The sequence below is a fragment of the Bordetella genomosp. 6 genome (assembly GCF_002119705.1).
Taxonomy (GTDB): domain Bacteria; phylum Pseudomonadota; class Gammaproteobacteria; order Burkholderiales; family Burkholderiaceae_B; genus Bordetella; species Bordetella bronchiseptica_F.
This window is the reverse complement of sequence record NZ_CP021107.1, coordinates 618,973-674,361: the sequence shown is the minus strand read 5'-3', so window position 1 is coordinate 674,361 and position 55,389 is coordinate 618,973. Positions and strand designations below refer to the sequence as shown.

Sequence of the window (55,389 nt, the reverse complement as noted above, 5' to 3'; positions counted from 1 at the left end):
CCCGCCGAACTGCGTGCCTTCACGCAGGCCGTACAGCCGTACAAGCAGCAGATCAAGCTGCTGACCGAGTTCCAGCAGACCCTGCCGACAGGCACGGCCACCGTGGCCAGCCGCTGACCCGCATGGACAGCACGACGCACGGCCCGCGCACGCATGTGCCGGGCCGTTTGTTCATCGGCCTGATGTCCGGCACCAGCATGGACGGCGCCGATGGCGTGCTGGTGCGGCTGGACGGGCCACGGCCCGAAGTGCTGGCCAGCGCCAGCCTGCCCATGCCCGCCGCCCTGCGCGACGAGCTGTTCGCGCTCAACCATGCCGGCGCCAACGAACTGGAACGCGCCGCGCTGGCCGCCAACGGCCTGGCGCGCCTGTATGCCCAGGCCGTGCGCCAACTGCTGGACCAGGCCGGGCGCCAGCCCGGCGACGTGGCGGCGATCGGCGCCCACGGCCAGACCGTCCGGCACCGCCCCGACCTGGGCTATACCCTGCAACTGAACGCGCCGGCCCTGCTGGCCGAGCTGGCCGGTATCGACGTGGTGGCCGATTTCCGCAGCCGCGACGTGGCCGCCGGCGGCCAGGGCGCGCCGCTGGTGCCGCCTTTCCATGCCGCGCTGTTCGCCGGCGGCCAGGCGCGCGCCGTGCTCAACCTGGGCGGCATCGCCAATGTCACCCTGCTCGAACCCGGCCGCCCCCCGCGCGGCTTCGACACCGGGCCGGCCAACGTCCTGCTGGACGCCTGGTGCCAGCGCCACACCGGCCAGCCTTACGACGCCGACGGCCGGTTCGCCGCGCAAGGCCAGGTGCTGGCCGACCTGCTGGAACACCTGATCGCCGGCGAACCCTGGTTCGCCCTGGCGCCGCCCAAATCGACCGGACGCGACCTGTTCAACCTGGATTGGCTGCTGACACGGCTGCAGGCATTCGATGGCCCGGCGCCGCAGCCGCAGGACGTGCAGGCCACCCTGCAGCGCCTGACGGCGCGCACGGTCGCCAATGCCATCGACGCCAGCGCGGCCGCGCCGCGCGATGTGCTGGTCTGCGGCGGCGGGGCCCGCAATCCGGGTCTGATGCGCGAGCTGGCCTATTGCCTGCAGCGCCCGGTGCGCCCCACCGACGACGCCGGCGTGCCGGCGCAATGGGTCGAGGCGCTCGCCTTCGCCTGGCTAGCCCAGGCGCATCTGGACCGCATTCCGGCCGGGCTGCCCACGGTCACCGGCGCACGCGCGGCGAGCGTGCTGGGCGCGCTCTATCCCGCCTGAAGCGTCCCAACGAAAAGGCCCTTCGGCGTATTGCCGAAGGGCCTCGATCGCGGAGCGGGCCGCGCGCCGCTTACACCGAGAACGACGAACCGCAGCCGCAGGTGGTGGACGCGTTGGGATTGCGAATGACGAACTGCGCGCCTTCGAGGTCTTCCTTGTAGTCGATCTCGGCGCCGACCAGGTACTGGAAGCTCATCGGGTCGACCAGCAGTTGCACGCCTTCCTTGTCGAGCACGGTATCGTCGTCGTTGACCACTTCATCGAACGTGAAGCCGTACTGGAAGCCGGAACAGCCGCCGCCCTGCACGAACACGCGCAGCTTCAGTTCGGGGTTGCCTTCTTCGGCCAACAGGTCCTTGACCTTGGCGGCCGCCGAGTCGGTGAAGACCAGCGGCACGGGCGGCGGAGCCTGCAGATCGACGGTTTCGGTAACAGCATTCATGGTTGACTCCTGGCCATCGCGGCCGAATTCCAGTGGGCGGAGCGATACCGCCCGGATAGGATCACTATAGCGCAGCCGCGACTGGACTCAAAATTCCAGTTTCACGGTGCGCGTCGCACGAACGGTCGTGTCTTCCAGCACACTGACCGTCACGGTTTCGGGGACAAAGCCATCCGGCAGATCGAGCAGGCCCTGGCTGCGCTGGTATTGGTCGAACTGCAAGGCCAGCAGGCTGGCGCCGGCTTCTGGCACGGTGGCGCCCCCGCCCTCCGCCTTGACCGTCAGCGGCTCCAGATCGCGCGTGACCGTCTCGCCCTTGAGCGTACCGGTGGCCTGGAAGCGCAGCGCGCCGGAAAACGGGGTTTCCCCGCGCCCGCTGCGCATCAGCAGCACCTTGTAGCGCAGGCCCTGGCCTTCACGCTCGAAAGCCACGCCGCGGATATCGACCGAGCCGGCCGGGCCGGGCGGCAGCAATTGCTCGTAGAAGGCCAGCTGGTCGCGCACCCGCCCCACTTCCGACTGGGCGCTTTGCAGCTGGGTCTCGAGTTCGGCGCGGGCCGCCCGCTCGACGGCGATCTCGCCGTCGGCCGTATCCAGCTGGGCACGCAGGAAGCGCGCCTCGGCTTCCCGCTGCTGCATGGCGGCTTCCTGCGCCGCCACCTGCTGGCGGGTCAGCACGACGGCGTCGTCCGGGCTCTGGTGCGCCAGGCCGTAGCGCCAGCCGGCTACCGCACCCACCGCCAGGCCCGCCACCAGGGCCAGCCAGGTCCAGGCGCGGCCCTTGGGCCGCGCAACGGGTGCGTGGGGCTGGGCGGAGGCGGAATCGTCAGGCATGACTGCACGGCAGGGCCTCGCGGCCCGGCCCGGGTATTACGGCAGGATGGCGACCTGGTCCAGGCCGGCGGATTCGGGCAGGCCGAACATGAGGTTCATGTTCTGCACGGCCTGGCCGGATGCGCCCTTGACCAGGTTGTCCTGGATCACGAGAACGACCAGCTGGTCGCCGCCGCCGGGGCGCTGCACCGAGATGCGCAGGTTGTTGGACGCGCGCACCGAACGGGTTTCCGGCAGGCTGCCGGCCGGCATGACGTCGACGAACGGTTCGTCGGCATAGCGGGCCTCGAACAGCGCCTGGAAATCGGTGTCGCGGGCCTGCGGCAGGATGCGGGCGTACAGCGTCGAGAACATGCCGCGGATCATCGGCACCAGGTGCGGCACGAACGTCAGCCCCACCTTGCCGCCGGCCAGCTTCTCGAGCTGGGCGATGATTTCCGGATGATGGCGATGGCCGGCCACGCCATAGGCCTTGAAGTTGTCGCTGGCCTCGGAGAACAGCGAACCCACCTCGGCCTTGCGGCCGGCGCCCGACACGCCCGACTTGCAGTCGGCGATCAGGGTCTGGACATCGACCAGCTGCTTGCCCCCCTCGATCAGGGGAGCCAGGCCCAGCAGCACCGTGGTGGGATAGCAGCCCGGGTTGCCGATCACGCGCGCCTTGGAAATGGCCTCGCGGTTGAGCTCGACCAGGCCGTAGACGGAATCGGCCAGGATATCGGGGCAGGTGTGCGGAATCTTGTACCAGCGCTCGAACACGGCGGTGTCCTGCAGGCGGAAATCGGCGGCGAGGTCGATGACGCGGGTGCCGGCGGCCAGCAGCTCGGCCGCCTGCGCCATGGCCACGCCATGCGGGGTCGCGAAGAACACCACGTCGCAATCGGTCAGCGAGGCTTTCTCGGGCGCCGAGAACGCCAGCTTCACGCGGCCGCGCAGGTTGGGGTACATGTCGGCCACCGGCAATCCGTCTTCCTTGCGGGACGTGATGGCGGTCAACTCCACGTGGGGATGTTGCGACAGCAGGCGCAGCAGCTCGACGCCGGTATACCCGGTGCCGCCGACGATGCCAACCTTGATGCGCGAATTCGATGCTTGGGCCATGGTGAGGTTCCGTAAAACGTAGAACGATTGTATCGCTCAAAAAACGGAGACAGGCCGCGCAATGGATACGCGCCGCCACCCCGTTTCCGACCGGACGACCGGCGCGGAGTTCCGCGCCGCACTGCAAGACGCCCAAGACCGGGGCGCCATATGCAAAAAGGCCGCTTTCGCGGCCTTTTTGCTGGACATTAGCGCTTGCTGAACTGCTTGCGCCGACGTGCCTTGCGGAAGCCGACTTTCTTGCGTTCGACTTCTCGCGCGTCTCGCGTGACGAAACCAGCTTGCGACAGCGCGGGCTTGAGGGCCGCGTCGTAGTCGATCAGGGCGCGCGTGATGCCGTGACGCACCGCGCCGGCCTGGCCGGTTTCACCGCCACCGTGCACGTTGACCTTGATGTCGAACGATTCGAGGTGGCCGGTCAGTTCGAGCGGCTGACGCACGATCATGCGGCCGGTTTCGCGAGCGAAGAACTCGTCGACAGGCTTGCCGTTGACGACGATCTTGCCCGAACCCTTCTTGATGAAAACACGAGCCACCGAGGTTTTGCGACGGCCGGTTCCGTAGTTCCAGTTACCGATCATGGCGTTTCCTTAGAATTCCAGCGGCTTGGGCTGCTGAGCAGTGTGCGGGTGCTCGGCACCGGCGTACACCTTGAGTTTCTTGATCATGGCGTAGCCCAGCGGACCCTTGGGCAGCATGCCCTTGACAGCCTTCTGGATAGCGCGGCCGGGAAAACGCTGCTGCATTTTCTCGAAGTTCGTTTCACGGATGCCACCGGGGTAGGTGGTGTGGCGGAAGTACTTCTTGTCTTGCGCCTTGTTGCCCGTGACAACGATATCGGCAGCGTTGATGATGACGATGTAATCGCCGGTATCAACGTGCGGCGTGAATTCGGGTTTGTGCTTGCCACGCAGACGGTGTGCGACTTCGCTGGCCACACGACCGAGGACCTTGCCCTTGGCGTCGATCACAAACCAGTCACGCTTGACTTCATGCGGCTTGGCCACAAAGGTCTTCATGATGGTTCCTAGATAAGAATATTTGCTTTGCCAGAACATCCGGCAAAGTTTTTTCCCAAATCGCCAGGTGCCGGAAAGATTTGCCGGGAAACACCCCGCAAACCTCCTGGGCCCTGTCGCATGCCCTTCCCGCCTAAGCGTTATTACCCGCCCGTGCAAAAAGTCAAACAAAGGGAAAGTCGGCCATTCTAGCACAGCTGCTCAAATAATGGGCAAGCGCGCCGCGGGCGTTGCGCCCAGACAGCAGGGGCCGCCCCGAAGGGCGGCCCCTGGCCAGGCAGGAAGGCTGCCGGCTTACTTCTTGCCGGCCATCGCCACGCCGAGGTACTGGTCGTACGACCCTTCGGCAAGGCGGAACCAGGGCACCACGCTGTCGCGGAAACCCATGTAGTTCTCGTAGATGGCCTTGAACTTCGGATCCTTGTCCGAGAATTCCTTGTACACGGTCAGGGCGGCCTCATAGGAGGCGTCCATGACCGAGCGCGGGAACGCGCGCAGCTCGGCGCCGCCGGCGATCAGCTTGCGCAGCGCGGGCGGGTTGAGCGCGTCGTAGCGGGAGGTCATGGCCACGTGGGCGACGCGGCTGGCGGCCTCGACGATGGCCTGGTAGTTCTTGGGCAGGCCTTCCCAGGCGCCTTCGTTCAGGTACAGCGACACCTGGGGACCGCCTTCCCACCAACCCGGGTAGTAGTAGTACTTGGCGACCTTGTTGAAGCCCAGCTTCTCGTCGTCGTACGGGCCGACGAACTCGACCGCGTCCAGCGTGCCCTTCTCCAGCGACGGGTACACGTCGCCGCCGGCCAGCTGCTGCGGCACCACGCCCATGCGCGACAGCACTTCGCCGGCAAAGCCTGCGGTGCGCATCTTCAGGCCCTTGAGGTCCGCCGGCGACTTGATTTCCTTGCGATACCAGCCGCCCATCTGCACGCCGGTATTGCCCATCGGGAAGTTGACGATCTTCAGCGGCTTGAACATTTCGCGGGTCAGCTTCATGCCGTCGCCGTCGAACATCCAGGCGTTCATCTGGCGCGCGTTCAGGCCGAACGGCACGGCCGAGTCGAAGCAGTAGGCCGGATCCTTGCCGTAGTAGTAGTACGAGACGGTGTGGCCGCATTCGATGGTGTTGTTCGACACCGCGTCCATCACCTGCAGGGCGGGGACGATTTCGCCGCCGGGGAACTGGCGGATATTGAACTTGCCGCCGGTGGCTTCGGATACGAACTTGACGAAGATTTCGCCCGTGCCGAACAGGGTGTCCAGGCTGCGGGGAAAGCTGGACGCCATGCGCCAGTTGAGCGTGGGCGCATCCTGCGCGAAGACCGGCGCGGCGACCGCGGCGCTGCCCGCGACCGCGCCGAGACCGGCGTGCTTGAGAAATGAACGACGTTGCATCTTCAGGCTCCTCCTGATGCTACGGATTTTGAGAAATAAGCAATACCCGCCGGATATTACACGTTGTCATACGTCCTGTTGATGGGGTTTTATCAAGACCGGGCCATCCGCCCGGCGGACCGGGACGATGCTGCGACGCAAAAGAGAAAGCCGGCCACGCGGCCGGCTTCCGGGTTTCTGGCATGGCGCGCCGCGGCGCGCAGGCGCAAATGCCTCAGGTGCCAGCCACCGACATCTGTTCGATCAGAATGGATCCCGTGGTCTTGGTGCCGCGCGAGATCGCATCGGCGCCCACGGCGACGACGTGGCGGAACATGTCGACCAGGTTGCCGGCGATCGTGATCTCCTGCACGGCGTGCTGGATCTTGCCGTTCTCGACCCAATAGCCGAACGCGCCGCGCGAGTAGTCGCCCGATACGTAGTTCACCCCCTGGCCGATCAGCTCGGTGACCAGCAGGCCGGTGCCCAGCTTGCGGAGCATGGCCTCGAAGTCGTCGCCGGGCCGCGTCAGGCGCGAGGACAGCGTGAGGTTGTGCGAGCCGCCGGCGTTGCCCGTGGTGGCCATGCCCAGCTTGCGCGCCGTATAGGACGAGAGGAAATAGCCTTCGAGCACGCCGGCGCTGACCACGCTGCGCGCGCGCGTGCGCACGCCCTCGTCGTCGAACGGCGAGCTGCCCATGGCGCCCGGGATGTGCGGATTCTCGGACACGTCGATATGGTCGGCGAAGATCGGCTTGCCCAGCGCGTCGACCAGGAAGGTGGCCTTGCGATACAGCGCGCCGCCGTTGGCGGCCTGGGTGAAGGCGCCCAGCAGGCCGAGCGCCAGCGGAGCCTCGAACAGCACCGGGAACTTGCCGGTGCGCAGGCGGCGCGCCGACAGGCGCGACAGCGTGCGCTCGGCCGCATAGCGGCCGACCACTTCGGGCGCGGCCAGCCGGTTGGGGTTGCGGTCGGACGTGTACCAATAGTCGCGCTGCATGTTGTTGCCGCGCCCGGCGATCGGCGCCACCGACAGGCTGTGGCGCGAATAGGGATAGCCGCCCAGGAAGCCGCGGGTGTTGCCCATGACGAACTGGCCTTCGTACGAGGCCACCGACGCGCCGTCGGTATTGGTGATGCGCGCGTCGACCTCGCGGGCCGCGCGCTCGGCGCGCAGCGCCAGCTCGGCCGCCTCTTCGGTGGTGACCGGCCACGGATAGTGCAGGCCCAGGTCCGGGAACTCGGTGGCGAGCAGGTCGGCGTCTGGCAGGCCGGCGGCCGGATCGGCCGCGGTATGGCGGGCGATGTGCCAGGCGGCCTCGACCGTTTCGCGCAGGGCCTGCTCGGAGAAATCGGAGGTCGAGGCCGAGCCGCGGCTCTGGCCGGCGTAGACGGTCAGGTCGAGCGAGCGGTCGCGCGTCTGTTCGACCGTCTCGATGTCGTTCTTGCGCACGGAAACCGACAGCCCCAGGCTTTCGGAGACTTCGGCCGCGGCGTCGCTGGCGCCGGCTTGGCGGGCATAGGCGAGCACCTGCTCGACCAGTTCGGAGAATCGCGCGTGGTTGGCCGCGATCGGCAAGGAGTTTGAAGAATTGACCATTGCTGTCCAGTTTGCTGAGACGGTTATCATAGCCAAGTCCGTCTCTACGCAGTTTCCCATGAGTTCCCATTCCCAAGAACCCGTCGGCGAAGAAAATTTCGACGATTCCGACTACGACCGCCCCAGCAAATCCCAGGTCAAGCGCGAAATGCACGCGCTGCTGGACCTCGGCAAGGAGCTGGTCGAACTCTCGCCCGAACGGCTGCGCCAGCTGCCGCTCGAAGAACGGCTGTACGAGGCGATCCGCGAGGCGCAGCGCACCACCGGCCGCGAAGGCCGCCGGCGCCAGATCCACTTCGTGGGCAAGCTGATGCGCAGCGCGCCGGCCGAGGCCATCCGCGCCCAGCTGGATACCTGGCGCAATGGCTCGCGCGAGGAAACCGCCGCCATGCACCGCCTGGAGGCGCTGCGCGAGCGGCTGCTCAAGGACGACGACGCCCTGACCGCCGTGCTGCAGCGCAACCCCGAGGCCGACATCCAGCACCTGCGCGCGCTGATCCGCGCCGCCCGCAAGGAAGCGGCGGCCAACGCCACCCTGTCGCAGGGGCAGGAGCCGCAGCGCAAACAGTACCGGGCCCTGTTCCAGGCCCTCAAGAACCTTTCGGCCTGAGCCGCCCCGACCCATGACCGCCCACACCGATCTCCTGGACTGCATCGAACTCGAAACCGCGCCCAATCCCACGCATGCCGTGATCTGGCTGCATGGACTGGGCGCCGACGGCAACGATTTCGTGCCCATCGTGCCCGAACTGCGGCTCGACGGCGCCGCCGTGCGCTTCGTGTTCCCCAACGCCCCCGTGCAGCCGGTCACCATCAACGGCGGCATGGCGATGCGCTCGTGGTACGACATCCTGGTCACGGACCTGGTGCGCCGCGAGGACGCCGCCGGCATCCGCGCCTCGGAGGCCGCGGTGCGGGCCCTGATCGCGCGCGAGAACGAGCGCGGCATTCCCACGTCGAAGATCGTGCTGGCCGGCTTTTCGCAAGGCTGCGCCATGACCCTGCACACCGGATTGCGGCTGGACCGGCAACTGGCCGGCATGGTGGGCCTGTCCGGCTATCTGCCGCTGGTCGACAGCGCCGCCGCCGAACGCCATCCGGCCAACGCGGCCACGCCCATCTTCCTGGCCCACGGCCTGTACGACCCGGTCGTCGCGCCCGAGCGCGCCGACGCCTCGCGCGCGCACCTGCAGGCGCTGGGCTACGACGTGCGCTGGCATACCTACCCCATGCCGCACTCGGTCTGCCTGGAAGAAGTCGCCGACATCGGCGCCTTCTTGCGGGAAGTGCTGCGTTGAACCAGAACTGTATACAGTAAGAAATACCGTTCCGTCCCTCCATCGAGAGACGTAGACGGTTTCCATAGAGGAAAACGCTAATCCCAAACCACTTGTGGGCCCGGCATTTTTGAATATAGTATCCAAAATGTAGTCAGGCCTACATCAGTAGCGGTCCCAGGCCTTCCTGTTTCATCCCTCTACCCCGTATGGCCATGTGCCGACTCCGGGCATGGCTGTCAGAACGCAGGAGGAAGTGTCCGTGAAATCCCCATCCTCGCCTTTCGCGCGCCGGCTGCTTGCCGCCGGCATGCTGGCCGGCCTGCTCGGGTCCGGCCTGGCCGCGGCCCAGCCGCTGAATCCGCCGGTCAAAGTCCGCTACGAAGAAGTGGTGCGTTCCATCCTGTACGTGCCCAAGTACGTGGCCCTCTCGCAGGGCTATTTCAAGGATGCCGGGCTGGACGTCGCGATGAAGACGTCGCAGGGCACCGACAAGGGCATGACCGCCCTGCTCTCGGGCAGCGCCGACATCGTGCTGATCGGCCCGGAAGCGTCGATCTACGTGCAGAACAGCGAGTCGCCGGTCAAGCCCAAGATATTCGCCGGCCTGACCGCCACCGACGGTTTTTTCCTGCTGTCGCGCAAGCCCATCGACAAGTTCGACTGGTCGATGGTCAAGGGCAAGGAAATCATCGGCTTCCGGCAAGGGTCCAACCCGCTGGTCTTCCTGGAGACCGTGCTGCGCAAGCACGGCATCGATCCGCACAAGGACGTCAAGCTGCTGAACCAGATCGGCATTCCGGCGCGCGCCGGCGCCTGGATGGCCGGCCAGGGCGAGTACGGCATCTTTCTTGAACCCGAAGCGGGCGAGCTGGTGCGCAACGGCAAGGGCCATATCGTGGCCTCGGTCGGGCACGAAGTCGGCCAGGTCGACTACACCGTGTTCACCTCCACCGAAAAATACATCCGCGACAACCCCAAGGTGATCCAGGCCTGGACCAACGTGGTGGCGCGCGCCGAGAAATATGTGCAGGACACGCCGGCGGCCACGCTGGCGCCGCAGATCGCCAGCTTCTTCCCGGGGCTGGAGCAGCAGGGCATCATCGACGCCATCGAGCGCTACAAGCAGTACCAGATCTGGAAGACCACGCCGCTGGTGACGCCCGAAGCCATGAACCAGCTGCAGGACATGCTGATCGCCAGCGCGGTGATGAAGGACGCGGCGCGCGTCAAGTACGAGGACGTGGTGATGCCCGAATTCGCCAGGCAGGCCAAGCCATGAGCGCGGTCGTGCACAACCTGATGCCGGCGCCCGCCGCGGCCAAGATCGAACTGCGCGAAGTCAGCCTGAGCTACTTCACGCCCGAGGGCGAGACCGAAGCCTTGTCCAAGGTGTCGTTCTCGCTCGCGCCGGGCGAGTTCGTCAGCCTGATCGGCCAGAGCGGCTGCGGCAAGAGCACGCTGCTGTCGCTGATCGCCGGGCTGATCCCGCCGACTTCGGGCGCCGTGCTGGTCGACGGGACGCCGGTCACGCGGCCTTCGCCGCGCATCGGCTACATGCTGCAGCAGGACTATCTCTTCGAGTGGCGCACCATCCTGGACAATGTCATGCTGGGCGCCGAGATCCAGGGCCGGCGCGACGCCCGCAACGAGGCGCGCGCCGTGCACCTGCTGGAGAAATGCGGGCTGGGCGCGTTCCTGGAACACACGCCGCGCCAGCTGTCGGGCGGCATGCGCCAGCGCGCCGCGCTGGCGCGCACACTGGTGACCGAGCCCGACGTCATCCTGCTCGACGAGCCGTTCTCGGCGCTGGACTCGCAGACGCGCCTGGCGATCTCGGACGAAGTGGTGGACATCCTGCGCCGCGAGAACAAGACCGTGGTGCTGGTGACGCACGACATCGGCGAAGCCATCGCCATGACCGACCGCGTCATCGTGCTGTCGCGCCGCCCCGGCCGGCTCAAGAGCCAGTACCGCATCAACTACGCCGAGCCGCGCCCGACGCCGTTCCAGGCGCGTTCGCGGCCGGAGTTCAACACCTATTTCGAGCAACTCTGGGAAGAGCTCGACGTACACGTGGAGGGGTAACCATGACCGCGCCTGCCGCCAACACGCTCGCCCTGCGCCCCGCGCATGCGCCCAGCGAGAAATACCTGGAATTCCTGCGCCGCGACCGGCGCCGCAAACACCATGTGCGCCTGGCCCAGCTGACGCTGCTGGTGCTGTTCCTGTGCGCGTGGGAAATCCTGCCGCGCATGCATGTCCTCAATCCGCTGCTGACCAGCTATCCCAGCGCGCTGTGGCCCACCTTCTTCGAGCTGTGGAACCACGGCAACCTGCCGCGCCACATCGCCGCCACGGTCATGGCCACGCTGGTCGGCTTCGGCCTGAGCATGCTGATCGGCGTGGCCGTGGCGGCGGCGCTGTGGTGGTCGGACTTTCTCTACAAGGTGACCGATCCGTTCCTGGTGGTGGCCAACGCCATGCCCAAGATCGCCTTCGTGCCGATCTTCTACCTGTGGCTGGGATCCGACTACGCTGTCTACGGCATGGCGGTGGCGATCGCGGTGTTCGTCACCATCATGGTGGTCTACGCGGGCTTTCGCGGCGTCGATCCGAACAAGATGAAACTGGCCTACACCTTCGGCGCCTCGCGCTGGCAGGTGCTGACCAAGGTCATCCTGCCCGGCAGCGTACCCACGCTGATCGCCGCCGTGAAGATGAACATCGGGCTGGCCCTGGTTGGCGTGATCGTGGGCGAATTCCAGTCCGCCGACCTCGGCCTGGGCTTCCTGATCATGAACGGCAGCCAGATCTTCAAGCTGAACATCGTCATGACCGCCATCACCATCCTGGCGCTGATCTCCAGCGTCATGTACCTGGCGATCTATCGCCTGGAAGCGGCCGTTGCGCGCCGCTACGCCTGAGGAGCACCCTGACCATGGAATTTCCCCAATGGGTCGTCGACCGCGTACTGGCGCGCCAGGGCTGTCTGCATCCCTACGATAGCCTGCCCGGCCCGCGCACCGCCGCCGTCGTCATCGACATGCAGCGCTACTTCACCCTGCCCGGCTACCAGGGAGAATGCGCGGCCGCGCGCGCCATCGTGCAGCCCATCAACCGGCTGTGCGCCGCGGTGCGCGCCGCCGGCGGCGCCGTGGTCTGGGTGCAGACCGCCTCCGACCATGCCGATTCGTTCTGGCCGCACCACCATGGCGTCATGCTGACGCCCGAACGCAGCAAGCGCCGGCTCGAGACGCTCAAGCGCGACAGCGAGGGCTACGCGCTGCACCCGGACATGGATGCCCGCCCCGAAGACGTGCGGGTGACCAAGCGCTTCTACAGCGCCATGGCGCCCGGCTCGTCGGAGCTCGAACCGCTGCTGCGCGGCCGCGGCATCGACACGCTGCTGATCGCCGGCACGGTCACCAATGTCTGCTGCGAATCGACCGCCCGCGACGCGATGATGCGCGACTTCCGCACCATCATGGTCGACGACGCCCTGGCGGCGGTCACGCCCGCCGAGCACGAGCACGCGCTGCACGGCTGGATGCTGTTCTTCGGCGATGTGCTGTCGGTGGACGAGGCCGGCGCCAGGCTGGCCGCGGCGCAGGAGGCGCGCCGCACCGCCTGAGCCGGCGCCGCTCAGCCGTTTACCTGGTACAGCTGTATCAGGTTGCCGCAGGTGTCGGAAAAGATGGCGATCGTGGCCGGGCCGGCGGGCGTGGGGTCGATCGTGAACGCCACGCCGCGGTCCTTGAGCCGCCGCGCCTCGGCATGGATATCCGCGCTTTCGAACGCGGTGACCGGTATCCCGTCCTTGCGCAGGGCAGCCTGGTAGGCGCTCGCGGCGGGATGCCCGTTCGGCTCCAGCACCAGTTCGAGGTCGTCGGGCCCTTCCGGCGAAACCACGGTGATCCAGCGCGCCGCGCCGGCCGGGATATCGTGCTTCTTCTCGAATCCCAGCACGTCGGTATAGAAACGCAGCGCCTTGTCCTGGTCGTCGACAAAGATGCTGTTCAGTCTGATTCGCATGGGTCGCCTCCGTGACCGGTTTTCCCATGCGCCGGCGCCGCTCGCGCCCGGCGCGTGGGTCCGTCCATTCTAGCGCCGCGTCCGCGCCGTGCTCAGAACTCTTCCAGGAAGCGCATGCGGAACCGCCGTCCCTTGATATTGCTGTTGGACAGGCGCGCAAAGGCCTGCTTGGCGACCTGGCGGTCCAGCGCCACATAGGCGTTGAATTCGGTGATGTTGATCTTGCCAACCTGCTCGAACACCAGCCCGCCATCGCCGGTCAGGGCGCCCAGCAGGTCGCCGGGGCGCAGCTTGTCCTTCTTGCCGCCCTGTATGCACAGGGTGATCATGGGCGCGCGCAGGGGACGGTCGGACTTGGGCCGCAGCGACTTGAGATCGGCCCACTTCAGCGGCGCGCCCTGGTATTGCTCGATCAGGTTGGCCCAGCGCATTTCCTCGGGCGAGCACAGGCTCAGGGCCAGCCCTTTCTGGTCGCCGCGGCCGCTGCGGCCGATGCGGTGCACGTGGACCTCGGTGTCCTTGGTCACGTCCACGTTGATGACCGCGCCCAGGTTCTGGATGTCCAGTCCGCGAGCGGCCACGTCGGTGGCGACCAGCACGGCGCAGCTCTGGTTGGCGAACTGGATCAGGATTTCGTCGCGCTCGCGCTGCTCCAGGTCGCCGTTGAGCGCCTGGGCGCTGATGCCCTGGGCGCGCAAGCGTTCGACCAGATCGTGGCTGCGGATCTTGGTGTTGCAGAATGCCAGCGTGGACGCCGGCCGGAAATGGGCCAGCAGCGTCGCCACGGCATCCAGCCTTTGGTCTTCGTCGACTTCGTAGAAGAATTGCTCGATGCGGCTGGCGTCATGCTGGGCCTCTACCTTGATCTCGGCCGGATTGCGCAGGAAGCGCGCGCTCAGCTTGCGGATGTTGTCGGGATAGGTGGCCGAGAACAGCAGGGTCTGCCGCCTGGCCGGGCAATGCGAGGCAATGGCGGCGATGTCGTCGTAGAACCCCATGTCCACCATGCGGTCGGCCTCGTCCAGCACCAGCGTGTTCAGCGTCGACAAATCCAGGCTGCCGCGCGCCAGGTGGTCCTGGATGCGGCCGGGCGTGCCCACCACCAGATGCGTGCCGCGCGCCAGCGATTCGGCCTGGGGACGCGCGGCGGCGCCGCCGCACAGCGTCAGCACCTTGACGTTGGGGATCAGGCGGGCCAGCCGGCGCAGCTCCTGGGCCACTTGGTCGGCCAGTTCGCGGGTAGGACAGAGCACCAGCGCCTGCGGCGCCAGGCGGTCGACGTCCAGGTTCTGCAGCACCCCCAGGCCGAATGCCGCGGTCTTGCCGCTGCCGGTCTTGGCTTGCGCGATCAGGTCGCGGCCTTCCAGGATGAGCGGCAGGCTTTGCGCCTGGATCGGCGTCATCTGTTCGAAGCCCAGGCCTTGCAGGTTGTCGAGCAAGGCGGGCAGAAGGGGCAGGGAGGAAAAGGACGTGTTGGTCACAATAAGGCGGATCGCAGGGGATCGCGAAAGACAGGATCGACCGACAGTGTATGCCGATGCGCCCCGCCTGCCGCATCCGACGGCGCCGGCCTGCCCGGCCCGGCGCCGTCGCGAGCGGCCCGCGCGCCCTCAGGTCATGAACATCACCGCCGCCACGGTGGAGACGATCAGGCCCAGCACCACCGGCCCGAACAGCTTGCGCACCAGCTCCAGCACGGGCACGCGGGCAAAGCCCGCCACCGCGATCAGCGACGACCAGGCCACCAGGGTGCCGCCGCCGGTCCAGATCGCGCCCATCTGGCCGACCGCGGCCAGGGTGGCGGCGTCCGCGCCGGCGGTCGCGCCCAGCGCGCCGGACAAGGCGCCGGTCAGCGGCAGCCCGGAGAAGCCCGAGCCGTCGATGCCGGTAATGACGCCGACGATGAGCACGCCGAAGGCGACGACCAGGTGGCTGCTGGGAATCCAGCTCTGCGCGGCCTGCAGCAGGTCGAACAGCAGATTGGGCGCATGGCCCGGCTCGACGCCGAGGATGCCGGCGGCCTGGTCGGGCGCGCCGAGGAAGAAGAAGCCGGCGATGGGCAGCACCGAGCCCATGGCCTTGAACGCGAAGACAAAGCCATCGGTGACATGGTCGGCGGCCGTGTTGAGGAAATCGCGTCCGGGCACGCCCACGGCGGTGGCGGCCACCATCAGCAGCGCCGCGGCGCCGCCCACCAGGGCCGCCGCTTCGCCGCCGCGCAGCGGCGGCAGCGAGGGAAACAGCCGCGGCGCCACCATGACCAGCACCACCAGCAGGAAGACCAGCGGCGTGACGATGGCGAACAGGCGCGACCAGCCTTGCTTGCCCAGCGGCACCGAGCCGCTGTCGTAATCGACGGCGGCGGCCAGTTCGCCCTTGTCCATGGTGCCCGACTCTTCGATCGACTCCGGCACGACCACGGCGCGGCGCTGCCAGGCATCGAGCAGCGCTTCGCTGGGCGCCTGGATCTGCCGGCGCATGCCGACGTAGGCCAGCACGAGCGCGACGATGCCGGTCACCAGCGACAGGATCAGCGTGCGTTCGGCAACCAGGGCGGTGGCCACGCCGGCGGCCTTGGCGCTGATGCCGGGCGCGACGCCGATGACATAGTCGGACGACAGGGCCATGCCCTGCCCGGCGATGGCGATGGCACAGGCCGCGCCCAGCGGCGGCAGGCCGGCTGCGATGGCCGCGGGCAGCAGGATGGCGGCCACCAGCGGCACGGCCGGGGTCGGCCAGAAGAACAGCGAGATGAGATAGGTGGCCAGCGCCAGCACGACGAATGCGATATGGCCATTGGTCATGACGGCCCGGAAGGGCTGCACCATGCGCACGTCCGAGCCCAGCGTCTTGAGCGCGTTGAGCAGGGCTGTCATGAATGCGATGACCAGGAATATGTTGAAGAGCTCCTTGGCCGCCATGAAGCTGGCGTTGAAGACGGCCGTCACGCCGCCGACGATGCTGCCGCCGAAGGCGATGCCGACCAGCAACGTGCCCAGCAGGGATGGAACGACGACGTTGGCGCGAAAGATCATCGTGATGACGATGACGACGACGCCCAGCAGATACATCCAATGCGCCGCAGTAATGACAACTTGCTGGCCCATGACTACCCCCTGATTTGCGCTTGTTGTGCAACAAGGCCGGCGCGCGAACGGCGCCGGAGCGAATCACTACGAACGTATACTATATTCTTAAACAGCAGATTTAGACACAATGAATCAAACAAGGCGGTGCGTAATTTTATTCAGCAAAATCAATGATCTTTCTCTCATAACAGAGATGGCCAGGTAAAATTCAGCGATCAGGATTTCCCTTGTTGCGTTTTCATTGAATACGGTATACGGTTTGACTACCGACCATCGCAGGCTTGGATAATCCGCGGTCCGCGCGGATCACGACGATGACCCTAGGCAGCCAACATTCGCCGCTGTTCGCCCTGGTGCAGGAGACCCTGCGCAAACGCATCCTGAGCGGCGCCTACGCCCAGGGCGAACGCCTGGTCGAGGGCGACCTTGCCGAGGAAATGGGCGTTTCGCGCATCCCGGTGCGCGAGGCGCTACGCGCCCTGGCCGCCGCCGGCCTGGTGCGCATCGAACCCCGGCGCGGCGCCTCGGTGGCCAGCCTGTCGCCCGAGCATGCGCGCGACATCGTCGAAGTGCGCGCCACGCTCGAAGCCCTGAACGCCCGCCTGGCCGCGCAGCGCCGCAACCCCCAGCAAGTGGCCGACATGGATCGCGCCATCCGCGACGGCGCGCGCGCCTGCGAGCGCGGCGACACCGCCGCCCTGGTGGAACAGAACCGGTATTTCCATGAATTGCTGGGCGGCGTGAGCACCAACGCCGTGCTGCAGGACCTGATGCGCTCGCTGCGCGACCGCACCGCCCTGCTGTTCGCCCGCAACAGCGTGACACGCGCGGCCGACATCCTGGACGAACACGCGGGCATCCTGCAGGCCGTCACCGCCGGCGATGCCGACCTCGCCAGCCTGCTGGCGGCGCGCCACGTACACAACGCGGCCCAGTGGTATTTCGAACAGCCGGCCGACCGCAAGACGGTGGCGGCCGGCATCGGCTAGGCCGCCGCGTCCGGCTCGCGCAGCTGCAGCCAGACGCGCCGCATGGTCGGATCTTCGGGATCGGCGTCGTTGGTAAACCCCAGCCGCGTCATCAGCGTCAGCATCGGCCGGTTGGTCGACAGCACCAGCCCGTCTATGTATTCCAGCCCCTGCTCGCGCGCCGCGTCGATGAGCGCGCTCATCAGCTGGCCGCCCAGCCTGCGGCGCTGCCAGTCGTCGCCGATGACCAGCGCGTACTCGGCGCCGCGCCCGTCCGGGTTGCGCAGGTAGTGCGCGAAGCCGATGATGACCTCGCGCGGGTGGCCCCGGTTGGCCGGGTTGGGCACCTGCGTGGCGGCCACCAGCGCCAGTTCGCGGTGATAGTCCACCTGGGTATAGCGCGCCACCATGCGCGGCGTCAGCTCGCGCATCATCGAGACGAAGCGCATGTAGCGCGAACGCTCGGACAGGCCGCGGATGAACTCCTGCAGCGGCTCGCCGTCCTCGGGCCGGATCGGGCGGATGACCCAGGGCGTGCCATCGTCGAAGCGGCGCGCCTGCACCAGGCGCGCCGGATAGGGATGGATCGCCATGTGGGCGTAGCCGCTGAGCTGCGGCGACACGGCGGCCTCGCGCTCGCACAGCACGATGCGCAGGCCGCCGGCGCGCAGCTGGGTTTCCCCGGCGTACAGGGGATCGATGTCCACCGACTCGATATCGGGCAGCTCGGACACCATCTCCGAGACCTGCACCAGCGCATGCTGCAAGGCCTCGGCGGCGACATTGGTGACTTGCGGCGCCAGCACGCGGCGCCACAGCCGGCTGCGCTCTATCAGCTGGCGCGCCAGGAAGCCATTGAGCGGCGGCAGGTCCATGCCCCGGTCGGCGCCCGACAGGACCGCGTCGGGCCCGCCCGCGCCGAAGCGGATGACCGGGCCGAAATGCGGATCGCGCCGCACGCGGATCGCCATCGGACGCGATTCGGCCTCGATCGGGCGCACGCCCAGCGGGCCTTCGCGCAGCGGCACATAGAAGGCATCGAGCAGCGCGCGCGCCTCGATGGAGTCCAGTTCGCGCCGCCCTTGCGCGCGCGCCTGCGCCATGATGGCGCGCGCGCCGGCGCTGTCGGGCAGCAGGCCGGGCGGTTCGGGCGGCTGGGTCTGCAGCAGCAATTGCTGGTTGTAGTGATGGGTGGCCAGCACGCCGAATGCGTCGGCGGCCGATTCGGGCGTGCGGAACGCCGAGGTGCCCGCATCGTCGAGCATGCGGCGCAACGGCCGCATGCCCGCGTCGCCCATGAAACAGCTGACCACCGGCTTGCGGGCGCGCGGCGCCAGCTGCGCCAGCTGGCGCGCCACCGCCGGCATGTCGGCCAGCGCATCGGGCGCAAGCAGCACCAGCACCCCGTCCACGCCGGCATCGTCGAGCAGGCAGTCCAGGATGGCCTGGATGCGCGCGGGCGTAAGCGGCGTATAGGTTATGACCGGGTTGGCGGTGGCGGCGTCGGGCTCCAGCATGTCGGCCAGCGCGCGCTGCGTGGCCGGCGACAGCTTCGCCTGGAGCACCGCGGCGTCCGGGCCGATGAGGTCCAGCGCCAGTTGCGGCGGGCCGCTGCCGTTGGAGAACAGCGCCACCCGGCGGCCGCGCGGACGCCGGTTATAGCCCAGCACCTTGACGGCCGAGAACAGCTGCACGAAGTAGCGCACCCGCACCGCCCCGGCGCGCCGCAGCGCGGCGTCGAATACGGCGTCGGCGCCGTTGGCGTCGGCGCGGCCGGCCTTGAGCACGATGACGGGCTTGACGCTGGCGGCGGCGCGCAGCGCGCTCATGAACTCGCGCGCCGACCCCACGTCCTCGATATACAGCACGATGCTGTCGGTGCGGGGATCGCTGGCCAGGTAGTCGAGCACCTGCGACAGCCCCACGACCGCTTCGTCGCCCAGCGATACCGCGATGGAAAAACCGATGTGCACGTCTTCGGCCCAATCCATCACCGCCGCCATGATGGAGCGCGACTGCGCCACCAGCGCCACCCGGCCGGCGCGCGCCAGCGACGGGTGCTGGCTGAGGTTCAGGCCGATGTGCGGGCGCTGCGCCCCGAACGAACGCGGCCCCAGCAGTTCGCAGCGGTTTTCGGCCGCCCAGGCGCGGCACAGCGCCTGGGTGCCGCGCGGATACGGGTCGGGCAGCTCATGGGGCAACAGGATCACGGCGCGCGGCGCCAGGGCCGCCAGGCGCCGCAGCGTCTCGGGCAGCACGCCGGGGGCCACGCATACCAGCGCCAGGTCGGGCCGCTGTCCTTCGGCCACCCCGGCACAGGCTGTCGGCAGCTCGGGCGCCGTTCCCGGCACGGCCTGTACCACCGTGGTGCGCGCCCTCAAGGCCGCCGGCAGCACCGAGGTCACCGGCAGCAGGCGGTCGGCGATGACCACGAGCGAAGCGGGCTCGAACATCGGGGCGAGAACGTGTCGCAGCATCTGATCCCGGGCGCTAATCTAAAATAGCACCCATCGTATCAATACCGCCCGCCAACATCCATGGCGGGCGCATGTTTCGCCACTTCTTTTATGGAGATGGCGCAGTCCGCCGCAGCGGCCGCGCCCCTATGCCTTTATGACAGCCAACGCCACGCGTCCCATGCGCACCCGCTTCGCGCCCTCGCCCACCGGCTTCCTGCACCTGGGCGGCGCCCGCACCGCCCTGTTCTCCTGGGCCTTCGCGCGCCACCACCAGGGCGTGTTCGTGCTGCGCATCGAAGACACCGACGTCGAACGCTCCACGCCCGAGGCCGTGCAGGCCATCCTCGACAGCATGGACTGGCTGGGCATGCAGCCCGACGAGGGCCCGTTCTACCAGATGAAGCGCATGGACCGCTACGCCGAGGTGCTGGCCGGCATGCTGGAGGCCGGCACCGCCTACCATTGCTATTGCTCGCCAGAGGAAGTGGACGCCATGCGCGAAGCCGCCCGCGCCAAGGGCCTGAAGCCCCGCTACGACGGCACCTGGCGTCCCGAACCCGGCAAGACCCTGCCGCCGGCGCCGGCCGACCGCAAGCCCGTGATCCGCTTTCGCAACCCGCTCGACGGCGCCACCAGCTGGAACGACATGGTCAAGGGCCCGATCAGCTTCGACAACGGCGAGCTCGACGACCTGATCATCGCGCGCCCGGACGGCACGCCCACCTACAACTTCTGCGTGGTGGTCGACGACTGGGACATGGGCATCACCCATGTGCTGCGCGGCGACGACCACGTCAACAACACGCCGCGCCAGATCAACATCCTGCGCGCGCTGGGCGCCACCCTGCCCGAGTACGGCCATGTCCCGATGATCCTCGGGCCGGACGGCGAAAAGCTGTCCAAGCGGCACGGCGCGGTCAATGTCATGGAATACGACGCCCAGGGTTACCTGCCCGAAGCCATGGTCAACTACCTGGCCCGGCTGGGCTGGAGCCACGGCGACGACGAATTGTTCACGCGCGAACAGCTGGTCGAGTGGTTCGACACCCGCCACCTGTCGAAGTCGGCCTCGCAATGGGACCCGAAGAAGCTGAACTGGGTCAACGCCCACTACATCAAGGGCATGGACAACGCCGAGCTGGCCGGCCGGGTCGCGCCGCGCGTCGAACGCCGCGGCGGCAAGCCGCAGGCCGCCGACCTGCCGGCCATCATGGGGCTGCTGAAAGACCGCGCCGAAACCCTGGAGCAACTGGCCGAGGACGCCATGCTGTTCTGCGGCGAATACCAGCCCGCCCCCGCCGAGCTGGCTGCCCAGCACCTGACGGAAACGGCGCGCGCCGCCCTGGCCGACTTCGCCGCGCGCGCACGCGACACCGAATGGAACCGCGCCGCCATCTCCGCCCTGATCAAGGCCGTGCTGGCCGATCGCGGCCTGAAGATGCCGCAGCTGGGCATTCCGCTGCGCGTCGCGGTGACGGGCCGGGCCCAGACCCCGGCGGTCGACGCCGTGCTGGAATTGCTGGGCAAGGAAACCGTGCTGGCGCGCCTGCAGGCGCTCTGACGCCTAGGCCGCCCGCGCCGCCTGCGCCACCTGCGCGGCGGCGTGGCGGCGCAGCGCCCAGGCGAATCCGCAACCCAGCAGCGGCAGCAGCAGCGCGGTCATGCCGAACAGCATGGCGGCGCCGGCCGCATCCACCACCAGGCCGGCCAGGGCCACGCCGGCCGCCTGGCCCATGAACAGGCACGACGCGAACCAGGCCACCGCGGTGCCGCGCGCGGCCGGCACCATCTGCGTGGCGTTGGTCTGCAAGGTGGCATGCAGCAGGTAGTAGCCGAATCCGGCCAGCACGCCGGCGGGCAGGCTCCACAGCCACTGCGGCCCGAGCCAATAGCACAGGAACGCCACGCTCAGCACCAGGCCGCCTGCCAGCGCCAGCCCGCGCTCGCCCAGCCGCCTGAGCACAGGCCCGGCCACCAGCGTGTAGAGCAGGCCGCCCAACGCATAGGACGCCACCAGCGCGCCGGCGGCGGTCAGCGAAATGCCGAAGCGCGCGTGCAGGTAGGACGGCGCGAAGGCCAGAGTGCCGAACACCAGCAGCCCCTCGAAAAACACCGTGGCCAGCACGACACGCGCCCACGGCGTGCCCAGCACCAGGCGCGCCTGGGCCACGAATCCGGTACGCGCCGCGCCGGCCGCGCCCGCCTGGCCGCTGGCCGCCTGGCGGCGCAGTTCACGGTACAGCAGCGTGCCCACCACCAGGTAGATCGCCACCAGGACCGCGAACGCCCAGCGCCAGCCCACCGTGTCGGCGAACAGGCCGCCCACCAGCTGACCTGCCGCCATGCCCAGGATGGTGCCGGTCAGGAAGCGCGCCAGCGTGGCCTGGCGCCGCTCGTAGGGCACGTTGTCGCCGATCCAGGCCATCGATAGCGGGACCACGCCGGCGCCGGCCGCGCCCGACAGCGCCCGCGCCGCCACCAGCGCGTCCAGGGAGCCGGCCAGCACGGCCGCGGCGCTGCCCAGCGCACAGGCGAAAGTGGCGATGCACACCACGCGGTACTTGCCGTAACGATCGCCCAGCGGGCCGAAGAACATCTGCAGCACGCCGTACGCGATGGCGAACGCCGTCACCGCATAGGCGGCCTGTCCCGTCGTGGTGGCGAAATCCGCCGCCAGCTGGGGCAGCATGGGGTCGCAGATGCGAAAAGCAGTGGAACTGGCGAAGGCGGCCAGCGCCAGCAGCAGGATGGCTCGACTTTCGGACGACAACGACATGGCGGGTAGCGGCGGCAACGTGGGAAGTTCGCCACCTTACCCGAATGACGCGCCGCTGGCGACAGCCCTCAATCGGGCAGGCGGTAGCCGGCCTGCATGCGGCGGGCCGTGACGGCCTGCCCGTTGCTCTTGAGTTCGCGCAGCGTCAGCTTGCCGCCGTCGACCTTCTCGACGCGGTAGCGGTTCTGGTAGATGGGATCGGACGCATCGACGGGCTCGCCGTTCGATTGCGTGGTCTGCATGGTGTAGATGCCATCGGCCACATGCCAGCAGCCGGTTTCACGCAAGGCCGGCCGGGTCTTGCGGCCAACTTTCAGTTGCGTTTCATAACGCATCGTTCCGTCGGCGGACAGCACCGTCAATGCCTGGAAGTCGCCGGCAAAACCGCGCTGGCGCGATACCGAATACCAGGTTCCCACCATCGGATCGCCGGCCCTGGCCGGCGTGCATGCCACCGCCTTGGGCGCCTCGGGCGCCGCGCGCGGCGCGGTGGCGGCAGACTCCTTGCGAGCGGCGCAGCCGCCCAGCATCAGCGCCACGCCCAGGGCGCCGACCAGCGATATAGACACACGACTCATGACTTCCTCGGAACCACGCAACATCAACACGACAGCGCCGCTTGCAGGACTGCCGGCGCGGCGACAGCACGCACTCTAAAGAGCGGCGACGGACAAAGCAATGGCGCGCGGCGCCTTGTGCAATTGCGCAACAGTTACACCGTGTCCAGATGCTTCCGGCGCCGTATCCAAGAGGCCATGTCCATATGGCGAGGCGGCGCGCCTACAACGGCAGCCGGACCTCGTGCTTGAGTTCGCGCAGCACCACGATGGTGCGGGTCTGGCGGATGCCGGGCAGGTTGAACAGGAAACGATGCAGGAAGCGGTCATAGGCCTCGGGGCTCTCGACCAGGATCTTCAACAGGAAATCCGAATCGCCGGTCACGGCATAGCATTCGAGGATCTCCGGCGCGTCGCGCACCGAACGCTCGAAGGTTTCCACCGTGCCGGCCGAATGCCGCTCCAGGCTGATCTGCGCGAACATGCACCCCTGCAGGCCCACCTTGCCGCGGTCGACCTGCGCGCTGTAGCCGGTGATGACCTTGTTGGCCTCCAGCGCCTTGACGCGCCGCCAGACCGGCGCGGCCGACAAGCCCACCGTGTCGGACAGTTGCTGCGCCGAGGCGCGCCCATCCTCCTGCAGCGCCTTCAGAATCCCGATATCGGTCTTGTCCATCGCCTTGCCCCCTGTTTTCGCAAAAAACGAAATGTTTGTTTCGCATTATAGGGATTACACGATCCGAAAACGCAATGAATGCCGGACTCCACGCACCTATCATGGTCGAAAGAACTGGAGCAGACGCCATGGACGGCACCCCGGCGGTCGACCCGCACATCGACCTCGACTATCAACTCGGCGACAACCTCACCCGCGCCAGCGGGCGGGTGTTCCTGACGGGCACGCAGGCGCTGGTGCGCATGCTGCTGACGCAACGCCGGCTCGACCGCGACCGCGGCCTGAACACCGCCGGTTTCGTCTCCGGGTACCGCGGCTCGCCGCTGGGCGGCGTCGACATGGCCATGTGGAAGGCCAAGCAGGCGCTGGCGGACAACCAGGTCAGCTTCCTGCCCGCCATCAATGAAGACATGGCGGCCACCACCGTCATGGGCACGCAACAGGCCGGCGTGCGCGCCGACCGCAAGGTCGATGGCGTGTTCGCCATGTGGTACGGCAAGGGCCCCGGCGTGGATCGCGCCGGCGACGCGCTGCACCACGGCAACGCGGCGGGCGCCTCGCGCCATGGCGGCGTGCTGGTGGTGGTCGGCGACGACCATACCGCCGTTTCCTCCTCCATCCCCCACGCCAGCGAGGCATCGCTGATCGGCTGGCACATGCCCGTGGTGCATCCGGCCTCGATCGAAGAATACGAAACGTTCGCGCTCTGGGGCTGGGCGCTGTCGCGCTACAGCGGCGCATGGGTGGCGTTCAAGGCGGTCTCGGAAACCGTGGAGTGCGGCCAGTCGTTCGTGCTCGAGCCGCCGGCCGCCTACGAAATGCCCGAGGACCCGGAACTGCCCGCCGAACAGCTGGAATACACCGCGCGCGACTTCCTGTCGCCGGCGGTCGAGCTGCGCATGCACCGCCGGCTGCGCGCGGTGCGCGCGTTCGCGCGCCGCCATTCGCTGGACCGGCTGGTCTGCGCGGCCCCAAGCGCCACGCTGGGCATCGTCACGGTGGGCAAGGCCCACCTGGACGCCATGGAGGCCCTGCAGCGGCTGGGCGTGGACACCGTCGGCGCCCGGGCGCCCGTACGCATCTACAAGCCCGGCCTGACCTGGCCGCTGGACGGGCCGCGCCTGATCGAATTCGCGCAAGGCCTGCGGCACATCCTGGTCATCGAGGAAAAAGGCACGGTCGTCGAAAGCCAGATCAAGGATCTGCTGTTCAACCTGCCGCACCGTCCCAGCGTGGCCGGCAAGACCGGGCTGGACGGCGCCGAGCTGATTCCCGCCGCCGGGCAATTGCGGCCGTCGCTGCTGGCCGCCCCGCTGGCCGCGTGGCTGCGCCGCGCCGGCCACATGCCGGGCGGCACGGCGCCCGAAGCGTTCGCCTGCCCCGCGCCGCTTTCCAACGACGCCGACGGCATGCGCCGGCGTCCCTACTTCTGTTCGGGCTGTCCGCACAGCACCTCCACCAAGGTGCCCGCAGGCAGCCAGGCGCTGGCCGGCGTGGGCTGCCATTACATGGCCGCCTGGATGGACCGCGACACCGGCGGCCTGACCCAGATGGGCGGCGAAGGCGCCGACTGGATCGGCCTGTCTCCCTATATAGAGATGCCGCACGTGTTCCAGAACATGGGCGAAGGCACCTATTACCACTCGGGCTACCTGGCGATCCGCCAGGCCGTGGCCGCGCGCGCCAACATCACCTACAAGATCCTGTTCAACGACGCCGTGGCCATGACCGGCGGCCAGCCGGTCGACGGCCCGATATCGGTGCCGCAGATCTGCCAGCAGTTGCGCGGCGAGAACGTGGCGCGCATCGTCGTCACCACCGACGAGCCGGAGAAATACCGCGGCGTGGCCCTGGGCGCCGGCATCGCGGTGCACCACCGCCGCGACCTGGACGCCGTGCAGCGCGAACTGCGCGCCACGCCGGGCGTCACCGTGCTGATCCACGACCAGACCTGCGCGGCCGAGAAGCGCCGGCGCCGCAAGAAGAACCAGTTCCCGGATCCGCCGCGCCGCCTGCTGATCAACAGCGCCGTCTGCGAGGGTTGCGGCGATTGCGGCGTACAGTCGAATTGCCTGTCGGTGGTGCCGCTGGAGACCCCTTACGGGCGCAAGCGCGCCATCGACCAGTCCAGCTGCAACAAGGACTATTCGTGCGTGGAGGGATTCTGCCCCAGCTTCGTCTCGGTCATGGGCGGCAAGCCGCGCAAGAGCGCCGCGCCGGCCGCCGACCACGAGCGCCTGCGCGCCCGCATCGCGCTGCTGCCCGAGCCGCGCCCGGCGCCGCTGGACGCGCCGTACCGGCTGCTGGTCGCCGGCATGGGCGGCACCGGCGTGATCACCATCGGCGCCATCGTCTCCATGGCCGCGCACCTGCAAGGCCTGTCGGCCGCCGTGCTGGATCTCACCGGCCTGGCGCAGAAAGGCGGCACCGTGGTCAGCCACATCCGCCTGGCGCCGTCCGGCACGGCCGCCGGCCCGGTACGGCTGGACTGGCAGCAGGCCGACGCCGCCATCCTGTGCGATCCGGTGGCCGCCGTCGCGCCCGATTCGCTGGGCGCGCTGCGCCGCGACCATACCCGCACCACCGTCAATACCTATGTGGCGCCGGTATCTGACTTCACCCGCGACCCCGACGCGCCGCTGCGCGCCGACGCCCTGCTGGCCAAGATCCGCCACGCCGCCGGCGAGCACGTCGCGGCGCTGGACGCGCACGCGGCGGCGCAGGCCCTGTTCGGCGACAGCATCCTGTCGAACATGTTCATGCTCGGCCATGCCTGGCAACGCGGCGACGTGCCGCTCACGCTGGCCGCGCTGGCGCGCGCCATCGAATTGAACGGCGTGGCCGTGGCGGCCAACCGCGCCGCGTTCGACGCCGGAAGGCTGGCGGCCCACGAGCCGCAATCCCTGGAGCAGGCGCTGCGCCCGGCCGCCCAGGTCGTGCAGCTGCACATTCCCGAGTCGTTCGAGCGCGCCGTCGAACGCCGCGTCGCCGACCTGACCGCCTACCAGGACGCCGCGTACGCGCGGGATTTCCGCGATCTGGTCGAACAGGTGGCCGCGCGCGAACGCGAGCTGGCGCCGACCGCCCGCACGCCGCGCCTGGCCATGGCGGTGGCGCGCGGCCTGTTCAAGCTGATGGCGTACAAGGACGAATACGAAGTGGCGCGGCTCTACACCAGCGCTGCCTTTCGCGCCCAGCTCGACAGCCAGTTCGAGGGCGACTACAGCCTGCGCTTTCACCTGGCCCCGCCGCTGCTGGCCCGCAAGGACCCGCGCACCGGCGCGCCGCGCAAGATCACGCTGGGCCCCCGCACCCTGACCCTGATGAAAGGCCTGGCGCGCCTGAAGGGACTGCGCGGCACCTGGTTCGACCCGTTCGGCCACACCGCCGAGCGGCGCATGGAGCGCGCGCTGGTGGCCGAGTACCGCGCCATGGTCGGCCAACTGCTGGCCGGCCTGAGCGCCGACAAGCTGGCGCAAGCGGCTACAATCGCCGCCCTTGCCGAAACCGTGCGCGGCTATGGCCACGTCAAAGCGGCCAGCGTGCGGAAATATCGCGACGAACTGGAACGGCAACTGCGGCGCTACCAGGAACCATCCGGCTCCCCAGACGTTTCCCTGCGCAAAACCGCATAGACGCTCATTCAGAGCGGTCACTTCGGCGGGCGCGCCTTGCAGGGCGCGCCCGCCGCATTTGGTAACAACTAAAATTGAACTTGTATCGCTCAGTGTCTTGTCCCGGACCCGGACGCTCACTAGAATTAGTGCCATACGAGGGGGTGGTACACTACATCTTGTGGTCGCTAAAGACGCTGGACCCACCGGCCACGCACCCCGGACCATGCGTCCACGCGTAGCGATTCCCCTCACACCGAATACTTTTGCACCCGGCCAGGCCGCCCGCCTGGCCTTCCTCTACGCTTTTTCGCACAGGAGCTTCCATGCAGACTACGATCGCCTCTGTGACCCGGCCCACGGCCGTGCCGCCCTCCCAATCCGAGACCTCCACCGATCCCAACAGCGGCCAATGGGCCAGCTACAACATCATCCGCCGCAACGGCTCGGTGGTGGGGTTCGAGCCCAGCAAGATCGCCATCGCCATGACCAAGGCGTTCCTGGCCGTCAACGGCGGCCAGGGCGCGGCCTCCGCGCGCGTGCGCGAGCTGGTCGAACAGCTGACCGCGCAAGCGGTCAACGCGCTGGTGCGCAACCGCCCCGCCGGCGGCACCTTCCATATCGAAGACGTGCAGGACCAGGTTGAACTGGCCCTGATGCGCTCGGGCGAGCACGACGTGGCCCGCGCCTACGTGCTGTACCGCGAGCGCCGCGCCCAGGAGCGCGCCGCCGCCGCCGAAGTGCTCGAGAAGCGCTCGCCGGCCGCCGCCCAGGAGCCGGCCCTCAACGTGGTCGACAACGGCGTGCGCCGCCCGCTCGACCTGGCCGCGCTGCGCGCCACCATCGAAGCCGCCGGCGAAGGCCTGACGCAATACACGGACACCGAGGCCATCCTGAAGGAAACGGTCAAGAACCTCTACGACGGCGTTCCGGTCGACGAAGTGTTCAAGTCCGCCATCCTGGCCGCGCGCGCGCTGGTCGAAAAGGACCCGGCGTACAGCCAGGTCACCGCCCGCCTGCTGCTGCATACGATCCGCAAGGAAGTGCTGGGCGAGGAAGTGTCGCAGGCCGACATGGCCACCCGCTACGCGGAATACTTCCCCACCTTCATCCAGCGCGGCATCGAAGGCGGCCTGCTCGACGCCAAGCTGGCCGAATACGACCTGGAGCGCGTGGCCAAGGCCCTGGACGGCCGCCGCGACCTGCAGTTCGGCTACCTGGGCCTGCAGACCCTGTACGACCGCTACTTCCTGCACGTGCGCGGCACGCGCATCGAGCTGCCGCAGGTGTTCTTCATGCGCGTGGCCATGGGGCTGGCCCTGCGCGAGGCCGATCGCGAAGCGCGCGCCATCGAGTTCTATGAAATCCTGTCGTCGTTCGACTTCATGAGCTCGACCCCGACGCTGTTCAACTCCGGCACCCTGCACTCGCAGCTGTCGTCGTGCTACCTGACCACGGTGTCCGACGACCTCGAAGGCATCTACGACGCCATCAAGGAAAACGCGCTGCTGGCCAAGTACGCCGGCGGCCTGGGCAACGACTGGACGCCCGTGCGCGCGCTGCGCAGCCACATCAAGGGCACCAATGGCGAGAGCCAGGGCGTGGTGCCGTTCCTCAAGGTGGTCAACGACACCGCCGTCGCGGTCAACCAGGGCGGCAAGCGCAAGGGCGCGGTGTGCACGTACCTGGAAACGTGGCACCTGGACATCGAGGAATTCCTCGAACTGCGCAAGAACACCGGCGACGAGCGCCGCCGCACCCACGACATGAACACGGCGAACTGGATTCCCGACCTGTTCATGAAGCGCGTGATGGAAAACGGCGAATGGACGCTGTTCTCGCCCTCCGACTGCCCCGACCTGCACGACAAGTACGGCAAGGCCTTCGAACAGGCCTATGCGAGCTACGAAGCCAAGGTCGCCAGCGGCGAGCTGAAGCTGTTCAAGAAAATGCCGGCCGTCTCGCTGTGGCGCAAGATGCTGTCGATGCTGTTCGAAACCGGCCACCCGTGGATCACCTTCAAGGATCCGTGCAACATCCGCTCGCCGCAGCAGCACGTGGGCGTGGTGCACAGCTCGAACCTGTGCACCGAGATCACGCTGAACACCAACGCCACCGAAATCGCGGTGTGCAACCTGGGCTCCGTGAACCTGGTGGCGCACATGAAGCCCGGCGCCAACGGCGGCTACGAGCTCGACCACGACAAGCTCAAGCGCACCATCGGCGTGGCCATGCGCATGCTCGACAACGTGATCGACATCAACTACTACGCGGTCGACAAGGCGCGCAACTCCAACGAGCGCCATCGCCCGGTGGGCATGGGCATCATGGGCTTCCAGGATTGCCTGCACATGATGCGCGTGCCGTACGCGTCGCGGGAAGCCATCGACTTCGCGGATCGCTCGATGGAAGCGGTGTGCTATCACGCATATTCGGCATCGAGCGAACTCGCGCAAGAGCGCGGCCGCTACCAGTCGTATGAAGGTTCGCTGTGGTCGCGCGGCATCCTGCCGCAAGACACGCTTGCGATGCTGCGCGAAGAGCGCGGCGGCAATGTCGACGTCGATGATTCGAGCACGCTGGACTGGGATGCGTTGCGTTCACGCATCAAAGAACACGGCATGCGCAATTCGAACTGCATCGCAATCGCCCCAACTGCGACGATTTCCAATATCATTGGTGTATCTGCGTGCATCGAACCCACTTTCCAGAACTTGTACGTCAAATCGAATCTCTCCGGCGAGTTCACGGTCGTTAACGATTATCTCGTGCGTGACCTGAAGAAACTCGGTCTCTGGGACGAAGTCATGGTCGCCGACCTCAAGTACTTCGACGGCAGCCTGTCCCGTATCGATCGCGTACCTTCCGAACTTCGCAAACTCTACGCCACCGCGTTCGAAGTCGAACCGAGCTGGCTGGTGGAGTGCGCCTCGCGCCGCCAGAAGTGGATCGATCAGGCCCAGTCGCTCAACATCTACATGGCGGGCGCATCGGGCAAGAAGCTGGACGACACCTACAAGCTGGCGTGGCAGCGTGGCCTGAAGACCACTTACTACCTGCGCACCCTCGGCGCCACCAGCGCCGAGAAGTCGACGGGCCGCGGCGGCGAGCTGAACGCCGTCAGCGCCGGCGACCACGGCGCGGGCCAGGCCGTATCCGCAGCACCCGTTTTGCCGGAACCCGAAATCGTCGGGGCGGTTTGCACCATGCGGCCGGGCGACCCCGGCTTCGAAGAGTGCGAAGCCTGCCAATAACCGCCACCGGAGAATTCGATCATGCTTAATTGGGAAGAAGAGAACATCGCCACCAAACCCGCCACCTCGCCCGCGCCCGCGGGCGGGCGGGAAGACGCGCCCGCCGTGCGGGCCGCGACCGGCGTGTTCGGCGACGCAGCCCTGCCTACGCCCACCGCCCCCCAGCACGCAGCCAGCCTGGCGTCCTCGGACGCCACCGCCGGCCGCGTGAAGGTGGCCGACAAGCGCGTCATCAACGGCGAGACCGACGTCAACCAGTTGGTGCCGTTCAAGTACAAGTGGGCCTGGGAAAAATACCTGGCCACCTGCGCCAACCACTGGATGCCGCAGGAAATCAACATGTCGCGCGACATCGCCCTCTGGAAGAACCCCAACGGGCTCACCGAGGACGAACGCCGTATCGTCAAGCGCAACCTGGGCTTCTTCGTGACGGCCGACTCGCTGGCCGCCAACAACATCGTGCTGGGCACCTACCGCCACATCACGGCGCCCGAGTGCCGCCAGTTCCTGCTGCGCCAGGCATTCGAAGAAGCCATACACACCCACGCTTATCAGTACATCGTCGAAAGCCTGGACCTGGACGAAGCCGAGATCTTCAACGCCTATAACGAAGTTCCGTCCATCCGCGCCAAGGATGAGTTCCTGATTCCGTTCATCGACGCGATCGCGGACCCGAACTTCCATACCGGCACGCCCGAAGCCGATCAGAAACTGCTTAAGTCGCTGATCGTCTTTGCGTGCCTGATGGAAGGCCTGTTCTTCTATGTCGGGTTTACGCAGATCCTGGCGCTGGGCCGCCAGAACAAGATGACCGGCGCCGCCGAGCAGTACATGTACATCCTGCGCGATGAATCCATGCACTGCAATTTCGGCATCGACCTGATCAACACCATCAAGCTGGAGAATCCGCATTTGTGGACGCCGGAGTTCCGCGAAGAAATCCGCGAACTCTTCCGCAAAGCGGTCGAACTCGAATACGCTTACGCCGAAGACACGATGCCGCGCGGCGTGCTGGGCCTGAACGCCCCCATGTTCAAGTCCTACCTGCGCTTCATCGCCAATCGCCGTTGCCAGCAGATCGGTATCGAACCGCTGTTCCCCCAGGAAGAAAACCCCTTCCCGTGGATGGCGGAAATGATCGACCTTAAGAAGGAACGCAACTTTTTTGAAACTCGCGTGATCGAATACCAGACCGGCGGTACGTTGAGCTGGGAATAAGCGTTCATGCCGCTTGCCTGCGCCGGTCGCAGGCAAGCCGGATGTGCCCCGGTGGCTGGTGTTCTGACACGTAGAACGTAGCGGTAGGCGACCTCTGGCGAGGCCGCCTATCGGCGCCATTTGAAATGGCTCGCGCCGACGAGGTTGCGGGGGCCATATCAAATGGCTGTGCTGAATTCATTAGCGCAAGCCGCAGTAGCTGTCGCCAGTCAGGGACAGCGGCATGCGCCGATGAATAGCCCGGGTGCAATCCGCCTGTTTTGGGGGTTGCCACACGGGTTTAAGTTCTGGGACCCCTGAACCTAAGGAGCATAACCATGGCAACTGCCAAGAAGGCCGCCAAGAAGGCGGTTAAGAAACCCGCAGCGAAGAAGGCTGCCGCCAAGAAGGCCACTCCGGCCAAGAAAGCTGCGGTCAAGAAAGTCGCTGTGAAGAAGGTCGCCGCCAAGAAACCGGCGGTGAAGAAGGTCGCCGCGAAGAAGCCGGCAGCCAAGAAGGTCGCCAAGAAAGCGGTAGCCAAGAAGGCCGTCGCCAAGAAACCCGCGGCCAAGAAAGTCGCCAAGAAGGCTGTAGCCAAGAAGGCCGTGGCGAAGAAAGCCGTAGCCAAGAAAGCGGTAGCCAAGAAGGCCGTCGCCAAGAAGGCTGTAGCCAAAAAGGCCGTAGCCAAGAAAGCGGTTGCCAAGAAGGCCGTCGCCAAGAAGGCCGTAGCCAAGAAGGCGGTTGCCAAGAAAGCCGTCGCCAAGAAGGCGGTAGCCAAGAAGGCCGTCGCCAAGAAGGCGCCTGCCAAGAAGGCTGCTGCCAAGAAGGCGCCCGCCAAAAAGGCTGCCGCGGCCAAGAAGCCTGCCGCCAAGAAGCCCGCCGCGAAAAAGCCGGCTGCCAAGAAGGCTGCGCCCAAGAAGCCCGCGACGCCTCCTTCGACCGCTGCCGCTCCGGGCGCGAAGACTGCGCTGAACCCCGCTGCGTCGTGGCCGTTCCCGACGGGCGGCCGTCCGTAACGGACCTCTTCGCCAGTTAGCAGTACCTTAAGCCGCCTGGCTTCGCCAGGCGGCTTTTTCCATCCCGCGCCTATGCCCGCGCTCACGGCCCGCGCTATCTTTTGGCGCCCGCCATGCGACAATAAAAGCCGTTATTGTTTGGCGACTGCCCTCATGCTCGGCGACATCATCCGCTTTCTGCTTGAAATCACCTTCACATTGTTCGGCGCGGCCCTGATCCTGCGGGCCTGGATCCATGCCGTGCGCCTGCATCCCTTCAATCCGCTGGCACGCGCCATCTACCAGGGGACCAACTGGCTGGTGCTGCCGCTGCGCCGCGTCATACCAGCCACGGGCTCGATAGACTGGACCAGCCTGATAGCGGCCTGGGTGGCGGCGCTGTTCTACCTCATCCTGGTCTGGCTGAGCGCCGTGGGCGCCTTGCCGCCGGCCAGCGCCCTGCCCTCGGCCATGGGCTCGGCGCTGCTGATGGTCCTGAAATGGACGCTGAACCTGATGGTGTGGATGACGCTGATCCAGGCGGTGCTGTCGTGGGTCAACCCGCTGTCGCCGCTCATGCCCTTGCTGCAGACGCTCACCGCGCCGCTGCTCGACCCCATCCGGCGCATCCTGCCGCGCACCGCCATCGACTTCTCGCCGCTGGTGCTGCTGATCGGCGCGCAGATCCTGCTGATGATGGTGGCGCGCCTGGCCTACGGCATATTCGGCGTCTGAAACGAAACTACGCGGCCGCTGGAATCGCCGCGTAGATTTCCAGCAGTTTCTTGCGGTCTATCTTGTGGTTGTTCGATACGGGCAGATCCGGACAGGCCACCAGTTCCGACGGCACCATATAGGACGGCAGCCGCTGCGCCAGTTGCGCTTTCCATTGCTGCAGCGCCGCGGGCAACTGGAAGCTGGCCTGCTCCATCGTGCGTTGCGCCACGAACCCGATCACCCGCACCGCGGTGCCGTCGGGCCGGCGCAGTACGGCGCAGGCGCCGCCCGCCACGCCCGGCAGGGCGTGCAGGGCCGCATCGATTTCGGCCAGTTCGACGCGGTAGCCGTTGAGCTTGATCTGGTCGTCCATGCGGCCGCGGCAAAACAGCAAGCCATCCTCGCGCATCCGTCCCAGGTCGCCGGTACGAAAGCCGCGGCGCCCGTCATGATGCACGAACAGCTTGGCCCGGTTGAGATCGGGGCGGTTGAGATAGCCGCGCATGACGTGATCGCCGACGATGCAGATTTCATCGTGCTCGACGAACAGCAGGCTGGCGGGCTTGGCGTAGCCGACCGGCAGAGGGTCGTGCTCGGCCAGCACCGCATCGTCGACGAGCAGCGCGGTCGTCGCCACCGTGGCCTCGGTCGGGCCGTACGTGTTGAGGATCGCGGCCTCGGGGAAGCGCTGGCGCAGCTTGCGCGCCAGCGCCACGGGCAGCGGTTCGCCGCAGAACAGGAATGTGCGCAGCGCCCGCAGCTGCTGCGGCGCGAAATCGCGGTTGATCAGTTGCTGGTGGGCGAACGACGGCGTCGACACCCAGACCGACACGCCGGATCCGGCCAGGCGCGCCAGCCACTGCTGCGGCGCGGCGATCTGCTCGCGCGCATTCAGTACGCAGGCGCCGCCGGCAGCCAGGGTGCCGAATACCTCGTACATGGACAGATCGAAACTGAAAGGCGCCTGGTTCATGAATACGGGCGACTCGCCCAGCGCGAGGCCGTCGCGCAGCCAATCGCCGAGCAAGGCCACGCTCTCGCGCCCGATCTGTACGCCCTTGGGATCGCCCGTGCTGCCCGAGGTGAACATGACGTAGGCCAGGCCGCGCTCGGCCAGCGCGGCGGGCTCGGCCGCGCCAGGCCGGAAGACATCCGCCCGCGTGTCGTACACCGCGGCGGCGCGCACGATATCCACGATGCGGCGCACGCGCTCGGCCGGGTAGATGGTATCGACGGGCACGAACGGCGCGCCGGCCAGCAAGGCCCCCGCCATGGCGACGAAGAAGGCGGCCTCCTTGTGGCCGTGGATCACCACCGGCACGTCCGGCCCGATACCGTGGGCGCGCGCCCGCGCCGCCCACTGGCCGGCCTCCTCCCGCAATGCCCGCCAGGTCAGGACGCGATCGCTGCCGACGACGGCGTTGGCCTGCTCGTCGCGGGCATCGGAAACGAATTCGGAACTGCGTAGATCGAAATGCATGCCGCGTGCTCCCGGCGATCAGATAGGACTGCGGCCGCTGAACACGTACAGCGCCAGCGCCGCCAGGATGAGCGTGAGCGCCCGCCCGGCCCATTGCACCGGCCGGCGCGCCAGGAACGCCTGCAGCGCCGGCCGCGTGCGCGCATGCTGCACCAGCAGGTTGTGCCCCACCGAATAGGCGCCGAACATCAGGCCGCTGACCACGTAATGCAGGGCCAGGCCGTTCCATACGCCCATGGCCAGCAGGGTGGCGAGAATGCCGATGTTCTGCGCGGCCAGCCGGTGGCGGCCGAAGAACGCCGTCTTGCTGAGCGCCTTGTAGATCGGCATGAACACCACATCGCGCAGCCACTCGGACAGGCTGATATGCCAGCGGCGCCAGAAATCCTGCGGATTGGCGCTGGCCAGCGGATTGCGGAAATTGACGGGCAAGGTAAAGCCGAACAGCATGCCCACGCCTATCGCCATGCTGCTGTACCCGGCAAAGTCGAAGAACAGGTAGAAACTGTAGAGGCTGGCGTTCAGCGCCACGCCGGTCAGCGAGTAATCGTGCGCATCCAGGGTATTCAGGCCATAGCGCCAGATCGCCTCGGCCACGCCGAATTTCTGGATCACGCCGAAAATCAGCAATTCGAGGCCGGCCAGCCAGGTGTCCAGCGTCACGCCTTCATAGCCGCGCTTCAGGTCCGCCTGGAAGTTGCGCCAGCGGTACATGGGCCCGGCCAGCAGCGTCAGCGGGAAGAACAGATAGATGAAGTAGTCCAGCGGCGAAATGCGCTCATTGCGGGGCGCGAACAGCAGCACGTCGACAGCCCGGAAGGTGGCGAACGACAGCCCCAGCATACCGGTCATGGTGGTGATGCCGCACTTGAGCAGCAACAAGGGCGCCATCGTCAGCAGCACCGCCGCCCAGGTGGGCAGGTAGCCGCGCCGCATCGCCCACAGCGCGGCGCTGGCCACCGCCAGCAACCCCAGCGGCTGGTACGGCCTGGCCCAGAACACCGCCAGCCAGACCGCCAGGCACAGCGCGCCGATCAGGTGGCGATAGCCCAGGCGCCAGGGCAATCCGAGCGAGCGGTACAACAGCAGGCCCAGGCCGCCGAACAGCGCGCCGCCGAAGAAAGCAAAACTGCCGAACAGTTCCATGGCCGTCTCAGAACTGCTGGTACTGGAACTCGACCTTGATCGGTCCGCCGCTGCCCGTGGTGGGCTGCGCCTGCAGCACGAACACCAGGATCAGGCCCAGGTACAGGCACAAATGCCAGAAGAAGCGCTTCATCGGGAAAAGAACTCCGCAATGCCCCGGTCGGCGATGGCCCAGCCCAGTTCGGCCAGGTGCATGTCGTCGCGCACCATGCCGGGCTGGAACGGCACGCTGTACATATCCAGGCAGCCCATGCCGTAGCGCGCGCACATGCCCTTGATGGCGTCGGCCACCGGGTCGAAGCGCTCGACATCGAGGATCAGCTTGGGATTGAAGGGCTGGATCACGAAATAGGCGCGCACCTTGCGCCGTTGCAGCAGCGCCATCACGCGGGCCAGGTCGCCCAGCTCGGGCCGCGTCATCGGCGGCATCTCCGGAAACTCATTGCGCGCCGGCGAGTTCAGCGGCGCCAGGTATTGCCGGTAATAATCGTCGCGCACATCGTAGGGGTTGTGCCCGCCCAGCTCCGCCTCGATACCGCGCGCCTGGCCCAGCAGGTCGTGCCAGCGCCCCGCATCCAGGCGGGCCGCCGCGGGCCAGCTCACATACTTGTGCGCCGGCACGGCCAGGGGGCTGCGCGGCCGGTCGGGCGCGCGCTCGCCGCGGCTGTTCCACCACAGCGCGATCTTGTCCTTGAGCTCGGCCACCTGGCCGTTGGCGATCAGCCAGAGCAGCCCCCAGTTGGCGTTGTCGGCGATCCAGTCCTGCATCTGCTCGCGCGTGGCGGGCTTGTCCCACAGGCGGTCCCAGACCGGTCCCGTGACGTGCTCGGCGAAGGCCGAGCGCGGCAGCTGCCCGCCCGAGGCGAACCAGGCCGGCGACACCATGATCACCAGGCGCGTATTGGGCGTGAGGGAATCGGCCACCGCCTCCAGCACGCTGACGATGCCATACGACTGGAACATGGCGTGGCCATACGCCAGGGTCGGCACCTTCAGTTCCTGCGGGAAGAATCGATAGGGCACGAAGCGCAGGTCGTGGCTGGACAGCTCGGACGAACCCAGCACGACCAGGGTGCCGTCGGCCAGCGCATTGCCCAGCCGGTTCAGGTTGACGTTCTGCGTGCCCCAGTCCGGGCCGAGATTGGGCAGGTAGTTGTCGCGCGCCGACGCGACGCTGGAATGCGGATGCACCAGCGCGCTGAGCGCGCCATCGGCGCCCCAGTACAGGCCCAGCGACAGCGCGACGGCGCTTGCCATCGCGGCCAGGTGGGACAGCAGGCGGCTATTGCGAATTGGCAGCGACATAGCCGGCAAGCGTGCGGACCGACTGTAGGTGTTCGGCGATTTCAGGCGCCGGAATGCTGCACCCGTACTCGGACTCGACGGCCAGCGTGATGTCGACCGCGGCCAGCGAGTCGACCAGGCCGGAGGAGATCAGGGCGGTGTCGGGAGCGACTTTCTTGAGGATGATCGACTCGACGATGTCGGCGATCCGGGTGTGCAGTTCTTGCTCGGTATGCATGGCTGGTCAGTGTGCAGGTTGCCTCGTCAGGCATGTACACCCCGCCCCCAGAGTTTCGAGCGCGACTATACTTTCCGGATTCTGACGGCCGCCTGAAAAAACATCGGCGGTCACAAAAATCCCCTTCCCGGGTGACTGTCCCCGCAGGGTGACAGGCACCCGCTGACTCCTCGCCTGTCCCCCGCCGACTCCCGGCCCACCACCGCAAAAAAAACGCCCGCATGCAGCGGGCGTTTTGCCGGAGCCGGTGGCGATCAATACGGCGTCACGCGGGTCGGGCCCGCGCCACTGATGACCTGCACACGCTGGCCCACGCTGATGGGCACGTCGGCTTCCTGCGCCACGACGCGGGTTTCGCCGTTGTCCAGGCGCACCGTGATTTCGTAGCCGGAAGACTTGCCCGCGCGGTTCTCGATGGCGTTGCCGGCCAGCGCGCCAAGAATGACGCCGCCCACCGTGGCGATGGTGCGGCCGGTGCCGCCGCCGACGGCATTGCCGGCCACGCCCCCCAGCGCACCGCCAGCCACCATGCCGACGCCGCTGGCCTTGTCGTTCTGGATGGTGATCGGACGCACGCCGGTGACCGTGCCGGTGCGCACGATCTGCTCGCGCTGCGCCTGGCCGTACGTGTACACCCCACTCGATGCGCTGGGATTGGCGCAACCGGCCAGAATGGCCACCGAGCCGGCCACCGCGGCTACCGCCAGCAGGCGGCGGGCGCGCCCGGCAACTACAGAGGGGGAATGCATATAGTTCATTGAAGCTCCTCGATCGGACTTACCGATGATCCTCGATCATACTCTGCCCCCGGATTTTGCTGGCCGGGTGAGCGAAACAGGGTGCTACTGACACTGCCTCCATGTTACAAATAGACATGTCCGCAACGCACTGGTTGGATCGCCCGCCGCGGCCAGGGTTCCCCTGCCCGGCTCAGTCCGGCAGGCCGATGCCGTAGCTCGCGCGCATCAGGGCGTCGATCTCGCTGCGCGACGGCGCATGGTTCTGCGGGCCGCGCGAGGCGATCTTGATCGCGCCCATGAGGTTGCCCAGGCGGCAGCTGTCCGCCCAGCCCCAACCGCTGGTCAGCCCATACAGCAGGCCGGCGCGATGCGCATCGCCACAGCCGGTGGGATCGACGACCGCCTGCGCCTGCACCGGCGCCACCTCGATGGTCTGCCCGCCGGTCATCACCGTGGCGCCGTGCGCGCCGCGCGTGACCACCGCGGCGCGCAACCCGCCGGCGATCTCGGCCAGGCTGCGGCCGGTGCGCTGCTCGACCACGCCGGCCTCGTAGTCGTTGACGGTCAGCGCCTGGGCCAGCTTGAGCATGCGCTCCAGGTCCGCGCCGTCGAACAGCGGCATGGCCTGCCCGAGGTCGAAGATGAACGGGATGCCGCGCGCGTGGAGACGCTCGGCGTGGGCGAACATGCCGGCCTTGGAGTCCGGCGCGATGATGGCCCAGGCGGCCTGCGCGTCGCTCAAGTCGTTGCCCGAGGAAAACTCCATCGCCCCGGGGTGGAAGGCCGCGATCTGGTTGTCTTCGAGGTCGGTGGTGATGAAGCACTGCGCGGTGAACGTGCCGGGCACGACCTGGATGCGCGATACGTCGATGCCCAGTCCGGACAGGCGCGCCAGGTATTCGCCGGCGTCCTCGCCCACCGTCGCCACCGGCACCGGCTGGCCGCCCAGCAGCTTGAGGTTGTAGGCAATGTTGCCGGCGCAGCCGCCGTATTCCTTGCGCATAGCGGGCACCAGGAACGAAACGCTCAATGACTGAATGCGCTCGGCCAGGATATGTTCTTTGAAACGGCCTTCGAACACGGCGATCGTGTCGAATGCCATCGAGCCGCATACAAGTACGGGAGCCGTCATGCTGGAGTCCTTCATGGGAAGAATTTATCGAGTTGGTAGCCGTTGACCTGCAGCCCGGACACTTCGATCGGGATGGCGAGGTTGATCTCGCCGCCGGCCGCGAACGCGGGCCCGGCCTGCGAGGGCAGGTAATCCTGGGGCAGAATGATCTTGCGCGCCACGACGGTATCGGAGATATCGGTCAGGTCGAGCACCAGCGCCGGCCATTCCTGGGGCCGGTCGTAGCGGTTGCGCAGCACGACGTTCAGAGTGAGGCGGGAGCGGACGTCGTCGCCCTGCGCGGCGCCGGCGGCCGGCCGCAGCGACGATGACGTGATGGAGATGCGTTCGATGCGGCGCGCGTGGTCCACGCTGCATTGCAGCGGCACGCAGGCCTGTTCGAGCACCGGCCGCAGGGCCGGCGCGGCCCCGGCGATGGCGCCGCGATAGACGTAGACCAGTTGCGCGGCCAGCGCCAGTACGCCCAGCACGCAGGCGTAGGCCCACAGGCGCCGCACCAGCTGGCGCGCCTGGGTGCGGTCATCGTCGAGGAACTCGGGCGGCGTGCGGCCGCTGTCGACGGCGTTGGAGTAGCGGGTACGGACCTCGCCCGGCACCTGTACCGCATCCTCGGCGTCGGCCTCATCGGCGGCCGCGCGGCCGATCCGGAACGCCGGCTCCCGGTCGTCGTGCGCCGCAGCGCGCGGCAATATCGGACGCCAGCCGGCCTCTTCGGGCTCGGGGCGCGGCGCGGCGTCCCAGTCGGCCTCGTCCTCGGGCGCGCCATCGGCCATCGCGTCGGGTTCGTCTTCGTCCGCGGGCGGAACGTCGCCGCGCTGCATGTCGGCGCGGCCGCGCAGCACGGCCGGCGGCGGCTGCGTGGCCGGGACCGGCGCCACGGGCTCGGGCGCCGCGCGGTGGGTGTACGGCGGATCGAAGGGCGGATCGGACGGCGGCGCGGACACGACCGGCGGCGCCGCGGCCTGCGTCGCGCCGGCATCGGGCGCCGGAACCAGGCAGGCCCGGCCATCGAACACCGTGGCGCATTCGCCGCAGCGCACCAGCCCGTTGCGCACGCGCAGTTGGTCGGCCACCACCCTGAAGGCGGCGCCGCACTGCGGGCAACGGGTGGTCAGCGCCATGGGACGGCCTCCTGCCCGCGGCCGCTCAGGCCTTTACGCCATGCAGGCAGACCCAGCCGTCGCGTTCGCGCCAGACGGACATGGTCAGCCAGGGCGCATAGGCCGCGGCCACTTCGTCGGCCTGGCGTTCGAGCACGCCCGAGAGCACCAGATGGCCGCCCGGCGCGACGCGCCCGGCCAGCATGGGGGCCAGCACCTTGAGCGGATTGGAAAGGATATTCGCCACCACGACCTGGAACTCGCCAGCCGGCAGCGCATCGGGCAGCATGGCCTGCAGGCGCGCCTGGTTGACCTCGGCGTTGTCGATGGTGGACTGCACGGCCTGCGGATCGATGTCCACCGCCACGGTCTCGCCCGCGCCCAGCTTGCGCGCGGCGATGGCCAGGATGCCCGAGCCGCAGCCGTAGTCCAGCAAGCGCGCGCCGGCGGGCAGCTCGGCTTCCAGCCAGGCCAGGCACAAGTGGGTGGTGGGATGGCTGCCGGTGCCGAACGCCAGGCCCGGATCGAGTTCGATGTGGATCGCGTCGCGCGCGGCATCGGGCACCAGGCCCGGCACGGCGGGATCGTCGCGGTGCCAGCTGGGCACGATCCAGAGCCGCTCGGAAATCGGAATGGGGCCGAACTGCGACTGGGTCAGGCGCACCCAGTCGGCGTCCGGCACCTCGCGCAGGGACCAGCCGTGCGCCAGCGCCGGATCCAGTCCGGCGGCGGCGATGGCCTGTTCGAGGATCTGCGCCGGGTCGGCGCCATCGGGCAGCAAGGCCACCACGCAATTGCGGTCCCAGGCCTGGACCTGCGGCTCGGTGCCCGGCTCGCCGAACAGCGGCCGCTCGGCCTCGGTGCCGAGGTCGGCGTCCTCGACCGAGACGGACAGCACGCCGGCTTCCAGCAGCGCATCGGACAGCGCGTCGGCCTGCGCTTCGCGGCAATTTAGGACCAGTTCACGCATGGCTAGGATTTCCGTGAATCAGGGCCGCTGCGCCAGTTTGTGCTCCAGGTAATGGATGCTGGTGCCGCCCTCGATGAAGCGCGCATCCTGCAGCAGCTCGCGGTGCAGCGGGATGTTGGTGGAAATGCCCTCGACCACCATCTCGGACAGGGCGATGCGCATGCGCGCCAGCGCCTGTTCGCGCGTGTCGCCATAGGTGATGACCTTGGCGATCATCGAGTCGTAGTTGGGCGGAACGAAGTAGCCGTTGAAGGCGTGCGAATCGATGCGCACGCCGGGGCCGCCCGGCACATGCCAGTTGGTGATGCGGCCCGGGCTGGGCACGAAACGGAACGGATCCTCGGCGTTGATCCGGCATTCCAGGGCATGGCCCTTGAACTGGATGTCGCGCTGGCGCAGCGTGAACTTCTCGCCGGCGGCGATCAGGATCTGCTGCTGGACCACGTCCACGCCGGTGATCAGTTCGGTGACCGGGTGCTCGACCTGGATGCGGGTGTTCATTTCGATGAAATAGAACTCGCCGTTCTCGTACAGGAACTCGAACGTGCCCGCTCCGCGGTAGCCCATCTTGCGGCACGCATCGGCGCAACGATCGCCGATGCGCTCGATCAGCCGGCGCGGAATGCCGGGCGCCGGCGCTTCTTCGATGACTTTCTGGTGGCGCCGCTGCATCGAGCAGTCGCGCTCGCCCAGCCACACGGCGTTGCGGCCGCCGTCGGCCAGCACCTGGATCTCCACGTGGCGCGGATTCTCCAGGAATTTCTCCATGTAGACTTCGGGGTTGTTGAACGCCGCGCCGGCTTCCGAACGCGTCATGTTGACCGCGTTCAGCAGCGCCGCTTCGGTGTACACCACGCGCATGCCGCGCCCGCCGCCGCCGCCGGAGGCCTTGATGATGACCGGATAGCCCACTTCGCGCGCGGTGCGCAGGATCTCCTGCGGATCGTCCGGCAAGGCGCCCTCCGACCCCGGCACGACCGGCACGCCGGCTTCGATCATGGCGCGCTTGGCGCTGACCTTGTCGCCCATCTGGCGGATGGTTTCGGGACGCGGACCGATGAAGACGAAGCCGCTCTTTTCGACGCGCTCGGCAAAATCGGCGTTCTCGGCCAGAAAGCCGTAGCCCGGGTGGATCGCCTCGGCGTCGGTCACCTCGGCCGCCGAGATCAGGGCCGGCATGTTGAGGTAGCTCTCGCGCGACGGCGCGGGGCCGATGCAGACCGATTCGTCGGCCAGGCGCACATACTTGGCGGTGCGGTCGGCCTCGGAGTGCACGACGACGGTTTTGATGCCCAGCTCGCGGCAGGCGCGCTGGATGCGCAGGGCGATCTCGCCGCGATTGGCGATCAGGATCTTTTCAAACATGTTGACCTATCAGCCAATAATGAACAGCGGCTGGCCGTACTCGACCGGTTCGCCGTTCTCGACCAGGATTTCTTTGATCACGCCAGCCTTGTCGGCTTCGATCTCGTTGAGCAGCTTCATCGCCTCGATGATGCACAGCGGATCGCCTTCCTTGACCGACTGCCCGACATCGACGAAGGGCGCGGCGCCGGGATTGGGCGCGCGGTAGAAGGTGCCGACCATGGGCGCCTTGACCACATGGCCCTGCGGCGCGGCGGGCGCCGCCGCCTCGGCGGCGGGCGCGGCGGCGGCCGCGGGAGCGGCGGCCGGGGCGACGGCCTCGGGCACGTGATAGGCAACCGGCTGCAGGGCTTGCGAGAACTTGACGATGCGAACCTTGCCTTCGCCTTCGGTGATTTCAAGCTCGGCGATACCCGATTCAGCCACGAGGTCGATCAGGGTTTTGAGTTTTCGGAGGTCCATAGAAGCTGCTTCCCGATTGTGTTTTGGCCGCGCCCGTATTTCCGGGCCGCGTCAGATTGCTGTAGATGTGAGAGATGCCGGGGCGAGGATCAGTGGCGCGCCGCGTAGCGCAGCGCCGCCTCGTAGCCATCGGCGCCCAGGCCGGTAATCAGGCCTATCGCCAGATCGGACAGATAAGAATGCTGCCGGAATGAATCGCGCTTATACAGGTTGGACAAATGTACTTCAATAAACGGTATTGCCACCGCCGCCAGCGCATCGCGGATCGCGACGCTGGTATGCGTGTAGGCGGCCGCGTTGATGATGATGAAATCGGTGCCGTCGGCCGCCGCGGCCTGGATGCGCTCGACCAGCGCCCCTTCGTGATTGCTTTGCCACGAGGTCAGCGCCACGCCGAGCTGGCCGGCCAGCGCCGCCAAGCCCTGGTCGATCTGCGCCAGCGTCAGGCTGCCGTAGATATGGGGCTCCCGGGTGCCGAGCAGATTCAGGTTGGGGCCATGCAAAACGAGAATGCGTTGCGCCATGGAGCTTGCCAAACTGTTGGCAATACGAGCGATAAACCGCCTTTTTAACGCCAAAACGGCCTATTTGTCCAACCGAATTCAAGCCGACAGGCCCGCCACGCTGCGATCCAGATCCTCGTAGACAATCTGGCCGAGAATTTTGCGCTTCATGCTGCCATCTGCCGACAAAAGCAGCGTAAAAGGCAGGCCGCCACTGGGGTTGCCCAGGCCGCGCAGGGTATCGATGGCGCCCGCGCCCATCACCAGCAGCGGATAGGACACGGGTATTTTTTCGACGAATTTGCGCATATTGTCGGCAGTATCGACGCCGATGCCCACAAACCGCACCTGCGGATATTTTTTCTGCAGGGCGTCCAGTTCGGGCATTTCCTTGACACAGGGCGCGCACCAGGTCGCCCAGAAATTGACCACCAGCGGCTGGCCGCTCCAGTCGGCCAGCTTGCGCGGCGTGCCCTGCAGATCGGGCAGGGCGAGCTGGCGCAGCTGCGCCAGCGGGTCGCCGGCGCCCTCGGCCGGCGCGGCGGCCGGCTGCGCCGGCGGCGCGTTGCGGCGCTCGGCCAGGAAATACCCGCCGGAGGCGGCGGCCGCCGCGGCCACGCCGGCATAAAGAAAAAGACGACGATTCATGGCGCGATCATAACAACGCAGGCGCGCCGGGGATACCGGCGCGCCTCGCGCGAGCCTCTACAATGCCGCACAGGAGAACACCATGCACCTGCATATTCTTGGTATTTGCGGCACTTTCATGGGCGGGCTGGCGCTGATCGCGCGCTCGGCCGGCCACAAGGTCACCGGCTGCGACGCCGGCGTCTACCCCCCGATGAGCACCCAGCTGGCCGAGCAGGGCATCGAGCTGATCGAAGGCTTCGGCGCCGACCAGCTAGCGCTGGCCCCCGACCTGTTCGTGATCGGCAACGTGGTCAGCCGCGGCAATCCGCTGATGGAAGCCATCCTGGACAGCGGCGCCCGCTATATATCCGGCCCGCAGTGGCTGGGCGAGCACATCCTGCCCGGCGCGCACGTGCTGGCCGTGGCCGGCACCCACGGCAAGACCACCACCAGCTCCATGCTGGCCTGGATCCTGCAATGCGCGCAACGCCAGCCCAACTTCCTGATCGGCGGCGTCGCCCCCGACCTGCAGGTGTCGGCGCGCTACGCGCCCGGCGCCCACCCTTTCGTGATCGAGGCCGACGAGTACGACACGGCCTTTTTCGACAAGCGCTCGAAGTTCGTGCACTACCGGCCGCGCACCGCCATCCTGAACAACCTGGAATACGATCACGCCGACATCTTCCCCGATCTGGCCGCCATCGAGACCCAGTTCCATCACCTGGTGCGCACGGTGCCGTCCAACGGCCAGCTGGTGCTGCCGACCGACGCGCCGGCGCTCGAACGGGTGCTCGAGCGCGGTTGCTGGACTCCGGTGGCGCGTTTCGGCCCCGACGGCCAATGGCAGGCCGGCGCCCCCGATGACCAGGGCGCGTTCGAAGTGCGCGTGGATGGCCGCGATGCCGGCACGGTGCGCTGGACGCTGGGCGGCGAGCACAACCGCCGCAACGCCCTGGCGGCGCTGGCGGCGGCCCGGCACGTCGGCGTGACGCCGGCCGAGGGCATCGAGGCGCTGTCGCGCTTTGGCGGCGTCAAGCGCCGCATGGAGCTGCGCGGCACGGTCAACGGCATACGCGTCTACGACGATTTCGCGCACCACCCCACCGCGATCGCCACCACCATCGAAGGGCTGCGCCGGCAGGTGGGACCGGCCCGCATCCTGGCCGTGCTCGAGCCGCGCTCGAACACCATGAAGCTGGGAACCATGGCGGCGCGGCTGCCCGAGGCGCTGGCCGGCGCCGACCTGGTGTTCTGCTTCGGCGACCACGTCGGCAAGCACGCGCTGGGCTGGGACCCGGCCCAGGTGCTGGCGCCGCTGGGCGAGCGCGCCGCCGGCTACGACGACCTGCAGGCGCTGGTGCGCGCGGTCGCGGCGGCGGCCCGGCCGGGCGACCATGTGCTGGTCATGAGCAATGGCGGCTTCGGCGGCGTGCACGGCAAGCTGCTCGACGCCCTGGCCCGGCCCCGCTGAAGGCGCCGCGATGCCCATCCTGTACCTGCACGGCTTCCGTTCCTCGCCCGATTCGTTCAAGGCGCGCCTGCTGGCGCAAGCCATGCACGAACGCGGCCTGGCCGACCAATGGCGATGCCCGCAATTGCCGGCCGGCCCGCGCCAGGCCGCCGAACTGGCGCTGGCGCTGGCCCGGGAACAACTGGCCGGGCAGCAGGATCCCCGCCGGCTGACGGTGATCGGCTCGTCGCTGGGCGGCTATTACGCCACCTGGCTGGCCGAGCGGCTGGGCTGCCAGGCCGTGCTGCTGAACCCGGCGGTGCAGGCGGCGCGCGATCTCGCCACCCAGGTCGGCGAGCATCGCATGTATCATTCCGACGCGCCGTTCCACTTCCTGCCCGAGTATGTCGAGGAACTGCGCGCCCTGTACGTGGATCCGATCACCCATCCCGAACGCTACTTCCTGGTGGCGGCCACCGGCGACGAGGTGCTGGACTGGCGGGAGATGCGCGACCGCTACCCCGGGTGCCGCCAGCGTATCGTGCAGGGCAGCGACCACGGCCTGTCGGACTTCCCCCGCTGGATGCCCGAGGTCCTTGAATTTGCCCTGGGCTCGCCCCACTGATTATTAATATACGGATAGGCCGCAACGTGCCGGGGCGCTCCTGACGCCGCCGCGCCCGATGGATTCTCAATATGTACGTGTTCTACGACGACGACGGCGGCTTCAAGGCCGGCAATATCCTGTCCGAGACCGACGCCAGCCTGCAGGTTGAGTCGGAGACGGGCAAGCGCAGCAAGATCAAGCGCGCCAATACCCTGTTCACCTTCGCCGCGCCGGAGCCGGCCGCGCTGATGGCCCAGGCCGCCGCGCTGGCCGAGGACATCGACCTGCAGTTCCTCTGGGAATGCGCGCCGCAGGAGGAATTCGACGCGCCCGCGCTGGCGGCCGAATACTTCGGCCACGCCCCCGGTCCGGTCGAGCAGGCCGCCCTGCTGATGCGCCTGCACGGCGCGCCGGCCTATTTCCATCGCCGCGGCAAGGGCCGCTACCGCCCGGCTCCGCCCGACATCCTGGCCGCCGCCCTGGCCGCGCTCGAGAAAAAGCGCCTGCAGGCGGAACAGCAGCAGCAATGGATCGACGAAATGGCCCAGGGCCGCCTGCCCGAGGCCATCGCCCAGGCGGCCGAATCGCTGCTGGTGCGCCCGGACAAGAATTCGATGCAATGGAAGGCGTTCGACGCCGCCTGCACCCAGCTGCAGAAGACGCCGGAGCGCCTGCTGCTGGACCTGGGCGCCTGGCCGCATCCGCTGGCGCTGCATAAGCGCCGCTTCCTGGCGGTGAATTTCCCCAAGGGCGTGGGCTTTCCGGCCATGGATGTGCCGACGATCGAGCGCGAGCTGCCGCTGGCCGAGGGCGAGATCTACTCGGTCGACGACGTCACCACCACGGAGATCGACGACGCGCTGTCGGTCAGCGCCCTGCCCGACGGCAAGATCCGGGTCGGCATCCACGTCGCCGCGCCCGGCCTGGCCATCACGCGCGGCAGCGAACACGACAAGCTGGCGCGCACCCGCCTGTCCACGGTCTACATGCCGGGCGAGAAGATCCCGATGCAGCCCGACAACGTGATCCAGGCGTTTTCGCTGGACGCCGGCCGGCCGGTGCCGGCGGTGTCGCTGTATGTCACGGCCGACCCGCGCACCGGCGCGATCGAAGCCTCGGAAACCCGCCTGGAACGCATCGTGGTGCGCGAGAACCTGCGCCACAACGACCTGGACGCACAGATTTCCGAAGCCGCACTGGCCGATCCGGACGCCCCCCTGCCTTATGGCCACTGGCTGCGGCCGCTGTGGCAGCTCGCGCAGGCGCTGGGCGCGCAGCGCGAAGCCGTGCGCGGCAAGCCCGAGAACAATACGCGGGTCGAATACAGTTTCTACCTGGACGGCAGCCCGGACGACCCCGATACCCCGGTGCGGCTGGTGCCGCGCCAGCGCAACGCGCCGCTGGACCGCATGGTGGCCGAGTACATGATCCTGGCCAACAACGTGTGGGGCGGCCTGCTGCACCAGCACGGCGTGCCGGGCATCTACCGCTCGCAGCAGGCCGGCCGGGTGCGCATGAGCACGCAGGCGCTGCCGCACGAAGCGATCGGCGTGCCCCAATACGCCTGGAGCACCTCGCCGCTGCGCCGCTATGTCGACCTGGTCAACCAGTGGCAATTGATCGCCGCCGTCGAGCACGGCGTGTCGGCGCGCCTGGTGGCGCCCTTCAAGCCGCGCGACGCCGACCTCTACGCCATCATCGGCGCCTTCGACGCGCAGTATGCCGCCTGGGCGGATTTCCAGAACGCCATGGAGCGCTACTGGTGCATGCGCTGGCTCAAGCAGCAGGGCGTCAGCCGCACGACCGCCCACGTGCTGCGCGAGGACCTGGTGCGCCTGGCCAACGCGCCGCTGGTCACGCGCGTGGGCGGCCTGCCCGAGCTGGAACGCGGCGCGGCGGTGCAGATCGACATCATGGATATGGACGAACTGGCGCTGGAGCTGGACTGCCGCTACCTGGGCCCGGCGGACTGAAGCCACGCCGCGGGCCGGTTCGCCCTAAAATGCACGGGTGCGACGCTCCGCTTCCTCCTCTTCGATCGTGACGCGCTTCTGGCGCTGGCTGGGCGCCCCCGCCCAGCACTACCTGCTGGTCGGCACGGCCATCTCGCTACTGGTGCACGCCGGCGCGCTGGCCTGGCGCTTCGCCGGGCCGGCGCCCGCGCGCCCTGAGGCCTCGGCGCTGGAAATCGTGCTGGTCAACGCCCGCACCGACAGCGCGCCGGTCACGGCGCAGGTGCTGGCGCAAAGCCAGGTCGACGGCGGCGGCAACGCCGCGCGCGGGCTGGCGGCCACGCCGCTGCCGCAGACCGGCCGCAGCGCCGAGACCATCGTGCTGGAAGCCATGCGCAAGCGCCAGGCGCAACTGGAGGCCGAGCAGGACCGGCTGCTGACGCAGCTGCAGTCGCAGGCCAGGACCGGCCAGGAACGCCAGCCGGTGCACCCATGGCCGGACGCCTCCGAGCCCGGGCTGGACCCGCGCGAGCAACCCGGCGTGATCCAGAACGCCCAGATCGCCACGCTGGCCAGCCGGGTGCAGGCCTACAACGCCCAGCCGCGCAAGGAGTTCGTCGCCCCGGCCGCCCAGGCCTCGCGCCATGCCGCCTACCTGGACGCCTGGCGCACCCGCATCGAGACCATCGGCACGCGCCACTACCCCGAAGACGCGCGCGGCCGCATCTACGGCTCGCTGCGCATCACCGTCACGGTGCGCGCCGACGGCAGCCTGGCCGATTTCGAGATCGACCAGCCCTCGCCGCACGCCGTGCTGAACCAGGCGGCGCGCCGCATCGTGCAAATGGCCGCGCCGTTCCCGCCGTTCCCGCCCGAGATGGCGCGCGACACGGACGTGCTGGTCATCACGCGCACCTGGCATTTCGTCAACGACTCCCTGGAAACGACCGCCCCATGACCCAGCCGGCCTCTCCGCCCCGCTATGCCGTCATCGGCAATCCGATCGCGCACAGCCGCTCGCCGCAGATCCACGCCATGTTCTCGGCCCAGACCGGCCGCCCGCTGCGCTACGAGCGGCTGCTGGCGCCCGTGGACGGCTTCCTGCCCACCGTGCAGGCATTCCGCGAAAGCGGCGGGCTGGGCCTGAACGTGACCGTGCCCTTCAAGCTGGAGGCCTACGCGCTGGCCGAGGCGCACCTGTCCGAGCGGGCGCGGCTCGCCGGCGCCGTCAATACCTTGTCGTGGCGCGACGGCGCCTGGCATGGCTGCAACACCGACGGGATCGGGCTGGTCAGCGACCTGCTGCGCCTGGGCGTGGCGCTGGCCGGCGCGCGGGTGTTGCTGGTGGGCGCCGGCGGCGCCGCGCGCGGCGTGCTGCAACCCCTGGCCGAGGCCGGCTGCGCCCGCATCCATATCGTCAACCGTACCGCCGCGCGCGCCGCCGAACTGGCGGCGGCCTGGCGCGCCGCGGCGCCGCGGGCCGCCACGCGGGTCAGCGCCGGCGCGCTGGCCGAGGCCGCCGAACCCGGCGGCTGGAACGTGGTCATCAACGCCACGGCCAGCGGCCTGCAGGACGCCGCGCCGGACCTGCCCGGCGGCCTGTACGCGCCCGACGCCCTGGCCTACGACATGATGTACGGCGCGCGGCCCACCGCCTTCATGCGCCAGGCCGAGGCCGACGGCGCGGCGCGCTGCGCCGACGGCCTGGGCATGCTGGTCGGCCAGGCCGCCGGCAGCTTCCATATCTGGCACGGCGTGCGGCCCGACCCCGGGCCGGTGCTGCTGGCCCTGCGCACCGAACTGCTGGCTGCGGGCTAACCGCAATCCGCCGCCCGCCCATGCCCAAGTCCACCGCGCGCCGCCTGAACTGGTTCCGGGTCATTACCGCCGTCATCATGGCGGTGCTGTGCATCGCCATCCTGTACCAATTGTGGATGTTCTCCCTGGTGGTCTGGTATGCCTACCGCGATCCGGGCAGCAGCGCCATCATGCGGCAGGAGCTGGCGCGCCTGCGCGAACGCGACCCCGAGGCCGAGCTGAAATACCAGTGGGTGCCCTACGACCGCATCAGCAATACCCTCAAGCAGGCGGTCGTGGCGTCCGAGGACGCCAACTTCACCGAGCACGACGGCGTCGAGTGGGATGCGATCCGCAAGGCCTGGGAGTACAACCAGCGGCAGGCCGAGCGCGGCCGCACCAAGATGCGCGGCGGCTCGACCATCACCCAGCAACTGGCCAAGAACCTGTTCCTGTCCGGATCGCGCAGCTACCTGCGCAAGGGCCAGGAACTGGTGCTTGCCTACATGATCGAACATGTCATGCCCAAGGAGCGCATCCTGGAGCTGTACCTGAATGTCGCGGAATGGGGCGTGGGGGTGTTCGGCGCCGAGGCGGCGGCCCGACATTATTACAATACCAGCGCGGCGCGGCTGGGGGCCGGCCAGGCGGCCAGGATGGCTGCCATGCTGCCCAATCCCCGCTACTATGACCGCCACCGCAACACCGGTTACCTGAACTCGCGCACCGCCACGCTGACACGCCGCATGCGCATGGTCGAGATTCCCTGACCAGGAGTGTGGGCCCCGGCTGCCCCGGGGCTGCGCCAACCGCCGCGTTTTTGTTAATCTGTCACGTTTCCGCGCTTCATCTGCCGCATCACCCACCATGCGTACCGCACGCCGTTATCTGGCCCGTGAAATCTACCGCTCCTGTGCAGTGGTCCTGCTGGCCCTGCTGGGGCTGTTCACGTTTTTCGCGCTGGTCGACGACCTGGACAACGTGGGCGACAAGTTCAGCATGCTGGCCCTGTTCTACATGCAGGCGCTGGCCCTGCCGACCCGGCTGTACGACCTGCTGCCGATCGGCCTGCTGATCGGCGCGATCCTGGCGCTGGCCGGCCTGGCGCAGCGCAACGAACTGGTCATCCTGCGCGTCTCCGGGGTCAGCGGCATGCGGCTGCTGGGCATGCTGTGGGTCATCACCATCCCGCTGATGATAGGCGCGACGCTGCTGTCCGAGTTCGTCACGCCGGCGGCCGAGATCAAGAGCGGCGAGGCCGACCTGACATTCCGCGGCAAGGCCGGCGGCGGGCGGCTCAACAGCGGCTACTGGTTCAAGGAACCCACCCCGCAGAACGGCACCCGCATCATCAATATCAAGACGCTGCTGGCCGACGGCCAGGTCAAGGACGTCACGCTGTACGAATTCCGCTCCGACCTGGAGATGACCGCGCTGTGGACCGCGCCCAACGGCCGGTTCAGCCGCGGCGACCTGGTGCTGACCGACGCCACCGAAACCCGCATCGACGAGCACGCCCCGTCGGCCCTGGCCGACGCCAAGCAGCCCAAGCAGCCGCCGGCGCGCGTCACCAAGGTGGCCGAGCTCAAGCTGGACACCACCCTAAGCCCCGAGCGCCTGCTGGCGCGGGTGCTCACGCCCGAACGCATGTCGGCGCTGACCCTGGTCGACTACATCGAATACCTGCGCCACAACCAGCTGCAGTATGACCGCCAGGTCGTGGCGCTGTGGCGCAAGCTGGTCTATCCGTTTACCCTGTTGGTAATGATCACCATCGCGGCGCCCATCGGCTTCATGCAGACTCGCCGCGGCGGCGTGGGCGCCAAGGTCTTCATCGGCATTCTGCTGGGCGTGGGCTTCTTCATGCTCAACCAGCTGGCGCTGAACGTCGGCATGCTCAGCCGCTGGCCGCCCTGGATCACGGCGCTGGGGCCGAATCTCGGCGCCCTGCTGCTGGCTTTCGGCGCGCTGTCGATGATGGAATACCGTCACGCCATTGCGCGTTTCATGCAACACCGCTGGCCCTGGAGAAAAGTTCCTGCATGAAAGGCAGTATCTGGACCATAGGCGACGTGCAGGGCTGCTGCGCGCCGCTCGAAGAATTGCTGGCGCACCCCGATATCGCCGGCGACACCGATAGCCGTTTCTGGTTTGCCGGCGACCTGGTCAACCGCGGCCCGCAATCGCTGGCCACGCTGCGGCGCATCATGGCCATGGGCGAGCGCTGCACGGCCGTGCTGGGCAATCACGACCTGCATCTGCTGGCGGCCTACGCGGGCGTGCGCAAGCCCTCCAAGTCCGACACGCTGGACGAAGTGCTGCAGGCGCCCGACGCCGTGGACCTGATCGACTGGCTGCGGTTCCGGCCGCTGGCCCACTACGAAGCGGGCCACCTGATGGTGCACGCCGGCGTGCTGGCCAAATGGGACGCCGCCAAGACCCTGGCGCTGGCCGGCGAGGTCGAGCAGGCCCTGCGCGGCCCGAACTGGCGCAAGGCGCTGCAGAAGATGTACGGCAACGAGCCCGCCAGCTGGAAGGACGACCATACGGGCGGCAAGCGCATGCGCGTCATCATCAATGCCCTGACCCGCATCCGCCTGTGCACCCCGTCCGGCCACATGGAGTTCGCCACCAAGGTCGCGCCGGGCGCCTGGCCGGCCGGCCTGGTGCCCTGGTTCGACGTGCCCAACCGCGCCACCCGCGACGTCACTGTCGTGTTCGGCCACTGGTCGACGCTGGGCCTGCTGATGCGTCCCGACGTCATCTGCCTGGACACCGGTTGCGTGTGGGGCGGCGCGCTGAGCGCCGTGCGCCTGCAGGACCGCAAACTCGTGCAGGTGAAATGCAAACGTTTTCAGGATCCCAACGGCGACTGAACGCCGCCGCCGCGGGCGGGCGCCCCGCCCGGTCCGGCTACAGCTCGCCGGCGATCGCGTTGCGCGCCATGTGCGAGAGCTCCAGCCGGGTCGGCTGATGCCCTTCGGCGTGCTGCGTAGGCAGAGGCTCCAGGAACACCACCTCCACCGCCAGCCCCGTCGTCCCCAATACCCGCCACAGATTGGCCACCAGGGTTTCCTCGCCGACGAACGCGGCAAAGCCGCTGCGCTGGCCCCGATGCATGAACCGCAGCGCCACCGGCTGGATATCCACGCCTTCGGCGCGCGCCGGCTCGAACAGGCTGGCGTGAAACGGGCGGGTCGAAAAGCCTTCGGTCGTGGTGCCCTCGGGAAACAGGCCCACGGCATCGCCGCGGGCGAAGCAGTCATGGATGGACTGTCCCATGGCATGCACCGCGTGGCGCTGCGTGCGGTCGATGAACAAGGTGCCCGCGCCGGCGGCCAGGTAGCCGATGACCGGCCAGGCGCGGATCTCGCTCTTGGCCACGAACGACGTCGCGCGCACCGAGTTGACCACGAAGATATCGATCCACGAGACATGGTTGGCGGCCCACAGCACGCCGCCCTGCAGGCGCGGCGCGCCGCGCACATGCACGGCAATGCCGCAAAGCCGCATCAGGCGCGCCGACCAGTACCGGTTCAGCCGGGCCCGCTGGTCCTGGCGCAGCCCACGGTACACCAGGGTCACGCACAGCAGGCCGAACAGCACCCAGGGCACCACCAGGAACACGCGAAAAACGAAGCGCAGCAGTTTCAAGCAGGGGTCTCCCAGACCGTGCGCCCCGCCACCAGGGTCGCCCGTACACGGCCGGGCAGCATCATACCCGCGAACGGCGTGTGCGCGCCGCGGCTGTGCATGGCGGCCGGCGCGGCGATCCAGTCGGCTTCCAGGTCGACCAGGCACAGGTCGGCCGGCGCGCCCGCCGCCAGTTCGCCACAGGACGGCAACGCCGCCGTGGCGGCGCGCAGGATGGCCGCCGGCGCGCTGGTGACCAGGGCCAGCGCCCGCGCCAGCGGCACGCGTTCGCGCTGCGCCCATTTCAGGGTCAGCGACAACAACAGCTCCAGGCCGCTGGCGCCCGCCTCGGCCTCGGCGAACGGCAGCAGCTTGCCGGTATCACCGACGGGCCTGTGGTCGGAACAGACGGCATCGATGGTGCCATCGGCCAGCCCGGCGACGATCGCATCGCGATCGCGCTGACCGCGCAGCGGCGGGTCGAGACGGAAGCGGCTGTCGAAAAAGCCGATGTCCACATCGGTCAGGTGGATCTGGTGGGCCGCCACGTCGCAGGTAAGCGGCAGGCCCTCGCGGCGCGCGGCGCGCACCAGCGCCACGCCGGCGGCGCTGGACAGGCGCATCAGGTGCACGCGCGCGCCGGTGGCGCGCTGCAGTTCGAAAATCGTGTGCAGCGCCAGCGTCTCGGCCTGCACCGGCACCTCGGCAAGGCCCAGCCGCGACGCATAGGCGCCGGCCGCGGCCACGCCGTCGCGGCCCATCCACGGGTCCAGGGGCCGCAGCCACAATGCCAGCCCGAAAGTGCGCGCGTATTGCATGGCGCGCCACAGCACCCGGGTATCGGCGACCGGCATGCCGGCCTGGGAAAAGGCCACGCAGCCGGCCTCGGCCAGGGCCGCCATCTCGGTCAGCCGTTCGCCGCGCAGGCCCTCGGTCAGGGCGCCCAGCGGGTGCAGCCGTGCCTGGTCGGCCTGGTGAGCGCGGTGGCGCAGCATTTCCACCCGGCCCGGCTCGTCCAGCGGCGGGTCGGTATCCGGCGGCACGACCAGCCGGGTCACGCCGCCGGCCAGCGCCGCCTGCATTTCGGAGGCCAGCGGCGCGTGCCCGCCGCCGTGCACGCGCGCCGACAGGTCCACCAGGCCCGGCAGCACGGCCAGCCCGCGCGCGTCGATATGCCGCTGCGCCTGGAAGCCCGCCGGCGCCTGGCCGATGGCGGCGATGCGGCCGTCGGCCAGGTAAATGTCGGCGCGGGCGTCGGCGCCGCTGGCCGGATCGATCAGCCGGCCGCCGGCGATATGCACGGTGCGCGCCGTCATGGCCGTACTCCCGCGACCAGGCTCATGGCGGCCATGCGCACCGCGATGCCGAATGTCACTTGGTCCAGTATCACGGCCTGGCCGCTGTCGGCCACTTCGGAGGCGATCTCGACACCGCGGTTCATCGGCCCGGGATGCATGACGATGGCGTCGGGCCGGGCCAGCGCCAGGCGGGCCGGCGTCAGGCCGTAGTGCTTGAAGTATTCGTGCGCCGACGGCAGCAGCGCGCCGCGCATGCGTTCGTTCTGCAGGCGCAGCATGATGATCACGTCGGCGTCGCGCAGCCCTTCGTCCATGTCGGTGCAGACGCGCACGCCCATCCGGGCCAGGCCCTCGGGCAGCAG

At 68.1% G+C, this 55,389-nt stretch carries 53 protein-coding genes (2 of these 53 cut by a window edge); 23 read left to right on the top strand and 30 right to left on the bottom strand.

The genetic code is table 11. The features are described from left to right. A protein-coding gene (locus tag CAL11_RS03215; protein ID WP_068927193.1) for a M23 family metallopeptidase crosses the window boundary here: on the top strand, nucleotides 1-117 show its end. 1,299 nt of this gene lie to the left of the window's left edge; 117 of the gene's 1,416 nt are visible here — the last part of the coding sequence; its start codon lies beyond the left edge, outside the window; its stop codon occupies nucleotides 115-117. A 5-nt stretch (nucleotides 118-122) separates the two neighbouring features. Continuing rightward, a complete protein-coding gene (locus CAL11_RS03210; protein WP_086092132.1) occupies nucleotides 123-1,259 on the top strand; it encodes an anhydro-N-acetylmuramic acid kinase in 1,137 nt (378 codons plus the stop codon). A gap of 70 nt (nucleotides 1,260-1,329) precedes the next feature. Here CAL11_RS03210 and erpA read toward each other — a convergent pair whose 3' ends face one another. The 7 genes from erpA to pmbA form a co-directional block, all read right to left on the bottom strand. Next, nucleotides 1,330-1,701, bottom strand: coding sequence for an iron-sulfur cluster insertion protein ErpA (gene erpA, locus CAL11_RS03205; RefSeq protein WP_033460589.1), 372 nt, complete (start codon nucleotides 1,699-1,701; stop codon nucleotides 1,330-1,332). Between the two features lie 87 nt (nucleotides 1,702-1,788). Next, complete coding sequence (locus tag CAL11_RS03200) at nucleotides 1,789-2,535, bottom strand: DUF6776 family protein (RefSeq protein ID WP_033460592.1); 747 nt, start codon at nucleotides 2,533-2,535, stop codon at nucleotides 1,789-1,791. A 36-nt stretch (nucleotides 2,536-2,571) separates the two neighbouring features. After that, nucleotides 2,572-3,636, bottom strand: a complete 1,065-nt coding sequence (argC, locus tag CAL11_RS03195) for an N-acetyl-gamma-glutamyl-phosphate reductase (RefSeq protein WP_086092131.1) — start codon at nucleotides 3,634-3,636, stop codon at nucleotides 2,572-2,574. Nucleotides 3,637-3,824: 188 nt separating this feature from the next. Continuing rightward, nucleotides 3,825-4,217, bottom strand: coding sequence for a 30S ribosomal protein S9 (gene rpsI / locus CAL11_RS03190; protein ID WP_003814889.1), 393 nt, complete (start codon nucleotides 4,215-4,217; stop codon nucleotides 3,825-3,827). A 9-nt stretch (nucleotides 4,218-4,226) separates the two neighbouring features. Beyond that, the gene (gene rplM, locus CAL11_RS03185; RefSeq protein WP_010927106.1) at nucleotides 4,227-4,655 is read right to left on the bottom strand and encodes a 50S ribosomal protein L13; all 429 of its coding nucleotides are present in this window, start codon (nucleotides 4,653-4,655) and stop codon (nucleotides 4,227-4,229) included. Nucleotides 4,656-4,949: 294 nt separating this feature from the next. After that, entirely contained in the window at nucleotides 4,950-6,047 is a 1,098-nt protein-coding gene (locus CAL11_RS03180) for a TRAP transporter substrate-binding protein (RefSeq protein WP_086092130.1), read from the bottom strand. A 214-nt stretch (nucleotides 6,048-6,261) separates the two neighbouring features. Continuing rightward, nucleotides 6,262-7,626 carry a metalloprotease PmbA gene (gene pmbA, locus CAL11_RS03175; RefSeq protein WP_033460599.1) on the bottom strand — a complete coding sequence of 455 codons (1,365 nt, stop codon included), beginning with the start codon at nucleotides 7,624-7,626 and terminating at the stop codon, nucleotides 6,262-6,264. A 58-nt stretch (nucleotides 7,627-7,684) separates the two neighbouring features. Here pmbA and yjgA point away from each other — a divergent pair, with 58 nt between their 5' ends. The 6 genes from yjgA (at nucleotide 7,685) to CAL11_RS03145 (ending at nucleotide 12,537) form a co-directional block, all read left to right on the top strand. Further along, nucleotides 7,685-8,236: a ribosome biogenesis factor YjgA gene (yjgA, locus tag CAL11_RS03170; protein ID WP_086092129.1), complete on the top strand. Its 552-nt coding sequence runs from the start codon at nucleotides 7,685-7,687 to the stop codon at nucleotides 8,234-8,236. Nucleotides 8,237-8,249: 13 nt separating this feature from the next. Beyond that, nucleotides 8,250-8,924 carry an alpha/beta hydrolase gene (locus tag CAL11_RS03165; protein ID WP_033460605.1) on the top strand — a complete coding sequence of 225 codons (675 nt, stop codon included), beginning with the start codon at nucleotides 8,250-8,252 and terminating at the stop codon, nucleotides 8,922-8,924. A gap of 211 nt (nucleotides 8,925-9,135) precedes the next feature. Continuing rightward, nucleotides 9,136-10,185: an ABC transporter substrate-binding protein gene (locus CAL11_RS03160; protein WP_086092128.1), complete on the top strand. Its 1,050-nt coding sequence runs from the start codon at nucleotides 9,136-9,138 to the stop codon at nucleotides 10,183-10,185. Beyond that, a complete protein-coding gene (locus CAL11_RS03155) occupies nucleotides 10,182-10,991 on the top strand; it encodes an ABC transporter ATP-binding protein (RefSeq protein WP_033460611.1) in 810 nt (269 codons plus the stop codon). The genes CAL11_RS03160 and CAL11_RS03155 overlap by 4 nt, the downstream gene beginning before the upstream one ends. Before the next feature lie 2 nt (nucleotides 10,992-10,993). Next, entirely contained in the window at nucleotides 10,994-11,830 is an 837-nt protein-coding gene (locus tag CAL11_RS03150; RefSeq protein WP_086092127.1) for an ABC transporter permease, read from the top strand. A 14-nt stretch (nucleotides 11,831-11,844) separates the two neighbouring features. Further along, entirely contained in the window at nucleotides 11,845-12,537 is a 693-nt protein-coding gene (locus CAL11_RS03145; RefSeq protein WP_086092126.1) for an isochorismatase family cysteine hydrolase, read from the top strand. An 11-nt stretch (nucleotides 12,538-12,548) separates the two neighbouring features. Here CAL11_RS03145 and CAL11_RS03140 read toward each other — a convergent pair whose 3' ends face one another. The 3 genes from CAL11_RS03140 to CAL11_RS03130 form a co-directional block, all read right to left on the bottom strand. Next, nucleotides 12,549-12,938: a VOC family protein gene (locus tag CAL11_RS03140; RefSeq protein WP_086092125.1), complete on the bottom strand. Its 390-nt coding sequence runs from the start codon at nucleotides 12,936-12,938 to the stop codon at nucleotides 12,549-12,551. Between the two features lie 92 nt (nucleotides 12,939-13,030). Then, a complete protein-coding gene (gene dbpA / locus CAL11_RS03135; protein WP_086092124.1) occupies nucleotides 13,031-14,419 on the bottom strand; it encodes an ATP-dependent RNA helicase DbpA in 1,389 nt (462 codons plus the stop codon). 129 nt (nucleotides 14,420-14,548) lie between these two features. Continuing rightward, on the bottom strand, nucleotides 14,549-16,045 hold the full coding sequence (locus tag CAL11_RS03130) for a hypothetical protein (protein ID WP_033460622.1): 1,497 nt from the start codon (nucleotides 16,043-16,045) through the stop codon (nucleotides 14,549-14,551). A gap of 296 nt (nucleotides 16,046-16,341) precedes the next feature. Between CAL11_RS03130 and CAL11_RS03125 the strand changes: the two genes are divergently transcribed. Then, nucleotides 16,342-17,016, top strand: a complete 675-nt coding sequence (locus CAL11_RS03125; protein ID WP_033460627.1) for a GntR family transcriptional regulator — start codon at nucleotides 16,342-16,344, stop codon at nucleotides 17,014-17,016. Here CAL11_RS03125 and CAL11_RS03120 read toward each other — a convergent pair. After that, nucleotides 17,013-19,472 (bottom strand): GNAT family N-acetyltransferase, encoded by a 2,460-nt coding sequence (locus tag CAL11_RS03120; protein WP_086092123.1) that lies wholly within the window; start codon nucleotides 19,470-19,472, stop codon nucleotides 17,013-17,015. The genes CAL11_RS03125 and CAL11_RS03120 overlap by 4 nt on opposite strands. A 136-nt stretch (nucleotides 19,473-19,608) precedes the next feature. Between CAL11_RS03120 and gltX the strand changes: the two genes are divergently transcribed. After that, the gene (gene gltX / locus CAL11_RS03115; protein WP_033460632.1) at nucleotides 19,609-21,015 is read left to right on the top strand and encodes a glutamate--tRNA ligase; all 1,407 of its coding nucleotides are present in this window, start codon (nucleotides 19,609-19,611) and stop codon (nucleotides 21,013-21,015) included. Nucleotides 21,016-21,018: 3 nt separating this feature from the next. On the opposite strand, the gene CAL11_RS03110 is transcribed toward gltX, so the two are convergent. The 3 genes from CAL11_RS03110 to CAL11_RS03100 all read right to left on the bottom strand — a co-directional run bounded on the left by CAL11_RS03110 (nucleotide 21,019) and on the right by CAL11_RS03100 (nucleotide 23,463). Then, nucleotides 21,019-22,230: an MFS transporter gene (locus CAL11_RS03110; protein WP_086092122.1), complete on the bottom strand. Its 1,212-nt coding sequence runs from the start codon at nucleotides 22,228-22,230 to the stop codon at nucleotides 21,019-21,021. Between the two features lie 68 nt (nucleotides 22,231-22,298). Beyond that, the gene (locus CAL11_RS03105) at nucleotides 22,299-22,808 is read right to left on the bottom strand and encodes a hypothetical protein (protein WP_033460635.1); all 510 of its coding nucleotides are present in this window, start codon (nucleotides 22,806-22,808) and stop codon (nucleotides 22,299-22,301) included. Between the two features lie 202 nt (nucleotides 22,809-23,010). After that, entirely contained in the window at nucleotides 23,011-23,463 is a 453-nt protein-coding gene (locus CAL11_RS03100; protein ID WP_033460641.1) for an Lrp/AsnC family transcriptional regulator, read from the bottom strand. A 128-nt stretch (nucleotides 23,464-23,591) separates the two neighbouring features. Here CAL11_RS03100 and CAL11_RS03095 point away from each other — a divergent pair, with 128 nt between their 5' ends. The 5 genes from CAL11_RS03095 to CAL11_RS03075 all read left to right on the top strand — a co-directional run bounded on the left by CAL11_RS03095 (nucleotide 23,592) and on the right by CAL11_RS03075 (nucleotide 33,258). Beyond that, nucleotides 23,592-27,098 (top strand): indolepyruvate ferredoxin oxidoreductase family protein, encoded by a 3,507-nt coding sequence (locus CAL11_RS03095; protein ID WP_086092121.1) that lies wholly within the window; start codon nucleotides 23,592-23,594, stop codon nucleotides 27,096-27,098. Between the two features lie 305 nt (nucleotides 27,099-27,403). Beyond that, nucleotides 27,404-30,331, top strand: coding sequence for a ribonucleoside-diphosphate reductase subunit alpha (locus tag CAL11_RS03090; RefSeq protein ID WP_086092120.1), 2,928 nt, complete (start codon nucleotides 27,404-27,406; stop codon nucleotides 30,329-30,331). A gap of 21 nt (nucleotides 30,332-30,352) precedes the next feature. Next, entirely contained in the window at nucleotides 30,353-31,549 is a 1,197-nt protein-coding gene (locus tag CAL11_RS03085; RefSeq protein ID WP_086092119.1) for a ribonucleotide-diphosphate reductase subunit beta, read from the top strand. 317 nt (nucleotides 31,550-31,866) lie between these two features. Continuing rightward, nucleotides 31,867-32,544, top strand: a complete 678-nt coding sequence (locus tag CAL11_RS03080) for a histone H1-like DNA-binding protein (RefSeq protein ID WP_086092118.1) — start codon at nucleotides 31,867-31,869, stop codon at nucleotides 32,542-32,544. Between the two features lie 138 nt (nucleotides 32,545-32,682). Continuing rightward, the gene (locus tag CAL11_RS03075; RefSeq protein WP_080699935.1) at nucleotides 32,683-33,258 is read left to right on the top strand and encodes a YggT family protein; all 576 of its coding nucleotides are present in this window, start codon (nucleotides 32,683-32,685) and stop codon (nucleotides 33,256-33,258) included. Between the two features lie 7 nt (nucleotides 33,259-33,265). Here CAL11_RS03075 and CAL11_RS03070 read toward each other — a convergent pair whose 3' ends face one another. The 13 genes from CAL11_RS03070 to CAL11_RS03010 all read right to left on the bottom strand — a co-directional run bounded on the left by CAL11_RS03070 (nucleotide 33,266) and on the right by CAL11_RS03010 (nucleotide 44,308). Further along, nucleotides 33,266-34,720: a D-alanine--poly(phosphoribitol) ligase gene (locus tag CAL11_RS03070; RefSeq protein WP_086092117.1), complete on the bottom strand. Its 1,455-nt coding sequence runs from the start codon at nucleotides 34,718-34,720 to the stop codon at nucleotides 33,266-33,268. 18 nt (nucleotides 34,721-34,738) lie between these two features. Continuing rightward, entirely contained in the window at nucleotides 34,739-35,866 is a 1,128-nt protein-coding gene (locus tag CAL11_RS03065; protein WP_086092116.1) for an MBOAT family O-acyltransferase, read from the bottom strand. 7 nt (nucleotides 35,867-35,873) lie between these two features. Beyond that, nucleotides 35,874-35,999 (bottom strand): hypothetical protein, encoded by a 126-nt coding sequence (locus tag CAL11_RS24600; RefSeq protein WP_003814939.1) that lies wholly within the window; start codon nucleotides 35,997-35,999, stop codon nucleotides 35,874-35,876. Continuing rightward, on the bottom strand, nucleotides 35,996-37,123 hold the full coding sequence (locus CAL11_RS03055; protein ID WP_086092115.1) for a D-alanyl-lipoteichoic acid biosynthesis protein DltD: 1,128 nt from the start codon (nucleotides 37,121-37,123) through the stop codon (nucleotides 35,996-35,998). The genes CAL11_RS24600 and CAL11_RS03055 overlap by 4 nt, the downstream gene beginning before the upstream one ends. A gap of 25 nt (nucleotides 37,124-37,148) precedes the next feature. Next, nucleotides 37,149-37,388, bottom strand: coding sequence for an acyl carrier protein (locus CAL11_RS03050; RefSeq protein WP_033466785.1), 240 nt, complete (start codon nucleotides 37,386-37,388; stop codon nucleotides 37,149-37,151). Between the two features lie 254 nt (nucleotides 37,389-37,642). After that, nucleotides 37,643-38,146, bottom strand: coding sequence for a glycine zipper 2TM domain-containing protein (locus CAL11_RS03045; protein ID WP_033466788.1), 504 nt, complete (start codon nucleotides 38,144-38,146; stop codon nucleotides 37,643-37,645). A 172-nt stretch (nucleotides 38,147-38,318) separates the two neighbouring features. Beyond that, entirely contained in the window at nucleotides 38,319-39,260 is a 942-nt protein-coding gene (locus CAL11_RS03040; RefSeq protein ID WP_033466791.1) for a carbohydrate kinase family protein, read from the bottom strand. A gap of 11 nt (nucleotides 39,261-39,271) precedes the next feature. Further along, on the bottom strand, nucleotides 39,272-40,381 hold the full coding sequence (locus CAL11_RS03035; RefSeq protein ID WP_086092114.1) for a DUF3426 domain-containing protein: 1,110 nt from the start codon (nucleotides 40,379-40,381) through the stop codon (nucleotides 39,272-39,274). 25 nt (nucleotides 40,382-40,406) lie between these two features. After that, complete coding sequence (prmA, locus tag CAL11_RS03030; RefSeq protein WP_086092113.1) at nucleotides 40,407-41,330, bottom strand: 50S ribosomal protein L11 methyltransferase; 924 nt, start codon at nucleotides 41,328-41,330, stop codon at nucleotides 40,407-40,409. Between the two features lie 18 nt (nucleotides 41,331-41,348). Next, nucleotides 41,349-42,695 (bottom strand): acetyl-CoA carboxylase biotin carboxylase subunit, encoded by a 1,347-nt coding sequence (gene accC / locus CAL11_RS03025; protein WP_033466800.1) that lies wholly within the window; start codon nucleotides 42,693-42,695, stop codon nucleotides 41,349-41,351. Nucleotides 42,696-42,704: 9 nt separating this feature from the next. After that, nucleotides 42,705-43,157, bottom strand: coding sequence for an acetyl-CoA carboxylase biotin carboxyl carrier protein (gene accB / locus CAL11_RS03020; protein WP_086092112.1), 453 nt, complete (start codon nucleotides 43,155-43,157; stop codon nucleotides 42,705-42,707). An 89-nt stretch (nucleotides 43,158-43,246) separates the two neighbouring features. Further along, nucleotides 43,247-43,681: a type II 3-dehydroquinate dehydratase gene (aroQ, locus tag CAL11_RS03015; RefSeq protein WP_003814953.1), complete on the bottom strand. Its 435-nt coding sequence runs from the start codon at nucleotides 43,679-43,681 to the stop codon at nucleotides 43,247-43,249. Nucleotides 43,682-43,759: 78 nt separating this feature from the next. Then, nucleotides 43,760-44,308 (bottom strand): TlpA family protein disulfide reductase, encoded by a 549-nt coding sequence (locus tag CAL11_RS03010; RefSeq protein ID WP_086092111.1) that lies wholly within the window; start codon nucleotides 44,306-44,308, stop codon nucleotides 43,760-43,762. An 82-nt stretch (nucleotides 44,309-44,390) separates the two neighbouring features. On the opposite strand from CAL11_RS03010, the gene mpl reads away from it, so the two are divergent. The 8 genes from mpl (at nucleotide 44,391) to CAL11_RS02970 (ending at nucleotide 52,972) form a co-directional block, all read left to right on the top strand. Continuing rightward, nucleotides 44,391-45,761 (top strand): UDP-N-acetylmuramate:L-alanyl-gamma-D-glutamyl-meso-diaminopimelate ligase, encoded by a 1,371-nt coding sequence (gene mpl / locus CAL11_RS03005; protein WP_086092110.1) that lies wholly within the window; start codon nucleotides 44,391-44,393, stop codon nucleotides 45,759-45,761. Nucleotides 45,762-45,771: 10 nt separating this feature from the next. Further along, nucleotides 45,772-46,365 (top strand): YqiA/YcfP family alpha/beta fold hydrolase, encoded by a 594-nt coding sequence (locus CAL11_RS03000; RefSeq protein ID WP_033461520.1) that lies wholly within the window; start codon nucleotides 45,772-45,774, stop codon nucleotides 46,363-46,365. 71 nt (nucleotides 46,366-46,436) lie between these two features. Then, complete coding sequence (locus CAL11_RS02995) at nucleotides 46,437-48,320, top strand: ribonuclease catalytic domain-containing protein (RefSeq protein WP_086092109.1); 1,884 nt, start codon at nucleotides 46,437-46,439, stop codon at nucleotides 48,318-48,320. 37 nt (nucleotides 48,321-48,357) lie between these two features. Continuing rightward, nucleotides 48,358-49,257: a TonB family protein gene (locus CAL11_RS02990; protein ID WP_086092108.1), complete on the top strand. Its 900-nt coding sequence runs from the start codon at nucleotides 48,358-48,360 to the stop codon at nucleotides 49,255-49,257. Then, a complete protein-coding gene (gene aroE / locus CAL11_RS02985) occupies nucleotides 49,254-50,117 on the top strand; it encodes a shikimate dehydrogenase (protein WP_086092107.1) in 864 nt (287 codons plus the stop codon). The genes CAL11_RS02990 and aroE overlap by 4 nt, the downstream gene beginning before the upstream one ends. 20 nt (nucleotides 50,118-50,137) lie before the next feature. Then, nucleotides 50,138-50,866, top strand: a complete 729-nt coding sequence (gene mtgA / locus CAL11_RS02980) for a monofunctional biosynthetic peptidoglycan transglycosylase (protein WP_033461532.1) — start codon at nucleotides 50,138-50,140, stop codon at nucleotides 50,864-50,866. A gap of 97 nt (nucleotides 50,867-50,963) precedes the next feature. Further along, nucleotides 50,964-52,142 (top strand): LPS export ABC transporter permease LptG, encoded by a 1,179-nt coding sequence (lptG, locus tag CAL11_RS02975; RefSeq protein WP_033461535.1) that lies wholly within the window; start codon nucleotides 50,964-50,966, stop codon nucleotides 52,140-52,142. Next, entirely contained in the window at nucleotides 52,139-52,972 is an 834-nt protein-coding gene (locus CAL11_RS02970; RefSeq protein WP_086092106.1) for a symmetrical bis(5'-nucleosyl)-tetraphosphatase, read from the top strand. Before lptG ends, CAL11_RS02970 begins: the two co-directional genes overlap by 4 nt. A gap of 37 nt (nucleotides 52,973-53,009) precedes the next feature. Here CAL11_RS02970 and CAL11_RS02965 read toward each other — a convergent pair whose 3' ends face one another. The 3 genes in view from CAL11_RS02965 to CAL11_RS02955 are tightly spaced (each overlapping or abutting the next) and all read right to left on the bottom strand, a layout consistent with a single transcriptional unit that may run on beyond the window. Beyond that, nucleotides 53,010-53,750 carry a lysophospholipid acyltransferase family protein gene (locus CAL11_RS02965; protein WP_086092105.1) on the bottom strand — a complete coding sequence of 247 codons (741 nt, stop codon included), beginning with the start codon at nucleotides 53,748-53,750 and terminating at the stop codon, nucleotides 53,010-53,012. Further along, the gene (locus CAL11_RS02960) at nucleotides 53,747-55,045 is read right to left on the bottom strand and encodes a dihydroorotase (RefSeq protein WP_086092104.1); all 1,299 of its coding nucleotides are present in this window, start codon (nucleotides 55,043-55,045) and stop codon (nucleotides 53,747-53,749) included. The genes CAL11_RS02965 and CAL11_RS02960 overlap by 4 nt, the downstream gene beginning before the upstream one ends. Beyond that, on the bottom strand, nucleotides 55,042-55,389 hold the end of the coding sequence (locus tag CAL11_RS02955) for an aspartate carbamoyltransferase catalytic subunit (RefSeq protein WP_086092103.1). The gene runs 606 nt beyond the window's last position; the window shows 348 of its 954 coding nt (coding positions 607-954); its start codon lies beyond the right edge, outside the window; its stop codon occupies nucleotides 55,042-55,044. Before CAL11_RS02955 ends, CAL11_RS02960 begins: the two co-directional genes overlap by 4 nt.

What these genes read in the sequence shown, in the direction of transcription:
- CAL11_RS03085 (WP_086092119.1), top strand. Translation starts at nt 30,353, where the DNA reads ATGCTTAATTGGGAAGAAGAGAACATCGCCACCAAACCCGCCACCTCG.
- CAL11_RS03000 (WP_033461520.1), top strand. Translation starts at nt 45,772, where the DNA reads ATGCCCATCCTGTACCTGCACGGCTTCCGTTCCTCGCCCGATTCGTTC.
- CAL11_RS03100 (WP_033460641.1), bottom strand. Translation starts at nt 23,463, where the DNA reads ATGGACAAGACCGATATCGGGATTCTGAAGGCGCTGCAGGAGGATGGG.
- CAL11_RS03155 (WP_033460611.1), top strand. Translation starts at nt 10,182, where the DNA reads ATGAGCGCGGTCGTGCACAACCTGATGCCGGCGCCCGCCGCGGCCAAG.
- CAL11_RS03160 (WP_086092128.1), top strand. Translation starts at nt 9,136, where the DNA reads ATGGCTGTCAGAACGCAGGAGGAAGTGTCCGTGAAATCCCCATCCTCG.
- accB (WP_086092112.1), bottom strand. Translation starts at nt 43,157, where the DNA reads ATGGACCTCCGAAAACTCAAAACCCTGATCGACCTCGTGGCTGAATCG.
- CAL11_RS03145 (WP_086092126.1), top strand. Translation starts at nt 11,845, where the DNA reads ATGGAATTTCCCCAATGGGTCGTCGACCGCGTACTGGCGCGCCAGGGC.
- CAL11_RS03180 (WP_086092130.1), bottom strand. Translation starts at nt 6,047, where the DNA reads ATGCAACGTCGTTCATTTCTCAAGCACGCCGGTCTCGGCGCGGTCGCG.
- CAL11_RS03055 (WP_086092115.1), bottom strand. Translation starts at nt 37,123, where the DNA reads ATGGCAAGCGCCGTCGCGCTGTCGCTGGGCCTGTACTGGGGCGCCGAT.
- CAL11_RS24600 (WP_003814939.1), bottom strand. Translation starts at nt 35,999, where the DNA reads ATGAAGCGCTTCTTCTGGCATTTGTGCCTGTACCTGGGCCTGATCCTG.
- argC (WP_086092131.1), bottom strand. Translation starts at nt 3,636, where the DNA reads ATGGCCCAAGCATCGAATTCGCGCATCAAGGTTGGCATCGTCGGCGGC.
- gltX (WP_033460632.1), top strand. Translation starts at nt 19,609, where the DNA reads ATGACAGCCAACGCCACGCGTCCCATGCGCACCCGCTTCGCGCCCTCG.
- CAL11_RS03090 (WP_086092120.1), top strand. Translation starts at nt 27,404, where the DNA reads ATGCAGACTACGATCGCCTCTGTGACCCGGCCCACGGCCGTGCCGCCC.
- lptG (WP_033461535.1), top strand. Translation starts at nt 50,964, where the DNA reads ATGCGTACCGCACGCCGTTATCTGGCCCGTGAAATCTACCGCTCCTGT.
- CAL11_RS03140 (WP_086092125.1), bottom strand. Translation starts at nt 12,938, where the DNA reads ATGCGAATCAGACTGAACAGCATCTTTGTCGACGACCAGGACAAGGCG.
- CAL11_RS03035 (WP_086092114.1), bottom strand. Translation starts at nt 40,381, where the DNA reads ATGGCGCTGACCACCCGTTGCCCGCAGTGCGGCGCCGCCTTCAGGGTG.
- CAL11_RS03165 (WP_033460605.1), top strand. Translation starts at nt 8,250, where the DNA reads ATGACCGCCCACACCGATCTCCTGGACTGCATCGAACTCGAAACCGCG.
- CAL11_RS02995 (WP_086092109.1), top strand. Translation starts at nt 46,437, where the DNA reads ATGTACGTGTTCTACGACGACGACGGCGGCTTCAAGGCCGGCAATATC.
- yjgA (WP_086092129.1), top strand. Translation starts at nt 7,685, where the DNA reads ATGAGTTCCCATTCCCAAGAACCCGTCGGCGAAGAAAATTTCGACGAT.
- CAL11_RS02970 (WP_086092106.1), top strand. Translation starts at nt 52,139, where the DNA reads ATGAAAGGCAGTATCTGGACCATAGGCGACGTGCAGGGCTGCTGCGCG.
- aroE (WP_086092107.1), top strand. Translation starts at nt 49,254, where the DNA reads ATGACCCAGCCGGCCTCTCCGCCCCGCTATGCCGTCATCGGCAATCCG.
- CAL11_RS03130 (WP_033460622.1), bottom strand. Translation starts at nt 16,045, where the DNA reads ATGGGCCAGCAAGTTGTCATTACTGCGGCGCATTGGATGTATCTGCTG.
- CAL11_RS03150 (WP_086092127.1), top strand. Translation starts at nt 10,994, where the DNA reads ATGACCGCGCCTGCCGCCAACACGCTCGCCCTGCGCCCCGCGCATGCG.
- CAL11_RS03105 (WP_033460635.1), bottom strand. Translation starts at nt 22,808, where the DNA reads ATGAGTCGTGTGTCTATATCGCTGGTCGGCGCCCTGGGCGTGGCGCTG.
- CAL11_RS03050 (WP_033466785.1), bottom strand. Translation starts at nt 37,388, where the DNA reads ATGCATACCGAGCAAGAACTGCACACCCGGATCGCCGACATCGTCGAG.
- aroQ (WP_003814953.1), bottom strand. Translation starts at nt 43,681, where the DNA reads ATGGCGCAACGCATTCTCGTTTTGCATGGCCCCAACCTGAATCTGCTC.
- accC (WP_033466800.1), bottom strand. Translation starts at nt 42,695, where the DNA reads ATGTTTGAAAAGATCCTGATCGCCAATCGCGGCGAGATCGCCCTGCGC.
- CAL11_RS03125 (WP_033460627.1), top strand. Translation starts at nt 16,342, where the DNA reads ATGACCCTAGGCAGCCAACATTCGCCGCTGTTCGCCCTGGTGCAGGAG.
- CAL11_RS03110 (WP_086092122.1), bottom strand. Translation starts at nt 22,230, where the DNA reads ATGTCGTTGTCGTCCGAAAGTCGAGCCATCCTGCTGCTGGCGCTGGCC.
- CAL11_RS03065 (WP_086092116.1), bottom strand. Translation starts at nt 35,866, where the DNA reads ATGGAACTGTTCGGCAGTTTTGCTTTCTTCGGCGGCGCGCTGTTCGGC.
- pmbA (WP_033460599.1), bottom strand. Translation starts at nt 7,626, where the DNA reads ATGGTCAATTCTTCAAACTCCTTGCCGATCGCGGCCAACCACGCGCGA.
- erpA (WP_033460589.1), bottom strand. Translation starts at nt 1,701, where the DNA reads ATGAATGCTGTTACCGAAACCGTCGATCTGCAGGCTCCGCCGCCCGTG.
- CAL11_RS02960 (WP_086092104.1), bottom strand. Translation starts at nt 55,045, where the DNA reads ATGACGGCGCGCACCGTGCATATCGCCGGCGGCCGGCTGATCGATCCG.
- CAL11_RS03080 (WP_086092118.1), top strand. Translation starts at nt 31,867, where the DNA reads ATGGCAACTGCCAAGAAGGCCGCCAAGAAGGCGGTTAAGAAACCCGCA.
- CAL11_RS03040 (WP_033466791.1), bottom strand. Translation starts at nt 39,260, where the DNA reads ATGACGGCTCCCGTACTTGTATGCGGCTCGATGGCATTCGACACGATC.
- prmA (WP_086092113.1), bottom strand. Translation starts at nt 41,330, where the DNA reads ATGCGTGAACTGGTCCTAAATTGCCGCGAAGCGCAGGCCGACGCGCTG.
- CAL11_RS03010 (WP_086092111.1), bottom strand. Translation starts at nt 44,308, where the DNA reads ATGAATCGTCGTCTTTTTCTTTATGCCGGCGTGGCCGCGGCGGCCGCC.
- CAL11_RS03045 (WP_033466788.1), bottom strand. Translation starts at nt 38,146, where the DNA reads ATGAACTATATGCATTCCCCCTCTGTAGTTGCCGGGCGCGCCCGCCGC.
- rplM (WP_010927106.1), bottom strand. Translation starts at nt 4,655, where the DNA reads ATGAAGACCTTTGTGGCCAAGCCGCATGAAGTCAAGCGTGACTGGTTT.
- rpsI (WP_003814889.1), bottom strand. Translation starts at nt 4,217, where the DNA reads ATGATCGGTAACTGGAACTACGGAACCGGCCGTCGCAAAACCTCGGTG.
- CAL11_RS03210 (WP_086092132.1), top strand. Translation starts at nt 123, where the DNA reads ATGGACAGCACGACGCACGGCCCGCGCACGCATGTGCCGGGCCGTTTG.
- CAL11_RS03070 (WP_086092117.1), bottom strand. Translation starts at nt 34,720, where the DNA reads ATGCATTTCGATCTACGCAGTTCCGAATTCGTTTCCGATGCCCGCGAC.
- mtgA (WP_033461532.1), top strand. Translation starts at nt 50,138, where the DNA reads ATGCCCAAGTCCACCGCGCGCCGCCTGAACTGGTTCCGGGTCATTACC.
- CAL11_RS03200 (WP_033460592.1), bottom strand. Translation starts at nt 2,535, where the DNA reads ATGCCTGACGATTCCGCCTCCGCCCAGCCCCACGCACCCGTTGCGCGG.
- CAL11_RS03120 (WP_086092123.1), bottom strand. Translation starts at nt 19,472, where the DNA reads ATGCTGCGACACGTTCTCGCCCCGATGTTCGAGCCCGCTTCGCTCGTG.
- mpl (WP_086092110.1), top strand. Translation starts at nt 44,391, where the DNA reads ATGCACCTGCATATTCTTGGTATTTGCGGCACTTTCATGGGCGGGCTG.
- CAL11_RS03095 (WP_086092121.1), top strand. Translation starts at nt 23,592, where the DNA reads ATGGACGGCACCCCGGCGGTCGACCCGCACATCGACCTCGACTATCAA.